Annotated in this window: 54 protein-coding genes and 2 pseudogenes (1 of these 56 running past the window's edge); 25 read left to right on the top strand and 31 right to left on the bottom strand. The window is 63.2% G+C overall.

From position 1 onward, the window contains the following. The 5 genes from BLX42_RS10205 to BLX42_RS10185 all read left to right on the top strand — a co-directional run. A protein-coding gene (locus tag BLX42_RS10205) for a heavy metal translocating P-type ATPase (RefSeq protein ID WP_161871719.1) crosses the window boundary here: on the top strand, positions 1-61 show its 3' end. 2,198 nt of this gene lie to the left of the window's left edge; 61 of the gene's 2,259 nt are visible here — the last part of the coding sequence; the start codon falls outside the window, past its left edge; its stop codon occupies positions 59-61. Positions 62-161: 100 nt separating this feature from the next. Beyond that, positions 162-1,031 carry a LysR substrate-binding domain-containing protein gene (locus BLX42_RS10200; protein ID WP_046787012.1) on the top strand — a complete coding sequence of 290 codons (870 nt, stop codon included), beginning with the start codon at positions 162-164 and terminating at the stop codon, positions 1,029-1,031. A gap of 117 nt (positions 1,032-1,148) precedes the next feature. Continuing rightward, positions 1,149-2,207 (top strand): putative 2-aminoethylphosphonate ABC transporter ATP-binding protein, encoded by a 1,059-nt coding sequence (locus tag BLX42_RS10195; protein WP_046787013.1) that lies wholly within the window; start codon positions 1,149-1,151, stop codon positions 2,205-2,207. Between the two features lies 1 nt (position 2,208). Beyond that, on the top strand, positions 2,209-3,933 hold the full coding sequence (locus BLX42_RS10190) for a putative 2-aminoethylphosphonate ABC transporter permease subunit (RefSeq protein WP_046787014.1): 1,725 nt from the start codon (positions 2,209-2,211) through the stop codon (positions 3,931-3,933). Between the two features lie 30 nt (positions 3,934-3,963). Beyond that, complete coding sequence (locus BLX42_RS10185) at positions 3,964-4,989, top strand: putative 2-aminoethylphosphonate ABC transporter substrate-binding protein (protein ID WP_046787015.1); 1,026 nt, start codon at positions 3,964-3,966, stop codon at positions 4,987-4,989. An 83-nt stretch (positions 4,990-5,072) separates the two neighbouring features. Here the strand turns inward: BLX42_RS10185 and BLX42_RS10180 are convergent, their stop codons facing one another. Together BLX42_RS10180 and BLX42_RS10175 are read right to left on the bottom strand one after the other, a co-directional pair. After that, on the bottom strand, positions 5,073-6,437 hold the full coding sequence (locus BLX42_RS10180) for a GTPase/DUF3482 domain-containing protein (RefSeq protein WP_161871718.1): 1,365 nt from the start codon (positions 6,435-6,437) through the stop codon (positions 5,073-5,075). Continuing rightward, positions 6,430-7,821: a DUF2868 domain-containing protein gene (locus tag BLX42_RS10175; protein WP_161871717.1), complete on the bottom strand. Its 1,392-nt coding sequence runs from the start codon at positions 7,819-7,821 to the stop codon at positions 6,430-6,432. Before BLX42_RS10175 ends, BLX42_RS10180 begins: the two co-directional genes overlap by 8 nt. A 56-nt stretch (positions 7,822-7,877) precedes the next feature. On the opposite strand from BLX42_RS10175, the gene BLX42_RS10170 reads away from it, so the two are divergent. Continuing rightward, positions 7,878-8,393, top strand: coding sequence for a dihydrofolate reductase (locus tag BLX42_RS10170; RefSeq protein ID WP_115273350.1), 516 nt, complete (start codon positions 7,878-7,880; stop codon positions 8,391-8,393). Between the two features lie 34 nt (positions 8,394-8,427). Here the strand turns inward: BLX42_RS10170 and BLX42_RS10165 are convergent, their stop codons facing one another. Next, the gene (locus BLX42_RS10165) at positions 8,428-9,819 is read right to left on the bottom strand and encodes an L-cystine transporter (RefSeq protein WP_046787019.1); all 1,392 of its coding nucleotides are present in this window, start codon (positions 9,817-9,819) and stop codon (positions 8,428-8,430) included. Positions 9,820-10,153: 334 nt separating this feature from the next. Between BLX42_RS10165 and BLX42_RS10160 the strand changes: the two are divergent. Continuing rightward, positions 10,154-10,424: pseudogene (locus BLX42_RS10160) on the top strand (haloacid dehalogenase-like hydrolase); the annotation flags it as partial. A gap of 164 nt (positions 10,425-10,588) precedes the next feature. Here BLX42_RS10160 and ilvD read toward each other — a convergent pair. Next, entirely contained in the window at positions 10,589-12,430 is a 1,842-nt protein-coding gene (ilvD, locus tag BLX42_RS10155) for a dihydroxy-acid dehydratase (RefSeq protein WP_161871716.1), read from the bottom strand. 479 nt (positions 12,431-12,909) lie between these two features. Between ilvD and mgtE the strand changes: the two genes are divergently transcribed. Beyond that, on the top strand, positions 12,910-13,965 hold the full coding sequence (mgtE, locus tag BLX42_RS10150; protein ID WP_161871715.1) for a magnesium transporter: 1,056 nt from the start codon (positions 12,910-12,912) through the stop codon (positions 13,963-13,965). A gap of 39 nt (positions 13,966-14,004) precedes the next feature. Here mgtE and BLX42_RS10145 read toward each other — a convergent pair whose 3' ends face one another. Next, the gene (locus BLX42_RS10145; protein ID WP_046787023.1) at positions 14,005-15,201 is read right to left on the bottom strand and encodes a class I SAM-dependent rRNA methyltransferase; all 1,197 of its coding nucleotides are present in this window, start codon (positions 15,199-15,201) and stop codon (positions 14,005-14,007) included. A gap of 209 nt (positions 15,202-15,410) precedes the next feature. Here BLX42_RS10145 and BLX42_RS10140 point away from each other — a divergent pair, with 209 nt between their 5' ends. Both BLX42_RS10140 and mutM read left to right on the top strand, forming a co-directional pair. After that, complete coding sequence (locus BLX42_RS10140) at positions 15,411-16,229, top strand: HDOD domain-containing protein (protein ID WP_174141113.1); 819 nt, start codon at positions 15,411-15,413, stop codon at positions 16,227-16,229. 3 nt (positions 16,230-16,232) lie between these two features. Beyond that, entirely contained in the window at positions 16,233-17,045 is an 813-nt protein-coding gene (mutM, locus tag BLX42_RS10135) for a bifunctional DNA-formamidopyrimidine glycosylase/DNA-(apurinic or apyrimidinic site) lyase (RefSeq protein WP_115273352.1), read from the top strand. A 58-nt stretch (positions 17,046-17,103) separates the two neighbouring features. Here the strand turns inward: mutM and BLX42_RS10130 are convergent, their stop codons facing one another. The 5 genes from BLX42_RS10130 to BLX42_RS10110 all read right to left on the bottom strand — a co-directional run bounded on the left by BLX42_RS10130 (position 17,104) and on the right by BLX42_RS10110 (position 21,600). Then, on the bottom strand, positions 17,104-17,355 hold the full coding sequence (locus BLX42_RS10130; protein ID WP_009683359.1) for a YfhL family 4Fe-4S dicluster ferredoxin: 252 nt from the start codon (positions 17,353-17,355) through the stop codon (positions 17,104-17,106). Positions 17,356-17,462: 107 nt separating this feature from the next. Continuing rightward, positions 17,463-17,942, bottom strand: a complete 480-nt coding sequence (gene coaD, locus BLX42_RS10125; protein WP_039601221.1) for a pantetheine-phosphate adenylyltransferase — start codon at positions 17,940-17,942, stop codon at positions 17,463-17,465. Positions 17,943-18,053: 111 nt separating this feature from the next. Beyond that, a complete protein-coding gene (locus tag BLX42_RS10120; RefSeq protein ID WP_161871714.1) occupies positions 18,054-19,652 on the bottom strand; it encodes a GMC family oxidoreductase in 1,599 nt (532 codons plus the stop codon). A 21-nt stretch (positions 19,653-19,673) separates the two neighbouring features. Continuing rightward, complete coding sequence (locus tag BLX42_RS10115; protein WP_161871713.1) at positions 19,674-20,159, bottom strand: twin-arginine translocation pathway signal protein; 486 nt, start codon at positions 20,157-20,159, stop codon at positions 19,674-19,676. Between the two features lie 10 nt (positions 20,160-20,169). Continuing rightward, positions 20,170-21,600, bottom strand: a complete 1,431-nt coding sequence (locus BLX42_RS10110) for a coniferyl aldehyde dehydrogenase (RefSeq protein WP_161871712.1) — start codon at positions 21,598-21,600, stop codon at positions 20,170-20,172. Between the two features lie 152 nt (positions 21,601-21,752). On the opposite strand from BLX42_RS10110, the gene BLX42_RS10105 reads away from it, so the two are divergent. Both BLX42_RS10105 and BLX42_RS10100 read left to right on the top strand, forming a co-directional pair. After that, complete coding sequence (locus BLX42_RS10105; protein ID WP_046787081.1) at positions 21,753-22,418, top strand: TetR/AcrR family transcriptional regulator; 666 nt, start codon at positions 21,753-21,755, stop codon at positions 22,416-22,418. A 35-nt stretch (positions 22,419-22,453) separates the two neighbouring features. Beyond that, entirely contained in the window at positions 22,454-23,308 is an 855-nt protein-coding gene (locus tag BLX42_RS10100) for a sulfurtransferase (protein ID WP_046787028.1), read from the top strand. Between the two features lie 9 nt (positions 23,309-23,317). Here BLX42_RS10100 and BLX42_RS10095 read toward each other — a convergent pair whose 3' ends face one another. The 6 genes and pseudogenes from BLX42_RS10095 to BLX42_RS10070 form a co-directional block, all read right to left on the bottom strand. Further along, positions 23,318-24,310 (bottom strand): hydrolase, encoded by a 993-nt coding sequence (locus BLX42_RS10095; protein ID WP_161871711.1) that lies wholly within the window; start codon positions 24,308-24,310, stop codon positions 23,318-23,320. 71 nt (positions 24,311-24,381) lie between these two features. Next, entirely contained in the window at positions 24,382-25,776 is a 1,395-nt protein-coding gene (locus tag BLX42_RS10090; RefSeq protein WP_161871710.1) for a pitrilysin family protein, read from the bottom strand. Beyond that, positions 25,773-27,116: a pitrilysin family protein gene (locus BLX42_RS10085; protein WP_161871709.1), complete on the bottom strand. Its 1,344-nt coding sequence runs from the start codon at positions 27,114-27,116 to the stop codon at positions 25,773-25,775. The genes BLX42_RS10090 and BLX42_RS10085 overlap by 4 nt, the downstream gene beginning before the upstream one ends. 85 nt (positions 27,117-27,201) lie before the next feature. Next, a complete protein-coding gene (gene rsmD / locus BLX42_RS10080; RefSeq protein WP_012312296.1) occupies positions 27,202-27,804 on the bottom strand; it encodes a 16S rRNA (guanine(966)-N(2))-methyltransferase RsmD in 603 nt (200 codons plus the stop codon). After that, positions 27,804-29,156: pseudogene (locus BLX42_RS10075) on the bottom strand (M16 family metallopeptidase); the annotation flags it as partial. The gene rsmD and the pseudogene BLX42_RS10075, both read right to left, overlap by 1 nt. 124 nt (positions 29,157-29,280) lie before the next feature. Next, a complete protein-coding gene (locus tag BLX42_RS10070; protein ID WP_161871707.1) occupies positions 29,281-30,636 on the bottom strand; it encodes a pitrilysin family protein in 1,356 nt (451 codons plus the stop codon). 232 nt (positions 30,637-30,868) lie between these two features. On the opposite strand from BLX42_RS10070, the gene ftsY reads away from it, so the two are divergent. The 4 genes from ftsY to rpoH all read left to right on the top strand — a co-directional run bounded on the left by ftsY (position 30,869) and on the right by rpoH (position 35,114). Further along, the gene (gene ftsY, locus BLX42_RS10065) at positions 30,869-32,458 is read left to right on the top strand and encodes a signal recognition particle-docking protein FtsY (RefSeq protein WP_161871706.1); all 1,590 of its coding nucleotides are present in this window, start codon (positions 30,869-30,871) and stop codon (positions 32,456-32,458) included. Next, positions 32,455-33,126, top strand: coding sequence for a cell division ATP-binding protein FtsE (ftsE, locus tag BLX42_RS10060; protein ID WP_039601211.1), 672 nt, complete (start codon positions 32,455-32,457; stop codon positions 33,124-33,126). The genes ftsY and ftsE overlap by 4 nt, the downstream gene beginning before the upstream one ends. After that, entirely contained in the window at positions 33,123-34,148 is a 1,026-nt protein-coding gene (gene ftsX / locus BLX42_RS10055) for a permease-like cell division protein FtsX (RefSeq protein ID WP_046787033.1), read from the top strand. Before ftsE ends, ftsX begins: the two co-directional genes overlap by 4 nt. A gap of 111 nt (positions 34,149-34,259) precedes the next feature. Beyond that, a complete protein-coding gene (gene rpoH, locus BLX42_RS10050) occupies positions 34,260-35,114 on the top strand; it encodes an RNA polymerase sigma factor RpoH (protein WP_012312302.1) in 855 nt (284 codons plus the stop codon). 111 nt (positions 35,115-35,225) lie between these two features. Here the strand turns inward: rpoH and mtgA are convergent, their stop codons facing one another. Further along, a complete protein-coding gene (gene mtgA, locus BLX42_RS10045) occupies positions 35,226-35,936 on the bottom strand; it encodes a monofunctional biosynthetic peptidoglycan transglycosylase (protein ID WP_161871751.1) in 711 nt (236 codons plus the stop codon). 64 nt (positions 35,937-36,000) lie between these two features. Between mtgA and BLX42_RS10040 the strand changes: the two genes are divergently transcribed. The 4 genes from BLX42_RS10040 (at position 36,001) to trmB (ending at position 38,257) form a co-directional block, all read left to right on the top strand. After that, the gene (locus BLX42_RS10040; protein WP_161871705.1) at positions 36,001-36,372 is read left to right on the top strand and encodes a DUF423 domain-containing protein; all 372 of its coding nucleotides are present in this window, start codon (positions 36,001-36,003) and stop codon (positions 36,370-36,372) included. Between the two features lie 103 nt (positions 36,373-36,475). Next, positions 36,476-36,676, top strand: coding sequence for a sulfur carrier protein ThiS (thiS, locus tag BLX42_RS10035; RefSeq protein WP_012312305.1), 201 nt, complete (start codon positions 36,476-36,478; stop codon positions 36,674-36,676). Positions 36,677-36,730: 54 nt separating this feature from the next. Next, positions 36,731-37,525: a thiazole synthase gene (locus BLX42_RS10030; protein ID WP_008092966.1), complete on the top strand. Its 795-nt coding sequence runs from the start codon at positions 36,731-36,733 to the stop codon at positions 37,523-37,525. Between the two features lie 9 nt (positions 37,526-37,534). Then, positions 37,535-38,257, top strand: coding sequence for a tRNA (guanosine(46)-N7)-methyltransferase TrmB (gene trmB / locus BLX42_RS10025; RefSeq protein WP_046787035.1), 723 nt, complete (start codon positions 37,535-37,537; stop codon positions 38,255-38,257). Positions 38,258-38,429: 172 nt separating this feature from the next. Here the strand turns inward: trmB and BLX42_RS10020 are convergent, their stop codons facing one another. The 9 genes from BLX42_RS10020 to BLX42_RS09980 form a co-directional block, all read right to left on the bottom strand. After that, the gene (locus BLX42_RS10020; RefSeq protein ID WP_003257821.1) at positions 38,430-38,756 is read right to left on the bottom strand and encodes a DUF3392 domain-containing protein; all 327 of its coding nucleotides are present in this window, start codon (positions 38,754-38,756) and stop codon (positions 38,430-38,432) included. 9 nt (positions 38,757-38,765) lie between these two features. Beyond that, positions 38,766-39,953, bottom strand: a complete 1,188-nt coding sequence (gene hemW / locus BLX42_RS10015; RefSeq protein WP_046787036.1) for a radical SAM family heme chaperone HemW — start codon at positions 39,951-39,953, stop codon at positions 38,766-38,768. Next, positions 39,950-40,546, bottom strand: a complete 597-nt coding sequence (gene rdgB / locus BLX42_RS10010) for an RdgB/HAM1 family non-canonical purine NTP pyrophosphatase (RefSeq protein ID WP_115273366.1) — start codon at positions 40,544-40,546, stop codon at positions 39,950-39,952. The genes hemW and rdgB overlap by 4 nt, the downstream gene beginning before the upstream one ends. Further along, positions 40,543-40,977 (bottom strand): DUF4426 domain-containing protein, encoded by a 435-nt coding sequence (locus tag BLX42_RS10005; RefSeq protein ID WP_046787038.1) that lies wholly within the window; start codon positions 40,975-40,977, stop codon positions 40,543-40,545. Before BLX42_RS10005 ends, rdgB begins: the two co-directional genes overlap by 4 nt. 22 nt (positions 40,978-40,999) lie before the next feature. Beyond that, positions 41,000-41,620, bottom strand: coding sequence for a methionine biosynthesis protein MetW (gene metW, locus BLX42_RS10000; protein ID WP_012312310.1), 621 nt, complete (start codon positions 41,618-41,620; stop codon positions 41,000-41,002). Positions 41,621-41,627: 7 nt separating this feature from the next. After that, positions 41,628-42,767, bottom strand: a complete 1,140-nt coding sequence (locus tag BLX42_RS09995; RefSeq protein WP_046787039.1) for a homoserine O-acetyltransferase — start codon at positions 42,765-42,767, stop codon at positions 41,628-41,630. Between the two features lie 88 nt (positions 42,768-42,855). After that, positions 42,856-43,446, bottom strand: coding sequence for a YggT family protein (locus BLX42_RS09990; protein ID WP_046787040.1), 591 nt, complete (start codon positions 43,444-43,446; stop codon positions 42,856-42,858). A gap of 10 nt (positions 43,447-43,456) precedes the next feature. Further along, positions 43,457-44,275 (bottom strand): pyrroline-5-carboxylate reductase, encoded by an 819-nt coding sequence (gene proC, locus BLX42_RS09985; protein WP_046787041.1) that lies wholly within the window; start codon positions 44,273-44,275, stop codon positions 43,457-43,459. Positions 44,276-44,313: 38 nt separating this feature from the next. After that, a complete protein-coding gene (locus tag BLX42_RS09980; RefSeq protein ID WP_161871704.1) occupies positions 44,314-45,000 on the bottom strand; it encodes a YggS family pyridoxal phosphate-dependent enzyme in 687 nt (228 codons plus the stop codon). 65 nt (positions 45,001-45,065) lie between these two features. Here BLX42_RS09980 and BLX42_RS09975 point away from each other — a divergent pair, with 65 nt between their 5' ends. Then, positions 45,066-46,064 carry a type IV pilus twitching motility protein PilT gene (locus BLX42_RS09975; protein ID WP_161871703.1) on the top strand — a complete coding sequence of 333 codons (999 nt, stop codon included), beginning with the start codon at positions 45,066-45,068 and terminating at the stop codon, positions 46,062-46,064. 36 nt (positions 46,065-46,100) lie between these two features. On the opposite strand, the gene BLX42_RS09970 is transcribed toward BLX42_RS09975, so the two are convergent. After that, positions 46,101-46,718 carry a C40 family peptidase gene (locus BLX42_RS09970; RefSeq protein WP_046787044.1) on the bottom strand — a complete coding sequence of 206 codons (618 nt, stop codon included), beginning with the start codon at positions 46,716-46,718 and terminating at the stop codon, positions 46,101-46,103. A 176-nt stretch (positions 46,719-46,894) separates the two neighbouring features. Here BLX42_RS09970 and BLX42_RS09965 point away from each other — a divergent pair, with 176 nt between their 5' ends. Beyond that, entirely contained in the window at positions 46,895-47,314 is a 420-nt protein-coding gene (locus tag BLX42_RS09965) for a TM2 domain-containing protein (protein WP_039602507.1), read from the top strand. A gap of 44 nt (positions 47,315-47,358) precedes the next feature. Here BLX42_RS09965 and BLX42_RS09960 read toward each other — a convergent pair whose 3' ends face one another. The 3 genes from BLX42_RS09960 to BLX42_RS09950 all read right to left on the bottom strand — a co-directional run bounded on the left by BLX42_RS09960 (position 47,359) and on the right by BLX42_RS09950 (position 52,230). Continuing rightward, entirely contained in the window at positions 47,359-48,057 is a 699-nt protein-coding gene (locus tag BLX42_RS09960; protein WP_046787045.1) for an SPOR domain-containing protein, read from the bottom strand. A 1-nt stretch (position 48,058) separates the two neighbouring features. Next, the gene (gene argS, locus BLX42_RS09955) at positions 48,059-49,795 is read right to left on the bottom strand and encodes an arginine--tRNA ligase (protein ID WP_046787046.1); all 1,737 of its coding nucleotides are present in this window, start codon (positions 49,793-49,795) and stop codon (positions 48,059-48,061) included. Positions 49,796-50,010: 215 nt separating this feature from the next. Then, positions 50,011-52,230 carry a primosomal protein N' gene (locus BLX42_RS09950; RefSeq protein WP_161871702.1) on the bottom strand — a complete coding sequence of 740 codons (2,220 nt, stop codon included), beginning with the start codon at positions 52,228-52,230 and terminating at the stop codon, positions 50,011-50,013. A 167-nt stretch (positions 52,231-52,397) separates the two neighbouring features. Here BLX42_RS09950 and rpmE point away from each other — a divergent pair, with 167 nt between their 5' ends. From rpmE to BLX42_RS09935, 3 genes are all read left to right on the top strand, one after another. Further along, entirely contained in the window at positions 52,398-52,613 is a 216-nt protein-coding gene (gene rpmE / locus BLX42_RS09945) for a 50S ribosomal protein L31 (RefSeq protein WP_012312321.1), read from the top strand. A 2-nt stretch (positions 52,614-52,615) separates the two neighbouring features. Further along, the gene (locus BLX42_RS09940; protein ID WP_046787048.1) at positions 52,616-53,437 is read left to right on the top strand and encodes a thermonuclease family protein; all 822 of its coding nucleotides are present in this window, start codon (positions 52,616-52,618) and stop codon (positions 53,435-53,437) included. A gap of 179 nt (positions 53,438-53,616) precedes the next feature. Then, positions 53,617-54,885 carry a malic enzyme-like NAD(P)-binding protein gene (locus tag BLX42_RS09935; protein WP_039603148.1) on the top strand — a complete coding sequence of 423 codons (1,269 nt, stop codon included), beginning with the start codon at positions 53,617-53,619 and terminating at the stop codon, positions 54,883-54,885. A gap of 70 nt (positions 54,886-54,955) precedes the next feature. Here BLX42_RS09935 and BLX42_RS09930 read toward each other — a convergent pair. Then, the coding region (locus BLX42_RS09930; protein ID WP_161871701.1) for a hypothetical protein at positions 54,956-55,160 on the bottom strand (205 nt) is incomplete at its 5' end.

The raw sequence follows: 55,160 nt of genomic DNA, 5'->3' as shown, positions 1-55,160 counted from the left end.
CGCCGACATGGGCGTAAGCCTGCTGGTGGTGTTCAACGGCCTGCGCCTTTTGCGCAAGTAGCAGCTGCAAGCTACAAGCTGATCGAGGTGGAATCGAGACTTATGAAACTACACAGCGCTGCCTCTGCTTACGGCTGCTTTTGCGGCTGCGGAGCCCAGCAATGCTGAGTGCCGAGCTCAAAGCCTTCTACATGGTGGCCCGCCTGGGCAGCATCACCCTGGCGGCGAAGAAGCTTGGCCTCAGCCAGCCGACGGTGACCACCCAAATCCGCAACCTCGAAAGCCAGTACGCGGTGGAGCTGTTCTACCGCGGCGGCCGGCGCCTGGTGCTGAGCGAGGAGGGCGTGCGCCTGCTGCCAATGGTCAAGGCGCTGCTGCAACAGGAAGCCGACATCGAGTTCGAGCTGCGCAATAGCGGCCATGCCCAAGGCAACCTGCGCATCGCTGCCACCGCGCCGTATTACATCCTCGATCTGGTGAAGATCTTCCGTGAGCGCTTGCCACAGGTGGGCGTGGCCGTGGAGATCGGTAATTCGCAGCAGGTGCTGGAGATGCTGGAGGACTACCGCGTCGATCTCGCCGCCTCGTCACAGTTGGTGGAGGATGCTCGCCTGGTGAGGCGCGTGCTGGGCACTGACCCGCTGGTGGTGGCGGTGCACCGCAATCACCCGCTGGCGCAGCGTCAGGTGGTGTCTATCGAGGTGGTGGCAGGGCAATGCCTGCTGATGCGCGAGAAAGGTTCGACCACGCGCAAACTCACCGAAGAAATGATGCACGGCGCTGGGGTGAAGGCCGAAGCGGTGCTGGAAATCGGCAGCCGCGAGTCGATCCGTGAGGCGGTGCTGCGCAATATCGGCATCAGCGTGATTGCCCGGCACGAGGTGCCGCACAACTCGGAGCTGCGGGTGCTGACACTGGAAGACGCGCCGGTGATGCATGAGTACCTGTACTGCCTGAAGGAAAGACGCCAGGCCCGGTTGCCGGCAGCCTTCCTCGGGGTGGCGCAGGAAGTGGTGGGGTCGCAGTTCTGAACCTGCAACGTCACTACAAAATCTGCCTATACCACTATCGCCCGCTTTTGCCTCGCCGCCACAGAACCTTCGCACAGCCTTTCTAGCATGGCCACATCTGCTCGATGAGGCTTTGCCATGAACCACGCCACCCCGGGCGCACAAATGAAAGTGCGCGGTATCCACAAGCGTTTCGGCGCCTTCACGGCGTTGAACGATGTCTCCCTGGACATCGCCGCCGGCGAGCTGGTTTGCCTGCTCGGCCCTTCCGGCTGCGGCAAGACCACCCTGCTGCGCTGCATCGCAGGGCTGGAACGCCAAGACCGTGGCGAGTTGTACATCGGTGAGCGTGACATCAGCGAATTGCCCCCACAGGCCCGTGACTACGGCATCCTCTTTCAATCCTACGCGCTGTTCCCCAACCTCACCGTCGAAGCCAACATTGCCTACGGCCTGAACCGCAGTGGCCGTGAAGAAAGCCGCCAGCGCGTAGCCGAGATGCTGGACCTGGTAGGCCTGGCCGGCAGTGAAAAGAAATACCCCGGGCAATTGTCCGGGGGGCAACAGCAGCGGGTTGCGTTGGCCCGTGCCCTGGCCCCGTCGCCTTCGCTGCTGTTGCTCGACGAGCCTATGTCGGCGCTGGATGCGCGTGTGCGTGAGCACCTGTGCACCGAACTTCGACAGCTGCAGCGTCAACTGGGTATCACCACGCTGATGGTCACCCACAACCAGGACGAAGCCATGCTGATGGCCGACCGCATTGCGGTGATGAACAACGGCCAGGTCGAGCAGTACGCCACCCCTCAGGAAATCTACGATCAGCCGTCCACGCCGTTCGTTGCCGAGTTCGTTGGCCAGGGCAACTGGCTGCCGTTTCAGCGTACTGGCGACAGCCATGCCCAGGTGGGCGCCATGAGCATGCGCCTGGCAGCGGGTGCGCCGCGGGCCAGCAGCGGCCGGTTGTTCTGCCGCCCGGAGGCCATCACTGTCAACCCGGTGGTGCATGAAGAAAACCTGTTCCCGGCCAAGGTCCGCGAAATCACATTCCTCGGCAACCGCTGCCGCATGAGCTTTGAATTCAAGGCCCTGCCGGGCCATCCGCTGCTCGCCGAACTGGCGCCAGAAGCCATGCCACACTTGGGCTCGCAGGACATCTGGGTGGCCCTGCCGCCGCAGAGCCTGCAGGTGTTTGCCTGAGATGGCCGCGCCCATGCCTTTGCCGCTGGCCCAGCCCAAGCACACAGCGCGCAATGATGTTGCATTCGGTGATCGGCTGTTCGTCGTCGGTGGCAAGTGCCTGCTGCTGGCCTTGCTGTTGCTGGCGGTGCTGATGCCGTTGCTGGCGATCTTCTGGCGCGGCTTCAGCGGCGATGCCGGCCAGGGTGGCGGTCTGCTGGCGGCCCGTGAACTGTTTGCCAGCGACAACTTCCACTGGCTGCTTGGCAACAGCTTGTCGGTTGCCTTCACGGTTGCCGCGATCGTGGTCCCCCTGGCATACCTGTTCGCTTATGCCTTGCAGCGCACGCTGATCCCGGCCAAGGGGCTGTGGCGGGGTATCTCGCTGCTGCCACTGCTGGCACCGTCGATGTTGCCGGCGATTGCCCTGGTCTACCTGTTCGGTAACCAAGGCCTGCTGCGCGGGTTGCTCAGTGACAACATCTATGGCTTCTGGGGCATTGTCCTGGGGGAGGCCATCTACACCTTCCCGCATGCGCTGATGATCCTGCTGTCGGCCTTGTCGCTGGCCGATGCACGGTTGTTCGATGCCGCCTCCAGCATGGGGGCCGGGGCGTCGCGGGCGTTTCGCAGCATTACCTGGCCGGCAACGCGCCAGGCGGTGTTCGCGGCGTTCTGCCTGGTGTTCACCCTGACCATCACCGATTTCGGTGTACCGGTGGTTGTCGGTGGCGACTACCAGGTGCTGGCGCTCGAGGCCTACAAGGCGGTCGTCGGCCAGCAGCAGTTCGGCCGGGGTGCATTGATCGGCATGGTGCTGCTGGTGCCGGCATTGCTGAGCTTTGCGGTCGATGCCTGGCTGCGTCGCCGTCAGGGCGAGGCCATGAGTGGTCGTGCCCAGGTATTCGAACCCAAGCCGTCGCCCGGGCGTGATGCCTGTTATCTGGTGATCGTCATGCTGGTATGCACGGTGCTGGTGGGCGTGATCGGCATGGCGGTGTACTCGTCACTGGTGACCTTCTGGCCCTACAACCTGACCTTGTCGTTCAAGCACTACATGTTCGAAGACACCGCCGGCGGTGGCTGGCTGGCCTATCGCAACAGTGTGACCATGGCCATCGGCACCGCGCTGATCGGCAGCATGGTGATCTTTGCCGGTGCCTACCTGATGGAGAAAACCCAGGGCCAGCGTTTGCTCAACCAGGCCCTGCGCCTGCTCAGCTTCATCCCCATGGCGGTACCGGGGTTGGTGCTGGGCCTGGGCTATGTCTTCTTCTTCAACCTCAATGGCAACCCACTGCACGTGTTCTACGGCGGCATGGGGCTGTTGGTGGTGTGCACCATCGCCCACTACCTGACCACTGCGCAGATGACCGCAACCACGGCGTTGCGCCAGCTCGATGGCGAGTTCGAGGCCGCCGCGCTGTCGCTCAAGGCGCCGTTGTACAAGCACTTCGTGCGGGTGACCGTGCCGATCTGCCTGCCCGCACTGCTGGACATCATCCGTTATCTGTTCGTCTCGGCCATGACCACGGTATCGGCGGCAATCTTCCTTTACAGCCCCGACACCATCCTCGCCGCCGTCGCCGTGCTGAACATGGACGATGCCGGCAATGTCGGCGGCGCTGCCGCCATGTCGACCTTGATCCTGCTGACCAGTGCGGCTGCATCGCTGCTGCTGGCCGGCGCTTCCCGCGGCCTGCTGCGCCGCTCACAGGCCTGGCGCCAGCGCGCTCCCGGCCATTGACCGACTGCCCACACTGACAGGAAACGCATCATGTTCAAGCCCCTCGCACTTGCCGCTGCCGTGACCGCTGTATTCAGCCTGCAGGCTTCGGCCGCCACTACGCAGCTGACCGTCTACACCGCCCTGGAAGCCGAGCAGCTCAAGACCTACAAGCAGGCCTTCGAAAAGGCCAACCCGGACATCGAAATCAAGTGGGTGCGTGACTCCACCGGCATCATCACTGCCAAGCTGCTGGCCGAGAAAGAGCGCCCGCAGGCCGATGCGGTTTGGGGGCTGGCGGCTTCCAGCCTGGCCATCCTCGACCAGAACGGCATGCTCGAAGCCTATGCACCGAAAGACCTGGGCAAGATCTCCGCCAACTACCGTGACGCCGCCAACCCTCCGGCGTGGGTCGGCATGGACGTTTGGGCCGCGACGATCTGCTTCAATACCATCGAGGCCCAGAAGCAGGGCCTGAGCAAACCGGTGAGCTGGCAGGACCTGACCAAGCCGGAGTACAAGGGCAAGATCGTGATGCCGAACCCGGCGTCGTCGGGTACCGGTTTCCTGGATGTGAGCGCGTGGCTGCAGACCTTTGGCGAGCCTCAGGGCTGGGCCTATATGGACGCGCTGCACCAGAACATCGGCCAGTACGTCCATTCCGGCTCCAAGCCTTGCAAACTGGCCGCGGCAGGGGAGTTCCCGATCGGTATCTCCTTCGAGTACCCGGCGGTGCAGCTCAAGCGCCAGGGCGCGCCACTGGATATCGTCCTGCCCAAGGAAGGCCTGGGCTGGGAGATCGAGGCGACTGCAGTGATCAAAGGTTCACCAAAGGCTGATGCCGCCAAGCGGCTGGCGGATTTCTCGGCAAGCCCTGCGGCCATGGAACTGTACAAAGAGAACTTCGCTGTACTCGCTGCCCCGGGCATTGCCAAACCGCAAACCGAGCTCCCCGCGGACTACGAGCAGCGCCTGATCAAGAACGACTTTGCCTGGGCTTCGAAGAACCGCGACCAGATCCTGGCCGAGTGGCGCAAGCGTTATGACGGCAAGTCGGAGAAGGTGGCGCAGCAGTAAGCTCTGCGGGGCCTGTGCCCTCAGGTTGGCAACGCCAAACCTGAGGGCGCGGGTTTACCCGCGATCAGGCTGGATCGGATAGCTCAAATCTGCAATACCAGTGCTTCCAGCTGTTCCTGCCGCTCAGTCTGGTTCACTCGCGCCCCCGGATTGAGCGTCGACCACTGCGGATGCGCCCGCGCTTTGCTCAGCGCCTCGGGAAGCTTGCCTTCACGCCAGGTTTTCTCGTCCGGCTCATTCAGGCGAATACTGTTCTGTGCTGCATGCCCGCGGCTATCCAGGGCTGCCATCAACTGTTGCTGACGCAACGCCAATAGCCGCAACACCGTGTCATCCACCGTCAGCTCGCGCTGGCCTTTCAGTTTGCCCATCAACCGTGCGCCATAGTTGCGTGCAGTCTGCAGGGCTCCGCCGGCAATGGCTCCGGCCAAGGCGGCAGCACCGAGCGTAAGGCCACCGACCAGCAAGTCGACCCCCGCGCCGGCCGCAGCCCCTGCCGCCACGCCGCTGCCCAGGCGTACGCCTAATAGCTTCAAGGTTTCAGGGTTGAACAGGTCATCGCCCCAGCGCCCGTTCAACAGCGGCAGGTCACCGGCATTGGCATCTTCGCGACGGAAACCGTAGAGCTTCAGAAGCGCTTCGACGCAGCGCTGTTCTCGCTGGCGCACCTCCTGGCGCAAGGCCTCGATGGCCTTGGCTTCAGCCGCTGGTTCAGCTTCGACGCAGCGCCGACATGCTGCGCAGTCGAGCAGCAGCTCAGCGATCAGCCGTTTACCGCTGTGCTGGCGGGCCAGCCGCTGTGCCTGCTGGTCGTCGATCAGCCGCTGCAGGGCGGGGCGGGCGTCTTCCAGCAGCAATGCCAAGCTCTCGTAAAGGCGGCGCTCGCCGTCTTCAGGGGGCGCAACGCTGTCGAACCTTACCAGCGCATGCAGCCCGAGGCGGGCCAGGGCCTCACGCCATTCAGGTTCGCGATGCTGGCTGCTGGCGACGAAGTTGAGCACCGGCAGCAATGGCTTGCCGCAACTGGCCAGCACCTCCAGTTCGTCGCGGTATTTGGCCAGCACCGGCTCGCGCGCGTCGATCACATACAGGCCGGCATTGCTTGCCAGCAACTGGCGCAGCACCTTGGCTTCCTGCTCGAAGCGCTGGCGTGCTTCGCTGCCCTGCAGAAAGCGCTCCAGCCGTGCCGGGCCGTCCAGGCGCTCGCCCGGCCGTTCGAGGCGTTCCAGGTAGTCGAGCAAGGCAATGGCATCTTCCAGCCCAGGGGTATCGTAGAGCTCAAGCAGCGGCTCACCGTCCACCGAAAGGCGCGCGCCCTCGACGTGGCGGGTGGTGCTCGGGCGATGAGACACCTCACCGAAGCCGACATCGCGGGTCAGGGTGCGCAGCAGCGAGGTCTTGCCGACATTGGTGTGGCCGACCACGGCCAGTTTCAGGGGCTCAGTCATGGCCATGCTCCAGCCAGCTCATGGGGGCGGTGTCGGCGTGGGGCAGGCCCAGGCGGTCGAGGGCTTCATGCCAGTCCCCCAGGCGCTCGGCGTCCAGGACCTGGCCTGGGGCAGCCTGCAACAACCAGATGCGCGTGGCACCGGCATTGCGTGCCAACTCTGCCAGAAGTGCCAGGCTGCCGCGGTCAGGTGAGCGGCGGGGGTCGCAGGCGATGGCCAGGCGTGCCGGAGGGAAGCGGCTCAGCTGCTCGAGCAGCCGGTTGCGCGATTCACGGCTGTCGAGTACGCCGGCGTCGGTAACCCCTTTGGCCAGCGCAGGCGGCCATGGGCGCTGGTCGTCCAGTTCGAGGCCGACCAGCAAGGCTCCACTGCTGCCGGTTTCCAGTTGACCTGCCTGGAACTGTGGCAACGCTTCGGGGGCGGTGTCCTGCACACCAATCCGTTCGCTGCGGGGCATCAGTGCATCGCGCAGTTGGGCGTAGCCGGGCAGGCTGAGGTCCAGGGCCAGGCGTCGGCGACCCTGGTGCCAGCGCCACAGGCACAAACCAGCCAACAGCAGGCGCGGCAGCAGGCCATAAACCAACACTACGCCCAGCAGCCAGCTGGCCCAGGCCTGGCGGGCGATATCAACGGCCAACTGGGTGTCGCCGCTGGCGCGGATCATGCCCTCGTCCGGCACGGCAAAGCCGAGCAATGAGGGCAGGGCACCAAGCGTTTGGGTAAGGGTGATGAAGGGCTCGGGGGCGAGCAGGGTGGTTTCCCAGACGAAACCGTAGCGCCGGGTGGCAAGCAACACCAGCAGTAGTGTCAGCGCACTGAGCATGGCCGCCAGCCACAAGCTGTGCACGAGCAGGCCAAGCAACCAGCGGTTGAGGCGCTGGCGCTGCAGTAGCACCAGCAGTGCTGGCGCCAGGTGTACGGCCTTGGCGTCGCGCGCGAAGCGTTCGCTCAGCCAGAGCCACAGCCGTCCGAGGCTGGCGCCATGTTCGCCACTCAAGGCCAGCCCGGCGGCCCAGCCCAGAAGCATCAGCAGGTTGAGCCCGAGCAGGCTGCCCAGCGCCCAGAACACGTTGACCGGGCGCAGGCCATCGCCGAGGGCGGCAAAGGCAAGGCCCGCGCCGCTGAGTATGGCCAACAGCAGCAACGCCAGCAGGGCCAGGCGTGCGCCTTGTTTCCAGTGCTGCAGGGCAGTGGTCATGCCATCCCGTTCGGCCAGGAACAGTGCGCGCGCTTCGATGCGGGCTGCCAGGTCGCCGCCCTGCTGGCGGGCGTGGCGGTTGGCTTCCTGATCCTCCAGGGGGCCGGCGTGTTCCTCGCGCAGGCGCACCGCTTCGGTGAGCCAGCGCTTGTCCAGTGGAGTATGTCCAGTCACAGGGTATTCCATTGCACACGGTTCAGGGCGCAAGCATAACCCACCATGGGTTTGCTATCCTCGCCGGCATGACTACTTCACTCCCCCTCAGCCTGATTGCGGCCCTCGCCGAGAACCGCGTCATCGGCATCGACAACACCATGCCCTGGCACTTGCCGGGGGATTTCAAATATTTCAAGGCCACCACCCTGGGCAAGCCGATCATCATGGGCCGCAAGACCTGGGACTCGCTGGGCAGGCCGCTGCCGGGGCGCCTGAACATCGTGGTCAGCCGTCAGGCCGGCTTGGTGCTGGCCGGCGCCGAAGTGTTCGCTTCGCTCGAAGATGCGCTGGAGCGCGCTGAGCAGTGGGCACGTGAGCAGGGTGTTGACGAACTGATGCTGATTGGCGGGGCGCAGTTGTACGCTCAGGCCCTGGAAAAGGGCTTGGTGAACCGTATGTATCTGACCCGGGTGGAGCTTTCGCCGCAAGGGGATGCGTGGTTCCCGGAGTTCGACAAGGCGCAGTGGCAGCTGGCATCGAGTGAGCCGCAGGCAGAAGCGGACAAGCCTGCGTATCACTTCGAGGTGTGGGACAAGTCTTGAAGTGGTTGGGGCTGCGCAAGCAGCCCCGTCTATATCAGGATTGGCTCAGCTCGGCATGCTCTTCGCCGGCCAGCACATCCTTGTCGGTTTCTTTCAACAACTGGCTGGTCACCACGCCCGCCGTCATCGAGCCGTTCACGTTCAAGGCCGTTCGGCCCATGTCGATCAGCGGCTCAACCGAAATCAGCAGTGCCACCAGCTCGACCGGCAGCCCCATCGCTGGCAGCACGATCAGCGCTGCGAAGGTCGCACCGCCGCCCACGCCGGCAACGCCAGCGGAACTCAAGGTCACGATGGCCACCAAGGTCGCGATCCACAGCGGGTCGAAGGTGTCGATACCCACTGCCGGGGCCACCATCACCGCCAACATGGCCGGGTAGAGCCCGGCGCAGCCATTCTGGCCAATGGTTGCACCGAACGAGGCGCTGAAGCTGGCGATCGACTGTGGTACGCCCAGGCGACGGGTCTGCGCCTCGATGTTCAACGGGATGCTCGCCGCGCTGGAGCGGCTGGTGAAGGCGAAGGTCAGCACCGGCCATACCTTGCGCAAGAAGCGCAGCGGGCTGACGCCGGTTGCGGCCAGGATGATGCCGTGCACCACGAACATCAGGCCCAGGCCGATGTACGACACGACGACGAAACTGCCGAGCTTGAGGATGTCGTCCAGGTTAGAGCTGGCCACCACTTTGGTCATCAGCGCCAGCACGCCGTACGGGGTCAGCTTCATCACCAGGCGCACCAGGCGCATTACCCAGGCCTGCAGGGTATCGATGGCCGAGAGGGCGCGTGCGCCCTTCTCGGAGTCATCCTTGATCAGCTGCAGCGCGGCCAGCCCGACGAACACTGCGAAGATCACCACGCTGATGATCGAGGTCGGCTTGGCCCGTGCCAGGTCGCCTACCGGATTGCTTGGGATGAACGAAAGCAGCAGTTGCGGGATGTTGAGGTCGGCGACCTTGCCGGCATAGTCACTGTGGATGGCCTGCAGGCGTGCGCTTTCCTGTACGCCTGCCACCAGCCCCTCGGCGCTCAGGCCGAACAGATTGGTCAGGGCGATACCGATCAGCGCAGCGATGGCAGTGGTCAGCAGCAGTGTGCCGATGGTCAGGACGCTGATGCGGCCAAGCGCGGAGGCGTTGTGCAGGCGGGCCACGGCGCTGAGGATCGAGGCGAAGATCAGCGGCATGACGATCATCTGCAGCAAGCCGACATAGCCGTTGCCGACCAGGTCCAGCCAGCCGATGGTGGCCTTTAGTACCGGGTGGCCGGCACCGTAGAGGGTGTGCAGCACCAGGCCGAAGCCCACACCCAATGCCAGGCCGAGCAGGACTTTCTTGGCCAGGCTCCAGTCGGTATGGCGAGTTTGCGCCAGGCCCAGCAGCAAGGCCAGGAACACCAGCAGGTTGAGAGACAGCGGCAGGTTCATTGAAGCTCCAGGAAAAAGCAGAAGAGGCATCGCCTCTATGAGCGATTACGAACGGAAATGCTAACAGCCTGAAAACAAACGAATTTATACCCAAAGGTAATTTGCTTAGTCGTTTATGGAATAACAGGTGGTCGCAAATAGCAATGAACACGACGTTTACAATTGTATGAGCGTCGCAGTGGAGGGGCGCTCGGGTGGTTTGATGGTCTAGTTTTTCCCGATCATTTCAGGGGATTCGTACATGAGGTTTGCTCCGAAAGCCTTGGCCATCGGTTTGTCCCTGCTGTTCAGTATCGAAAGCGGAGCCACTGAGCTCAAGCATTAGCCAGCCGAGGCGGCCAAGCAGGCGGCGATCCTCACGTATATCGATGAGTGGAAGAAGAGGGTGCTGGTGGGCGGTTACCCCGGCCAGTGATGGCTACATGCAGTTTCATGGCGTGGACATTGGCAAGGGCGGTATCCACCTGTGGATAAACCGCAAGGCCAAATACATGGACCAGTTGAACGGGATGATCGCCAGGAACGCGGCGGCCCAGGCGAAGGCGGGGTTGCCGGTGACAGCGGACAAGAACTGGGTGATCGTCACGCCGGAGCAGATTCAGTAGGCCATTGGATGCCTGTGCAGGCCCACATGGACCGCGCAGACCCTGAGGTCTGCGCTGTACATGTGGGAGCCGGCTTGCCGGCGATGGGCCGCAAAGCGGCCCCAAAGCACTTGCCTGCCTGGCACTAGGGCTCAGGGCGCCGGTTTCTTCAAATCATCAAGGCCTCACAGCCCTTCAAGCATTGCCTTGTTGCGCACAGCACCCTTGTCGGCACTGGTCGCCAGCAGGGCGTAGGCTTTCAGCGCGGTGGTCACCTTGCGTGGGCGCACTTCGACCGGTTTCCAACCTTTCTTGTCCTGTTCCACGCGGCGTGCAGCCAGCTCTTCATCACTGACCTGCAGGTTGATCGAACGGTTGGGGATGTCGATCAATACCTTGTCGCCGTCACGTACCAGGCCGATGGCGCCACCAGCGGCGGCTTCTGGCGAGGCATGGCCGATCGACAGGCCCGAAGTACCACCCGAGAAGCGGCCATCGGTGAGTAACGCGCAAGCTTTGCCCAGGCCTTTGGATTTCAGGTACGAAGTCGGGTAGAGCATTTCTTGCATGCCCGGGCCGCCTTTCGGGCCTTCGTAGCGGATGATGACGATGTCACCGGCCTTCACTTCGTCGGCGAGGATGCCGCGCACCGCGCTGTCCTGGCTTTCGAAGATCTTTGCGTTGCCTTCGAACACGTGGATCGACTCATCGACACCTGCGGTTTTCACCACGCAGCCGTCCAGGGCGATGTTGCCGTACAGCACGGCCAGGCCGCCTTCCTGTGAGTAGGCATGTTCGAAGCTGCGGATGCAGCCGTTTTCACGGTCGTCGTCCAGGGTTTCCCAACGGGTCGACTGGCTGAAGGCCGTCTGGGTCGGAATACCCGCCGGGCCGGCTTTGAAGAAGGTGTGCACCGCCTCATCGTCGGTCTGGGTGATATCCCACTTGGCGATGGCCTCTTCCATGCTGCGGCTGTGTACCGTAGGCAGGTCGGTGTGCAGCAGGCCGCCGCGGGCCAGCGAGCCGAGGATGCTGAAGATGCCGCCGGCGCGGTGGACGTCTTCCATGTGGTACTTCTGGATGTTCGGCGCCACTTTGCACAGCTGCGGCACTTTGCGCGACAGGCGGTCGATGTCACGCAGGTCGAATGCCACCTCGCCTTCCTGCGCTGCGGCCAGCAGGTGCAGGATAGTGTTGGTCGAACCGCCCATGGCGATGTCGAGCATCATGGCGTTTTCGAACGCCTTGAAGTTGGCGATGCTGCGCGGCAGTACCGACTCGTCATTCTCGCCGTAGTAGCGCTTGCACAACTCGACGATCGTACGGCCGGCGGTGAGGAACAGCTGCTCACGGTCGGCGTGGGTGGCCAGGGTCGAACCGTTGCCAGGCAAGGCCAGGCCGAGTGCTTCGGTCAGGCAGTTCATGGAGTTGGCGGTGAACATGCCGGAGCAGGAACCGCAGGTCGGGCAGGCGCTGCGCTCGTACTCGGCAACCTTTTCGTCGGAGGCCGAGGAGTCTGCAGCAATGACCATGGCGTCGACCAGGTCCAGGCCGTGGCTGGCCAGTTTGGTCTTGCCCGCTTCCATCGGGCCGCCGGACACGAAGATCACCGGGATGTTCAGGCGCAGGGCGGCCATCAGCATGCCGGGGGTGATCTTGTCGCAGTTGGAAATGCACACGATGGCGTCGGCGCAGTGGGCGTTGACCATGTATTCCACGGCGTCGGCGATGATCTCGCGGCTGGGCAGGGAGTACAGCATGCCGTCATGGCCCATGGCGATGCCGTCATCGACCGCAATGGTGTTGAACTCTTTGGCCACGCCACCGGCGCGTTCGATCTCGCGGGCGACCAGTTGGCCCAGGTCCTTCAGGTGCACATGGCCCGGGACGAACTGGGTGAACGAGTTGGCGATGGCGATGATCGGTTTCTTGAAATCTTCGTCCTTCATCCCGGTGGCGCGCCACAGGGCACGGGCGCCGGCCATGTTGCGGCCTTGGGTGGAAGTCTTGGAACGATAATCAGGCATGAAGCACTCCTGGCGGCTTAATCAGGTCACAAAAAGGGGAGTGAGCTTCTCTTTTCCTATGCGCCTTAGGCCGGTTGCCACTGGCACGGATGGGGCCGAAGACACCACGGGATCGCCGCGTGCTCGACCAGAGCTCATAAACCCGCCGGGGATGACTGGCGATGAATAGCCCGATTCTACACCGCTGGCGCGGCGAGGGAATGGCGATGTGTCTGGGCGGTGGCTTGGGGAGCATGACCGGCACTTTGTAGGACCGATCTGAAAAGCCCGGTGCGCAGCTGACAGGTGCGCATTGGCTGCTTATTATCCGCCGCGCCGCATGTGCGGTATCACGAGACAACACCTCAATGGACCTTCCCAGTTTCAGTTCATACAGAACCTGCAAATTGGCACTGAGCGCGCCGTCGCCAGGGCTTCCGAAGGCTTGAGCTCGTGTGGCTGAGGTTTACGGGTGCCTGCGTCGGCGCCTGGAGAATCTCATGCAACACACTTCCGATTTCGTCGTTTCCCCGTTCGACCTGCGTCAGGCTGCACAGGCGCGTCGTGATGGCCTGCTTCATCCTGAAGGCTACCCCGAAGGCACTGCCGGTTACCTGATGACCAGCGAGTATTCGTGTCTGGATGCCGGCCTCACTGCCAGCCAGGCGATCGACATGCTGCGCCGCGAGGCCGCAGATGCCGAAACCATCTATCAGTCCTATGTGCTCGACGAGAGACGCAACCTGCTGGGTTCGCTTTCCCTGCGCGAGCTTATCCTTGCGGCGCGTGAACAGCCGATCGAGCAGCTCATGGTGCGCAAGGTCATCTGCGTCTGTACCTCGACCCGCCAGGAGGAAGTGGCGCGGTTGATCCGCGAGCACGACCTGCTGGCGGTGCCGGTGCTGGATGAGGCCGGCCGTTTGGTCGGCCTGGTGACCTGCGATGACGCACTCGATGTGGTCGTCGAAGAGGCTACCGAGGACTTCCACAAGGGCGCCTCCATCACCAACCACGTGGGCAATCTCAGGGACGCCACTGTCAGCCTGCTGTACCGCAAGCGGGTGCTGTGGCTGGTGCTGCTGGTGTTCGGCAATCTGTTTTCGGGGGCGGGGATCGCGGCATTCGAGGAAACCATTGCCGCGCATATCGTCCTGGTGTTCTTCCTGCCGCTGTTGGTGGACAGCGGTGGCAACGCGGGCGCGCAGTCGGCGACATTGATGGTGCGTGGCTTGGCAACGGGTGAGGTGGTGATGCGCGACTGGTTGCGCATGCTGGCACGTGAATGCGCTGTGGCGCTGGCGCTGGGCGGCACCATGGCAGTGGCGGTGGCATCGCTGGGGGCGCTGCGCGGAGGGGCGGATGTCGCCTTGATCGTTGCCAGCAGCATGCTGGTGATCGTCCTGCTGGGCAGCCTGATTGGCATGAGCCTGCCCTTCATGTTCACCAGGCTCAAGCTCGACCCGGCCACTGCCAGCGGGCCGCTGGTGACTTCTATCGCCGATGCGGCAGGGGTGCTGGTGTATTTCGGTATTGCTTCTTACGTGCTGGGCATCTGAGGCACCCAAGGGGCCGCAGCGCGGCCCCTTGGACGTGAATCAGCTGTTGGGCAGCAACCGGCAGGTAATGCTCTTGATATAGCGGGTTTCAGCGATGGCCGGGTGAACCGGGTGGTCCGGGCCCTGGCCGCCGCGTTCGAGCATTTGCAGGTTGCGGTCCAGGTGGCGGGCGCTGGTCAGCAGGATGTTGTTCAGGTCGTCTTCGGGCAGGTGCATCGAGCACGAAGCACTGACCAGGATGCCGTCCTTGGTCAGCATGCGCATGGCCTGTTCGTTGAGGCGGCGGTAGGCGGCTTCGCCGTTTTTCAGGTCTTTCTTGCGCTTGATGAACGCGGGTGGGTCGGCAATGATCACATCGAAGCGCTCTTCAGCGGCCTTCAGTTCGCGCAGTGCCTCGAACACGTCGCCTTCGATGCAGGTCAGTTTTTCGCTGATGCCATTGAGCGCGGCGTTACGCTCCACGCCATCCAGTGCAAAGCCCGAGGCATCCACGCAGAACACTTCGCTGGCGCCGAATGCGCCGGCCTGCACGCCCCAACCACCGATGTAGCTGAACAGGTCGAGCACACGCTTGCCTTTGACGTAGGGCGCCAGGCGCGCGCGGTTCATGCGGTGGTCATAGAACCAGCCGGTCTTCTGGCCTTCGCGTACCGGCGCTTCGAACTTCACGCCGTTTTCTTCCAGCGGGACCCAGTCCGGCACTTCGCCGTAGACGGTTTCGACGTAACGCTGCAAGCCTTCGGCGTCACGGGCGGCGGAATCGTTCTTGAACAGGATGCCGCTGGGCTTGAGGACCTGGACCAGGGCGGCGATCACGTCGTCCTTGTGCAGTTCCATGGTGGCCGAGGCCAGTTGCACCACGAGAATGTCGAAGAAGCGGTCGACCACCAGGCCCGGCAGCAGGTCGGAATCACCATAGACCAGGCGGTAGCACGGCTGGTCGAACAGGCGCTGGCGCAGGGACAGGGCGACGTTGAGGCGGTGTACCAGCAGCGACTTGTCCAGCGGCAGCTTGGCATCGCGTGACAGCAGGCGGGCGCAGATCAGGTTGTTCGGGCTCAGCGCCACGATACCCAGCGGCTTGCCGTTGGCGGCCTCGAGGATCGCCTGTTGGCCGGCCTGAAAGCCCTGCAGCGGCGTCGCGGTGACATCGACTTCGTTGCTGTAGACCCACAGGTGGCCGGCGCGCAGGCGGCGGTCGGCATTGGCTTTGAGGCGAAGGCTGGGCAGGGACATGACGTCGCTCCGGGAAAAAAGAGCGGGAGTATAACCGGTTGGCCCTTGATTCGGTGCAGGGTACGACAAACTGCCCTGCCTGTTCGCGGGCACAAGCGCTACAAGTCGAGCGACCTACAGGGTTAGAATCCCCCGTCCTCAACGAGTATGTACGTATGTCCCAAGAACTCAGCGCCGAACAGATCCAGCAAGCCTTGCAAGGCATTACCATCCCGCCGCAACCGCAGATCATGGTCGACCTGCAGTTCGAGCAGTACATGCCCGACCCGGACCTGGAAACCATCGCCAAGCTGATTTCCCAGGACCCGGGCCTGTCCGGTGCCTTGCTCAAACTGGTCAACTCGCCGCACTTCGGGCTGTCCAACAAGATCGGTTCGATCCAGCGTGCGGTGAACCTGCTGGGTAGCCGTTCGATCATCAACCTGATCAACGCCCAGTCGATCAAGGGCGAAATGAGCGACGAGACCATCGTTACCCTCAACCGCTTCTGGGACACTGCCCAGGACGTGGCCATGACCTGCCTGACACTGGCCAAGCGCACCGGCATCCAGGCGGCGGACGAGGCCTACACCCTCGGGCTGTTCCATGATTGCGGCGTCCCGCTGATGCTCAAGCGTTTCCCCAACTATATGGATGTACTTGAAGAGGCCTACGCCAAGGCTGATGCGCAAACACGCGTGGTCGACACCGAGAACCGTGCATTCAACACCAATCATTCGGTGGTCGGCTATTTCACCGCCAAGTCCTGGCGCCTGCCGGAGCACATCAGCGCGGCCATCGCCAACCATCACAATGCCCTGGCCGTGTTCCGCGAGGAGTCGCCGCGCAACACCCAGAGCCAGCTGAAGAACCTGCTGGCGGTGCTGAAGATGGCCGAACACATCTGCGCGTCCTGCCGGGTCTTGGGCAACCAGCATGTCGACCATGAGTGGAATGCGGTCGGCCCGCTGGTACTGGACTACATCGGTTTGTCGGAGTACGACTTCGAGAACCTCAAACAGACCATTCGCGAGCTGGGCGGGCACTGATTCATGCCGGAATTACCCGAAGTCGAGACTACGCGGCGCGGTATCGCACCGCACCTGGAAGGCCAGCGGGTCAGCCGCGTGGTGGTGCGAGACCGGCGCTTGCGCTGGCCAATCCCCGAGGACCTGGACGTGCGTTTGTCCGGGCAGCGTATTCTCAGCGTCGAGCGGCGTGCCAAGTACCTGCTGATCAATGCCGAGGTCGGCACCTTGATCAGCCATCTGGGCATGTCGGGCAACCTGCGTCTGGTGCAGATGGGGCTACCGGCGGCCAAGCATGAGCACGTCGATATCGAGCTGGAGTCGGGGCTGATGCTGCGCTACACCGACCCACGTCGGTTCGGTGCCATGCTCTGGAGCCTTGATCCGCTCAATCACGAGTTGCTGCTGCGTCTGGGCCCAGAGCCGTTGACCGACCTGTTCGACGGCGAGCGCCTGTTTCAGCTGTCGCGCGGGCGGACGATGGCCGTCAAGCCTTTCATCATGGATAACGCGGTGGTGGTGGGCGTGGGCAATATCTACGCGACCGAAGCGCTGTTTGCCGCCGGTATCGACCCGCGCCGTGAGGCGGGCGGAATCTCCCGTGCCCGTTACCTGAAACTGGCCATCGAGATAAAGCGCGTGCTGGCGGCAGCCATCGAGCAAGGGGGTACGACCTTGCGCGATTTCATTGGCGGCGACGGGCAGCCTGGGTATTTCCAGCAGGAACTGTTCGTGTACGGCCGGGGCGGAATGCCTTGCAAGCTGTGTGGCACTGCCTTGCGCGAGGCCAAGCTTGGGCAACGGGCCAGCGTTTACTGCCCGCGTTGCCAGCGTTGAATGGCATGGCCCAATCGCCGGCTAGCCGGCGATTGGGCCATCAGGAGCAGCGCAGCGTTCAAGCCTTGCCGGTAATCCGGCGGTACTTGGCCATCAGCTGCTCTTCGGTTTCCGGGTGCGCCTCATCCAGCGGGATGCAGTCGACCGGGCAGACCTGCTGGCACTGCGGCTCGTCGTAGTGACCCACGCACTGGGTGCACAGGTTCGGATCGATCACGTAGATCTCTTCGCCTTGGGAGATGGCCTCGTTCGGGCACTCGGGTTCGCAGACGTCGCAGTTGATGCAATCGTCGGTGATTATCAGGGACATGGGGACTCCGGCCGGGGCTCACCGCCCGGGCATGTTCAACGCAATGGGCACAATTGTGCCGCATTCGCGCCCGCAGTGCACGCGGGCGCGATAATCAGCGCTCAGGCTTACTTCTTGAAACGCTCAGTCAGGGCCTCGGCCACCACCGGGTGCACGAACTTGGTGATGTCGCCGCCCAGCGCTGCGATTTCCCGGACCAGGGTCGAGGAAATGAACGAATAGCGCTCCGAAGGCGTGAGGAACAGGCTTTCGACCTCTGGCGCCAGTTGCCGATTCATGTTCGCCAGCTGGAATTCGTATTCGAAGTCGGACACTGCCCTCAGCCCACGCAAGAAGACGTTGGCGCCCTGTTCCTTGGCAAAATGCGCAAGCAGGGTGGAGAAGCCGATGACTTCGACATTGGGCAGGTGCCTGGTGACCTCACGGGCCAGCGCTACCCGTTGTTCCAGCGGGAACAGCGGGTTTTTCTTCGGGCTGGCTGCCACTGCGATGATCACGTGGTCGAACAGCCGCGAGGCGCGCTCGACCAGGTCGCCATGGCCCTTGGTAATAGGGTCGAAAGTACCCGGGTACAACACTCGGTTCATCGCGTCATCCTGGCTGGAGTGCGTTGGGGAGTCGGATGGTAGCGCAGCGATTGCGCCCGGCCAAGTCATGCGGCCGGCTGATGGCACTATAGACAGCAGGGGCATTTGTTGTCATGCACTCTGTGCCAGGCGGGCTATCAGGGCGTCGGTGAGCTTCGCGCTGATGGCGTAGACCGACAGTTGTGGGTTGGCACCGATGCTGGTCGGGAACAGCGAGCCGTCGTGAATCGACAGGTTTTCCAGCTGATGGTGACGGCCCAGGCTGTCGCACACCGCGTGACGTGGATCTTCGCCCATTGCGCAGCCGCCCATTACGTGGGCGCTGCCCAGCCGCGTATGGAACGGCTCCAGGCGCAAACCGTCGATCATGCGTTGGGCCTGCGCCAGGCTGGCAGCAGCGCGGGCATCGCTGTGCGCGGGTGTAACCTGCGTGGCGCCTGCTGCGAACTGGATCTGCGCCATGCTGTGAAAGGCGCGGCGCAGGCCGTCTTGCAAGTAGTCGGTGACCGGATAATCGAGCACCGGTGAGCCATCGCCACGCAGTTCCACCGCGCCGCCCGGGCTTTCGGGGTGGAAACCGTCGCGCAACAGCGCAAGCATGACGTGGGTATGCGGCAGCTCGGCCATGCGCCGGGCATTTTCGACACCATCGCCACCGAGCAAGGTGCTGGCCAGCGCCGGGTGCAGGGGCGGCACTTCAAGTTTGTAGCCGACCGCGCCATCGACGCCGTCCTGCCATTGGAAGTGGTCACTGTAGATGGATTGCGGGGCACCGTAGTAAGGGTCGATGCGTGCGTCGAAGCGTGCCGCGCTGAAGTTGACCAGGTGCAGGAAGGTCCGCTTGCCCAGGCGCTCGTGGGGGTCAGGAGCCTTGGAACGCAGCAGCAGGGCGGGGCTGTTGATGCCGCCGCCTGCGAGGATGTAGTGGCGTGCGCGCACAGTGATGCTGCGCCCGTTGGTGTGTATCCCTTGAGCATCCAGCCCTTGGCAGCGCAGATGCTCGATGCGCTCGCCGTCATGCTCGAAGCGTTCGGCCCGGGCCAGGTACAACAGCTCGCCGCCCTTGTCGAGCATGGCTGGGATGCGCGTCACCAGCATCGATTGTTTGGCGTTGACCGGGCAACCCATGCCGCAATAGCCAAGGTTCCAGCACCCCCGGACATTGCGCGCAATCACGGCCCATCGGTAGCCGAGCCGTTCACACCCACGGCGCAGTACGTCGTTGTTGGCGTTTGGCGGCACCGCCCAAGGAGTAATGCCGAGGTCTTGCTCGATGCGTTCGAACCAGGGGCGTAGTGCGTCGTTGTCCAGCCCTTTTACGTTGTGGGCCGCGGCCCAGTGGGCCAAGGTCGGCGCGGGCGTGCGAAAGCTGGAGGTCCAGTTGACCAGCGTGGTGCCGCCTACCGCACGGCCCTGCAGAATGGTGATGGCGCCGTCCTTGCTCATCCTGCCCAGGCCTTCCTGGTAGAGACTGGCGTAGGCCTCATTCTCAAGCAGGTGGAAGTCACTGCTGGTCTTGAGCGGGCCTTCCTCGATCAGCAGTACCTTGAAGCCTGCGGCGCTGAGCATCTGCGCGCTGGTGGCGCCGCCGGCACCGCTGCCTATCACGGCAATGTCGGCTTGCAGGCTGAGGTCCTGCTCCAGGCGTGAGCCGTCGTGGGTGATCCAGCCGCGGTCGAGGCCTTGGCGAAACGGGTCGATGACAGGCATTGAAAATGCTCTTGTTGTTGGTCAGAGTTTCGGCGGCCCGGGGTAACCGCAGGCGGCCCAACTTTCCGGGCGCTCGTACCAGGCCATCGTCAGCAGTTGCACGATCGACGAGTGCCCCATGCGCAGCAGGTTCAGCGAACTGTCCTGCCAGCGTTGCAGAAACCCCGCAATCTGCTGTTCACCGGCCTGTTCCCAGGCGCCCCAGACCCCGGTCAGTGGACCACGGGTCAGCGGCAGGTTGAGCACATCGAACAATTGCCGGGTGAGCTTGAGCATTTGCGGGGACAGTGCCGCCAATTTGGCGTCGAGAGTGGGCAGCACCAGTGCTGCGCTTGCCGAAGTACCGGCGAGCACCACCGGGATCAGTGCCCGCAGCAATGACAGGTCGTCATCGCGCAATACGTGGTATCCGGTTGCAGGCGCCTGAGGGCTGCAACCGACCAGGCTGGCACTGGCCAGAAACACGCTGGCTCCCAGGCTGAAACGCATGAATTCGCGCCGCTGCATGGCCCGGCCCTCAGCGGATGAACAGTTTGTAGACCAGGCGCTGCAAGGCCTTGCCATACGGCGGGTAGATCAGGCGTGCGGCGTTCAGGCGCTGCTTGGCCAGCACTGCCTTGGCCTTGCTGAAGGTCAGGAAGCCGTCGTGGCCGTGGTAGTGCCCCATGCCCGAGGGGCCGATGCCGCCGAACGGCAGGTCGTCCTGAGCGACATGCAGCAGTGTGTCGTTGAGGCATACACCACCGGAGTGGCTGTGCTGCACTACATATTCCTGCTCGGCACGGTCGTAGCCGAAGTAGTACAGCGCCAGTGGGCGTGGCCGTTCATTGATGTAGGCCAGTGCGCCGTCGAGGCTGTCATAGGGTACTACCGGCAGCAGCGGGCCAAAGATTTCGTCCTGCATCACCTGCATGCTGTCGTTCACCTCCAGTAGCAGCTGCGGCGGCAGGCGCCTGCCTTGGCGGGGCTCGTCCGGGTACAGGTCGATGATCTGCGCGCCTTTGCTGCGGGCGTCATCCAGCAGGTGTTGCAGGCGCTGCAATTGCCTCGGATTGATGATGGCGCTGTAGTCGGGGTTGTCGGCGATGCGCGGGTACAACCGGTGGACCGCCCTGCGGCAGGCATCGCTGAAGGCGTTCAGGCGCTCGCGTGGTACCAGGACGTAGTCTGGGGCGACGCAAGTCTGGCCGGCATTGAGGGTCTTGCCGAACGCGATACGCTCGGCAGCGCTGTCCAGCGGCACGCTGGACGAAACGATGGCTGGCGACTTGCCGCCAAGCTCCAGTGTGACCGGGGTCAGGTTTTGTGCCGCGGCCAGCATGACCTGGCGCCCGACGCTGGTGGCGCCGGTGAACAGCAGGTGATCGAAGGGCAACCGGGCAAACGCCTGGCCGACTTCCACCTCGCCCAGCACCACGCTGACCAGCTCGTGCGGGAATACCCGCTCAAGCAATGTTTTCAGCGCCAGGGCGCTGGCAGGTGTGGCCTCACTGAGCTTGAGCATCACCCGGTTGCCGGCGGCCAAAGCGCAGGTCAGCGGGCCGATGGCGAGAAACAGCGGGTAGTTCCACGGCACGATGATGCCAACTACGCCAAGCGGCTGATACAGCACGCGGGCGCTGGCCGGCTGGAAGGCCAGGCCTACGGTTCGCCTTGCGGGTCGCATCCAGCGCTTGAGCTGGCGCTCGGCATGGCGAATACCTTGTACCGAGGGCAACAGTTCGGCCAGCAGGGTTTCGTCGGCGCTGCGGCCGGAAAAATCCGTATCGATCGCCTCTATCAGCCGTTGTTGATCCGCCAGCACAGCCTCGCGCAGGCTTTTCAGCCATTGCCGGCGTTGGGCCAGGGGCGGCATGGGGTTGCCCGCAAATGCTTTGCGCTGGGTGGCGAACGTGGCCGCCAGGTCGATGTCGGACTGCAAGGGAGGCACGGCGATAGGTGAAGTCACGGCGGCTCTCATCGGGGCTAGAGAATCTCTAGAGCCTATACTCTAATCGGGACGATGGTACGAATATTTTTCCCGCCACCGCACGGTGCATCCGGGCCCTGTTACCCCGTAATATGGACCCTTACCGTAAGCCTGCAGACTGGGAGCTGAGCATGGCCCCGCGCATGAAGACCCGAGAGCGCATCGTGCAGAACAGCCTTGAGCTGTTCAACCAGCAAGGCGAGCGTAGCGTGAGTACCAACCACATTGCTGCGCACATGGAAATTTCGCCCGGCAACCTCTACTACCACTTCCCCAACAAGCAGGCGATCATCGCCCTGCTGTTCAGCCAGTACGAAGAGCTGGTGGACAGCTTCCTGCGCCCGCCGCAGGGGCGCGCCGCCACCGTCGAAGACAAGCGTTTCTATCTCAAGGCGTTGCTCGCAGCGATGTGGAGCTATCGGTTCCTGCACCGTGACCTCGAGCACCTGCTCGACAGCGACCCTGAGCTGGCTGCCCGTTACCGGCGCTTTTCCGAACGTTGCCTGCGCCAGGGCCAGGCGATCTACCGGGGCTTCGTCGAGGCCGGCATTCTGGTCATGGCACCTGCGCAGATCGAATCGCTGACCATCAACGCCTGGATCGTGCTTACTTCTTGGGTCCGCTTTCTCAGCACCACGCGCGAGCACTCCGCTCACCTGGGTGAAGAAGCCTTCAAGCGTGGCGTCTATCAGGTACTGGTACTGGAACTCGGCTTCGTCACCGCCAACGCCCGCAGTGCCGTGGATGCCCTGTGCCAGGAATTCCATGTTCCGTTCAACCAGGCTCTGGAACGTTAACCCAGAGCCTTCGTGCCATCGATCAGGAGATTGTCATGCCCCTTGCGCAATTGATCACCCCGCAGCAACTGGCCGAGCGCCTGGGCTCGCCCAAGTTGGTGATCCTCGATTGTCGGTTTGCCTTGGAAGACGTGGATTACGGTCAACGCAGCTATGCCGAGGGGCATATCGCCGGGGCGCACTTCGCCGACCTGGAGCGCGATCTGAGTGGGCCGGTGAGCAAGGGCAAGACCGGCCGCCATCCCTTGCCTGACCCACAGCGGCTGGTCGAGCGTTTGCGTGAGTGGGGGCTGGACAATGACAGCGAAGTGGTGCTGTACGACGACGGGCCTGGCGCCTTTGCCGCCCGTGCCTGGTGGCTGCTGGCCTGGTTGGGTAAACGCACAGGTGTGGCCATTCTCGATGGAGGCCTCAAAGCCTGGCACACCGCGGGCCAGCCATTGAGCCTGGACGCGCCGGCACGCTATGAGGGTACGTTCAACGGCGAGCCGGATACGAAGCTGCTGATTGACGCCGAGCACTTGGCCACTGAGCTTGCAAGCCCCAAGCTGACGCTGATCGATGCGCGTGCCTTGCCGCGTTTTCGTGGGGATGTGGAGCCGATCGACCCGGTGGCCGGGCATATTCCCGGCGCTCAGTGCGCAGCCTTCACCGACAACCTGGGCGAAGATGGGCGTTTCCTGGCGCCAGAGCAGCTCAGGCAGCGCTTTGCCGAGAAGCTGGCGGGGCGTTCACCGGAACACCTGGTGGCGTATTGCGGTTCGGGAGTGACGGCTTGCCATAACCTGTTTGCCCTGGCATTGGCGGGGTATCCGCTGGGCAGGCTGTATGCCGGGTCGTGGAGTGAGTGGATCAATGATCCGGCGCATCAGGTTGCCACGGGCGACTGATACGCCGGGTTATCGCCTATCCACCAGCCACTGCGGAATCCGCCGCTCAAGGTAATACCCCGGTTTTCGCAGGCTGCCTTCGACAAACCCCACATGCCCGCCCCGCTCATGCAGCTCGAACTGAGTTTGCGGCGTCAGCTCGCTGGGGGCGGGCAGGCTGTGGCGGTATACGAACGGATCATCGTTTGCCTGGATGATCAGCGTCGGCGTGCGGTTTTCCCCGAGATAGTAGCGGCTGGATGAGCGACGATAGTAGTCGTGTACATCGTCAAAACCGTTGAGTGGCGCGGTCACCTTGCCGTCAAAATCCCAGAAGGTACGCAGCTTGCGCAACGACCCGAGCCGGTCGAGCGCGGCCAGGCCTTCATGATGGCCCTGTGCGCGGAAATGCCGTTGTTTGACCTGCACATAGGCCATCATTTCACGCATGAAATGCGCCTGATACACCTTGGAAAAGCCTTGGCCGATGCGGTCGGCGCACTGATCCAGGCGAAACGGTACGGAAACCGCCACGGCCGCCTGCAGTTGGCTGGCGCTGCCACTTTCACCCAGGTACTTCAGCAGCACATTGCCGCCCAGTGAATAGCCGACGGCATACAAGGGGGCCAGCGGGCGTTGAGCGCGCAGGTGGGCGACGACCTCGGCCAGGTCCCCGCTGGCCCCGGAATGGTAACTGCGTGCCAGCAGGTTCGGCTCCCCCGAGCAGCCACGCCAGTTCACCGCAACGCTGGCCCAGCCGAGGGCATCGAGCGCCTGCTGCAGGCCTTTGACATAAGGCGAATGGGACGAACCGGTCAGGCCGTGCAACACCAGCACCAGCGGTGTATCTGGCTGGTGGGGCCCGTGCCAGTCGAGGTCCATGAAGTCGCCATCGGCCAGCCACAGGCGCTCGCGCTTGCGTTCAAGTGCAGGCAGTTTGCGCCACAGCGGGCCCCAAAGGGTTTGCAGGTGAGGGTTGGACAACCCGGTGGCCGGGCGGAATGTGGCGGTAAGACTGGGCATGCTGGGCGACTCGTGTTGTGCCTGCCTAGATTGCCATGAAACACCGCCGTTGTACTTGCGCTATTGGTCGGTCAGGGCAGCTCGGGCAAAGGTTGTTGCGCATGGGGCGGGCCGAGAGTGATGAACACTTCCTGCGCAGGGCTCAGCCATATGCGCGCGGCTTCGCGAATGTCCTTGGGCGTCAGGGCTGCCAGGCTTTGGATGTAGGTTGCAAAATGATCTGCAGGTTGGCCAAGGTGGCTTGACGTTGCCAGGCTCTTGGCCAGCTCTGCGTTGCTCGCCATGGTGCGATGCAACCTGCCTGCGATCTGGTTGCGCGCCATGTCGCACTCCGCCTGGCTTGGGCCATGCTCGCGCAGGCAAGCCAGCATCCCGGAAACCAGCTCACGCGAGGCATCTCGGTATTGGGGGGCAATGTCCCATTCAATTTGCAGCAGGCTCACCGCATCAAAGGGTCTGAGCGACGAGCGGATGGTGTAGGTCAAGGCACGTCGGCTTCGTAGCTCTTGTGTCAGACGCGACTCGAAGCCGCTGCCGAGGATTTCGTCAAGCATGGTCAAAGCTGCATACCCTGGCTTGTCGGGTGATGTGGGCAGCAGCAGAGTCAGCGTGGCCCGGGTCGTACTTGCGGTGTGTTCCTGATGCCGGGTGAGCGCCTCTGGCAACGGCGCCGGTGGCGGGAGCTGCCCTGCCCAGTGTTGTGGTAGCGCCTGAAGCAGTTCAGTGATGAGTGTCTGCGCCTCGTCGCGCGAGAGGTCGCCCACCAGGCCGATATCGAGGTTGTTGGCAGAGTAGGCGCGTCGGTGGAAATCGCGCAGCTGCTGCTCGTCGATCTGCTTGAGGCTCTCAGGGGTGCCAGCCCAATGTGTGGCGTAGGGGTGGCCATCGAATACATGGCTCATTGTCGCGTGAGACATCCCTGAGGCCGGGCTCGATGCAACTGCGCCAAGGAAGTTGAGCAGTCGTTCGCGGATGCCTGCGACGGCTTCCTCCCGGAAAGCGGGGCGTGCCAGCATTTGCGTGAGCAGTTGCAGGGCGCTTGTACGCAGTGCCGGCAGGCTCAGGCAGCGCAGCGTGATCACGGCCTCATCCTGGTTCATCTGCCTTGCCATGATCGCACCCAGCCCCTCGATGGCCTGTGCGAATTGGGCAGCATCCAGATGCTCGGTACCCTGATCGAGGCTGTAAAGGACAAGGGCGGCCAGGCCCGGGCTAGTGCCGTCGAGCGCACTGCCAGCGCGAAAGCGTAGCGCCAGGTCGAATATCGGGCGGTCATGGGATGGCATGAAGCTGACCTTGGCGCCTTCGTCGGTCTGCCATTGCTGTATCTGGGCCGGCAAGGGCTGGTGCTGCTCCAGGTCCAGGCCTTGCGTGGACTCCAGCCGGGCCATTGCCGCCACGGCGGTATCGGTCATGGGGCCCTTGCAAATCAGTGGCATGCTGCTGGTGGAAAGAGGATTGTTCATGCCGGTGCTCCTGTTTGCAGATGAGTGATGGTCAGCCTTTCGCGGCTCAGGTAGTCGAACGCTACCTGTCGTAATGTCGCGCTATCGAGGTGGCGGACACGTTCGGCTTCTTGATCGATCAGCGAGGGAGACAGACCAGCGGCCGCCGCTGCGCCGATGCGCCCAGCTTGCAGGGTGACGCTGTCGCGGCTGAACAGGCGGCGGGTAAGCATGCGCAGTTTCGCGCGCTCCAGTTCCTGGGGGGAAAGCAGCGTATGGCGCAGGGTATCGATCAAGGTATAGATCGCTTCTACGGCGTGCTCGTGGGTGGCTCTTTGACTGTTGATATAGGTTGAAAGGGTCAACAGCGTGTCGCCACGCACCATTGGCTCATATGACAGGCCGATGCCCTTGAGCAGCCGTCGGTCTCGCACCAGCTCGCTGTAGAGCCTTGCGCTGAACCCTTTGCCAAGCACTTCACAGAGCACGCTCAAGGCAGGCACTGTGGTTGCCTCGGTGGCCGTGGCGTGGCTTGGTGCATTGAAGGACATGAACAAACCATCACGCAGGCCTGGCAATTTCAGCTTCTGGCTTCGCTCCTGCAGGTGCGCGTCATGCCGGGGGACCGGTGCTGCGCCAAGCGGGGCCCTGGCGATGCTGGCGAAATACCGGCTCACGTGCTGGCGAAGCGTGGGAAGGTCGACGGCGCCCACCACCACGAGGGTGGCGTTATTGGGCCGATACCACGTTTGATACCAGGTGCGCACGGTATCCAGGCGCATGTTGTTCAGGTCTGCCGGGTTGCCAAACGCCGCCGTGGCATACGGGCTGCTGCCGTGAGCAAGCGCTATGTGCCGTTCAGCTGCCTGCTGTGCAGGAGCGTTTTCGACTTTGAGTCGGCGCTCGTCTTCGATCGCTTTGACTGCCCGTTCCATGTCTGCCTGGCCAAAGGTTGCGCCCGCCATGGCATCTGCCATTATTTCGAGTGCAATCGGCAATCGTGCCGCGGGTAACAGGACATCGTATGCCGTTGCGTCATCGGTGGTAGTGGCATTGGCCTCTCCGCCGAGCCGCGCGATCACCTGGGTGTATCGGCCCGCTTCGAGTTTGCGGCTGCCTTCGAATATCAGGTGTTCCAGCAGGTGCGAGAGGTTGGTATGGCCGGCCGGTTCATGGCTGGTGCCAACGTGGTACCAGAGCTGGATTGCGGCGAGCGGGGTGCTGTGGTCTTCACGCAGATAGACAGCCAGGCCATTATCCAATGTGAAATGCTGCAACGATGGGTGGGTGGCATCCGCGATGGAGTCGATGCCGGCTGACACCGTTTGGTCGTCGAGGGTAAACGGGGGAGTCGATGGCATTGCTCAAGTGCTCCTGGTTGGGGTGACCAGGAGCAGCTTCGGCGAGATTGTGCGCTTGCCTGCGCTATATAGTTAGGGCCTGCGTTCAGGCGCGCTGCCACAGCGCGTAGTGCACCTGGCCGGTCTTTTTTTCGCGGTGCAGGCGCCAGTTGCCTGGCATTTGCAGGGTAGAGGGGGCGGCTTCGCTCTCGGTGTAGATCCACGCCTGCTCGCGCAGCCACTGGTTCTGCTCCAGCAGGTTGCAGGTGTTGGCCAGCAGGTCCTGGTGGAACGGCGGATCGAGAAACACGACGTCGAACTGTTGCTTGGCCGGGGCTTGCAAGTAGCGCTGGGCGTCGGTCTGGAGGATTTGCCCGCGCGGGCAGCGCAGGATCTCCAGGTTGTTCTTCAGGTTGTTGATAGCCGCCGCGTTGCTGTCCAGTGCTACGGCATCTGCAGCACCGCGTGACAACGCTTCGAGCACCAGGGCGCCACTGCCGGTAAAGGCATCCAGCACCCGGGCGCCTTCGATGTAGGGCGCCAGCCAGTTGAACAGGGTTTCGCGCACACGGTCGGTGGTCGGCCGCAGGCCTTCGCCTTCAGGCACCGCCAGGCGGCGGCTGCGCCACTCGCCAGCGATGATGCGCAGGTGGCCCTGTCCCTTGCTTTGGCCCTGCTGAGGTCGGGCGGGAGGGGTGGATCTAGGCATTAGTGCTCCGGTACGCCGAGAGGCTGCTCGGCGGGTTTGTCAGTAGGGGCTGGCAGCGGCTTTTGCGGCACGCTCGGGCCGACGGTGACGATCACCAGTTTGTCGGCTGCCAAATGCTTGTTCATGGCTGCCTTGACCTGCTCGACGGTCAGCGCTTGGGACTGCTGCATGAAGTCTTCCAGCCAGGTCAATGGCAGGTTGTAGAAGCCGATGGCGCCCAATTGGCCGACGATGCTCGCATTGCTGGCGTTCGACAGCGGGAAGCTGCCGGCCAGTTCGCGCTTGGCGTCGTCCAGTTCCTGCTGGGTCGGGCCGCTCTTGAGGTAGTCGGCAAGGATACCCTGCACCAGCTTGAGTGTGCCCTCGCTGAGTTCGGCACGGGTTTGCAGGTTGATAATGAACGGGCCGCGTACCTGCATCGGGCTGAATACCGAGTATACGCCGTAGGTCAGGCCGCGTTTTTCCCGCACTTCGCTCATCAGGCGGGTACCGAAGGCGCCGCCACCGAGAATCTGGTTGCCCAGCGACAGGGCTGGCCAGTCCGGGTCCTGGCGGTCGATGCCCAGCTCGGCCAGCATCAGGTGGGTCTGCTTGGACGGGAAGTCGATGTGGGTGGTACCTGCCTTGGGCTCGACGGGTTGCGCAGGCTTGGCCAGTGCCGGGCCTTTGGGCAGGGCGGCGGAGACCTGGGCGGCAATCGCCTCGGCCTCTTCGCGGCTGAGGTCGCCGACCAGTGCGATTACCGCGTTGCCCGCTGCATAGGCTTTGGCGTGGAATGCGCGCAGCTGTTCCAGGGTGATGCCCGGGATGCTTTCAGCGCTGCCGTCGCTTGGATGGGCGTAAGGGTGTTCGCCGTAAAGTTTGCCGAACAACGCCTTGCCGGCGATCTTGCCGGGGTTCTGCTTCTCGTATTCGAAACCGGCCAGCAGCTGGTTCTTGATTCGTTTGAGTGCGTCCTCCGGGAAGGTCGGCTTGCCGGTTACTTCAGCGAACAGCTTCAGGGCCGGCTCGCGCTTGTCCTTCACACTCAGGCTGCGCAGCGAGGCCACCGCCATGTCGCGGTAGGAACCGTTGCCGAAGTCTGCGCCGAGCCCTTCGAAGCCTTCGGCGATGGCGGTCACATCCTTGCCGGCAACGCCTTCGTTGAGCATGGCATTGGTCAGGGTGGCCAGGCCCGGCGTGTTGCCGTCCTGGCTGCTGCCGGCGGCGAAGGTCACGCGCAAATCGAACATCGGCAGCTCGCGGGCCTCGACGAACAGTACGCGTGCACCTTCGGCAGTGGTCCAGTTCTGGATGTTCAGCTGGCGCCGGCTGGGGGCCTTGCCGTCCAGCTCGGCCAGCGACTGCAGGGTATTGGCGGGGCGGGCCGCGGTGCTGTCGGTTTCGGCGTGGGCAGGGCGAGCCAGGACGCAGGTCATCGCCACCACCAGTGCGATGATGCCCGTGCCGATCAGGGTGTAGCGTGGTGCGCTGCGATCACTCATGAGCGGACTCCTCAGGCAGTACATGGGCAACGCTCAGGCGTTCGCGGGTGAAATAGGTGCGTGCGGCGGCCTGGATGTCTTCGGGGGTCACGCGCTTGAGTTCGTCCAGTTCGCTGTCGATCAGTTTCCAGGACAGGCCGACCGTCTCTAGCTGGCCAATGGTGGTGGCCTGGCTGCTGATGGAGTCGCGGTCGTAGACCAGCCCGGCGATCATCTGGGCGCGTACACGTTCCAGTTCCTCGGCGCTCGGCGGGGTGGTCTTGAGCTCATCGAGCAACTGCCAGACGCCTTTCTCGACATCGGCGAGCGTCTTCTGCTTCTGTACGTTAGGGGTAGCCGAGATCATGAACAGGCTGTCGCCGCGGGTGAAGGCGTTGTAGCTGGACGAGGCGCCGGCCACCAGTTCCTGGCCACGCTCCAGGCGCGCCGGCAGGCGGGCGCTGTAGCCGCCGTCGAGCAAGGCCGAGATCAGCCGCAGGGCGTGCGCGGTGCGCGGGTCCTTGGCGGTGGCAAGGCCCGGTACGTTGAAGCCGTAGATCAGGCTTGGCAGTTGGGTGCGCACGTGCAGGGTCAGCTGGCGCCGGCCTGGCTCGGCCAGCTCCAGCGGCAGCTTGGCCGGCGGCACGGCGCGCTTGGGGATACTGGCGAAGTACTTCTGCGCCAGGCCTTTGACCTCGGCGGCGGTAACATCGCCGACCACCACCAGGGTGGCGTTGTTCGGCGCGTACCAGGACTCGTACCAGTGGCGCAGCTCCTCGACTTTCATGCGTTCGAGGTCGGCCATCCAGCCGATGGTCGGGGTGTGGTAGCCGCTGGCCGGGTAGGCCATGGCGCGGAACAGCTCGAAAGCCTTGGCGCTTGGCTGATCGTCGGTGCGCAGGCGGCGCTCTTCCTTGATCACCTCGATTTCGCGGCTGAACTCATCGGCCGGCAGGCGCAGGCTGGCCAGCCGGTCGGCCTCCAGCTCCAGAGCCACCGGCAGGCGGTCGCGGGCCAGAACCTGGTAGTAGGCGGTGTAGTCGTCGCTGGTAAAGGCGTTCTCTTCCGCGCCCAGGTCGCGCAGGATGCGCGAAGCTTCGCCGGGGCCGACCTTGGCGCTGCCCTTGAACATCATGTGTTCCAGAGCGTGGGACAGCCCGGTCTGGCCGGGTGTCTCATAGCTGGAGCCGACCTTGTACCAGATCTGCGAAACCACCACTGGCGCGCGGTGGTCCTCGCGTACGACCACTTTCAGGCCGTTGTCGAGGATGAATTCGTGGGTGGGTTGCACATCGGCGGCAAAGGCTGCGAGCGGCAGGCAGAGCGTGCTGAGCAACAGGCCAGCGGCGCGGCGGGCTAGAGCATTCATAAGGTGTTTAACCTGTTCGGCGGCCCGCAGGGTTTAGCGTCGGCGGGCCAGGAGGTGCTAGGATACTGATCCGGTTGCCTGGCGACCATGCCTGTCGCCGTTCTGGCCTGCAGGTCCATTAAGACAAAACATTGCGCATGAACCAGCCGGCTTCAAAACAGTCTGTTCTGCGTTTAGAGAATTCCAGATGAGCCGCTGCTGGCCCATCGCTACCCTGAGATAGCCGTCTTCCATGTTTGGTTCCAACGACGACAAAAAAGCGCCGGCCGAGGCTGGCGAGAAAAAAGGCCTGTTCAGCTGGTTTCGCAAGAAGCCGCAGCAACCTGTCGCCGAACAGCCACAAGCCCCTGATGCTCACGCAGTAGAGCCGGTATCGCCGCCGCCTGCCGCCGAGCAGCCTGAAGCGGCTGCGGCCGAGCCGGTGGTTGCCGAAGCGCCCCCGCCTGCCGTTGAGCCGGTACGTCCCGCTGAGCCGGTACTGGCCCCCCAGCCTGCGCCTGTCGTTGAGCCTGCTCCGGCCCCGGAGGTCGCACCGGCCCCTGAGCCTGCGCCGGCTCCTGAGGTTGCACCGGTCCCTGAGCCCGCTCCGGCTCCTGAGGTTGCACCGGTCCCTGAGCCTGCTCCAGCCCCTGAGCCAGTGCCGGTTCCCGAGCCTCTCCCGGCCCCTGTGAGGGCGGAGTTGCCTGCGAGTGCTGAGCCCGCTGCTGCGCAGCTCGAAAGCCCTGCTCCAGTCGCAGCAGCCCCCGAAGCCCCGGTCAGCAACCTGGTCTTGCCCGTTGCCGAAGAGCCGGTCGCCCTGGTTCCAGACCTTGAGCCAAAAGCCCCGCCAGCGATTCCCGAGCGCCCGGCTCCCGAACAGGCCGTCACCCCAGCCGTTGCCGAACCTGCCAAGCCCGGCTTCTTCGCTCGCCTCAAGCAGGGCCTGTCGAAGACCAGCGCCAGCATCGGCGAAGGCATGGCCAGCCTGTTCCTGGGCAAGAAAGTCATTGATGATGACCTGCTAGACGAGATCGAAACACGCTTGCTGACCGCCGACGTTGGCGTGGAGGCGACCTCGACCATCGTTCAGAACCTGACCCAGAAGGTTGCGCGCAAACAGCTGGCCGATGCCGATGCCCTGTACAAGTCGCTGCAGGAAGAACTGGCCGCGCTGCTGCGCCCGGTCGAGCAGCCGCTGAAGATCCAGGCGCAGAACAAGCCCTATGTGATCCTCGTGGTAGGCGTCAACGGCGCCGGCAAGACCACCACTATCGGCAAGCTGGCCAAGAAGCTGCAACTCGAGGGCAAGAAGGTCATGCTGGCCGCGGGTGATACCTTCCGTGCTGCCGCCGTCGAGCAGTTGCAGGTCTGGGGCGAGCGCAACCAGATCCCGGTGATCGCCCAGCACACCGGTGCCGACTCCGCGTCGGTGATCTTCGATGCCGTGCAGGCCGCCAAGGCCCGTGGCGTCGATGTGCTGATCGCCGATACCGCCGGCCGGCTGCACACCAAAGACAACCTGATGGAAGAGCTGAAAAAGGTTCGCCGGGTCATCGGCAAGCTTGACGCCGAGGCGCCGCATGAGGTGCTGCTGGTGCTCGATGCCGGTACTGGCCAGAACGCCATCAGCCAGGCCAAGTACTTCAACCAGAGCGTCGAGCTGACCGGCCTGGCCCTGACCAAGCTGGACGGCACTGCCAAGGGGGGCGTGATCTTCGCGCTTGCCAAGCAGTTCAACATTCCGATCCGCTTCATCGGCGTGGGTGAAGGTATCGACGACCTGCGCACCTTCGAAGCCGAGCCGTTCGTCAAGGCTCTGTTTGCCGAGCGAGAGCACCCATGATCCGATTCGAACAGGTTGCCAAGCGCTACCCCAACGGCCATGTTGGCTTGCATGAGCTGAGTTTCCGGGCGCGCCGGGGCGAATTCCTGTTCGTCACCGGCCATTCCGGGGCCGGCAAGAGCACCTTGCTGCGCCTGCTGCTGGCCATGGAACGCCCCACCAGCGGCAAGTTGATGCTGGCAGGGCAGGACCTGGGCCAGATCAGCAACGCGCAGATCCCGTTCCTGCGTCGGCAGATCGGGGTGGTGTTCCAGAACCACCAGTTGCTGTTCGACCGCACCGTTTTCAACAACATTGCCCTGCCGCTGCAGATTCTCGGCCTGTCCAAGGCAGAGATCGCCAAACGCGTGGATTCGGCGCTGGAGCGTGTGTCGCTGGTCGACAAGGGTGAGCTGTTCCCGGCCGACCTGTCCACCGGCCAGCAGCAGCGGGTCGGTATCGCTCGTGCGATCGTCCACCAGCCCGCCTTGCTGCTGGCCGACGAACCCACCGGTAACCTCGACCCGCGCCTTGCCGCAGAGATCATGGGGGTGTTCGAGGACATCAATCGGCTGGGTACCACGGTGTTGATCGCCAGCCATGACCTGGCACTGATTGCGCGCATGCGCCACCGCATGCTGACCTTGCAGCGCGGCCGTCTGATCGGCGATGGGGAGGCCGGGCAATGAGCACTACACGTACACCCAAGGTTTCCGAGCGGGTCGCCCCAAAGGCCGCCGACGCGGATACCCGGAAAAAGCGCGGCGAGCATGATGATGACGGCCCGGACTTCCGCACGCTGTTGCACGCCTGGCTGGACAGCCACCGTGCCAGCCTGGCCGACAGCCTGCGTCGCCTGGGCAAGCAGCCGATCGGCAGCTTCTTCACCTGCCTGGTGATGGCCGTGGCGCTGAGCATGCCCATGGGCCTTTCGCTGCTGTTGAAGAACGTCGAGAAGCTGGGGGGCTCCTGGCAGCGCGCCGCGCAGATTTCCCTGTACCTGAAGCTCGACGCGGGCAGCAAGGAGGGGGAGGCCCTGGGCCAAGAGATCAAAGGCATGCCTGGGGTGGCCGATGCCTTGTACATCAGCCCAGCGCAGGCGCTGGAAGAGTTCCAGCAGCAGTCCGGGTTGGGCGAAGCCCTGCGTGAACTGCCCGACAACCCGCTGCCTGGTGTCGTGGTGGTGACCCCGACCGAAGTCGACAAGCCGGCTCTGGAGGCGCTGCGGCAACGTCTGGCCGAGCTGCCGCGAGTGGAAAATGCACAACTCGACCTGGTGTGGGTGGAGCGCCTGGCGGCGATCCTCAAGCTGGGCGACCGGTTCGTCTTCGGCCTGGCGGTGATGCTTATTTCTGCCTTGCTGTTAGTAATCGGTAACACAATTCGTCTACATATTGAAAACCGCCGTACCGAGATCGAAGTCATCAAGCTGGTAGGCGGCACCGACAGCTACGTCCGTCGGCCTTTCCTGTACATGGGCGCGTTGTACGGCCTGGGTGCGGGTCTGCTTGCCTGGGGTATCCTCGCGTTCGGCCTCAACTGGCTGAACGAGGCCGTGGTAGGGCTGTCCGGGCTCTACGGCAGCGACTTCTCCCTGGGCGGTGTGCCAGCATCCGATGGTCTGTCGCTCTTGATCGGGGCGGTACTGTTGGGGTATATCGGTGCATGGATTGCGGTGGCTCGGCATTTGAACGAGTTGGCCCCGCGATAGTTTTTCTGAGCCAGCATTGACAATTTTTCATTTTTGGAACTTGCACCTTGGTTCCAGGTCTATGTTGGCAGTGCTCACAAGGCACGAGTCTGGTAAGTCGGAGGTTCTTGAATGACCACATCGTTGCAACCTGCCTATGCCCTGGTTCCCGGTGCAAACCTGGAAGCCTACGTGCACACGGTCAACAGCATCCCGCTGCTGACTGTCGAGCAGGAGCGTGATCTGGCCGAGCGTCTCTATTATGAGCAGGATCTTGAGGCCGCTCGGCAAATGGTGATGGCCCACCTGCGCTTCGTCGTACATATCGCCCGCAGCTATGCTGGCTACGGGTTGGCCCAGGCCGACCTCATTCAGGAAGGCAACGTCGGCCTGATGAAGGCGGTCAAGCGCTTCAACCCGGAAATGGGTGTGCGCCTGGTGTCGTTCGCCGTGCACTGGATCAAGGCTGAAATCCACGAATTCATCCTGCGCAACTGGCGCATCGTCAAGGTGGCTACCACCAAGGCCCAGCGCAAGCTGTTCTTCAACCTGCGCAGCCAGAAGAAGCGTCTGGCCTGGTTGAACAACGATGAAGTGCACCGCGTTGCTGAAAGCCTCGGCGTCGAGCCGCGTGAAGTGCGTGAGATGGAAAGCCGTCTGAGTGGCCAGGACATGGCCTTCGACCCGGCAGCAGAGGCGGACGACGACAGCGCCTTCCAGTCGCCTGCACACTACCTGGAAGACCATCGCTACGACCCGGCTGTGCAGCTTGAGGACGCTGACTGGAGCGACAACTCCACCAGCAACCTGCATGAAGCCTTGCAGGGCCTGGACGAGCGTAGCCGCGACATTCTCTACCAGCGCTGGCTGGCTGAAGAGAAAGCCACATTGCATGAGCTGGCAGACAAGTACAGCGTTTCGGCTGAGCGTATTCGTCAGCTGGAAAAGAATGCGATGAACAAGGTGAAGGCGTTGATTGCTGCGTGATTGGCGCCTGATGCACTGAAAAGCCGCTGGCCCATGACAGGGTGAGCGGCTTTTTTGTTTGCGTATGCTTTACCGGCCTCGGAAAGGGGCAGTCAAAGTCAGCGTATCAATTCAGGGCCTACGCGAGGCATCCAGCTGCATCAGGTAGCTCGGCCCACCCAGCTGGCTCATTTGCCGGCGAATCCAGCCTGCCCGGCTCGCCACGTAGGCGCTCGGCCGGCTGGCGCTCCACTTGATGGGGCTGGGCAGCACCGCAGCCAATTGAGCAGCCTGCTGGCGGTTCAGGCGGCTGGCATCGATACCGAAGTGGTAGCGCGCCGCAGCCTGGGCACCAAATACCCCTTTGCCCCATTCGGCACTGTTCAGGTAGACCTCGAGGATCCGCTCTTTCGACCAGAACAGTTCCAGCAGCGCCGTGAACCAGGCCTCCAGCCCCTTGCGCAGCCAACTGCGACCCGACCACAGGAACAGGTTCTTGGCCACCTGCTGGGTCAAGGTGCTGGCGCCACGGATGCTGCCGCCGCGTTCGTTATAGGCCAGCGCCGCCTGGATGGCGGGGATGTCGAACCCCCAGTGGTTGGCGAACTTCTGGTCTTCACCGGCGATGACCGCGACCTTGAGGTTATCCGAGATATTTTCCCACGGCTGCCAGTCGCGCTGCAGGTCGATCGGCTCGCCACTGACCCACGACTGCACCTTGCGCTCGACCATCAATGCCGTGCCGGGAGGCGGCACCCAGCGGAACACCAGCACCAGCACGATGCTGCCGGCAGCGAACCAGAACAGGGCGCGGGCGAGGCGACGGAGTAGGGATGACAGCATGGCGATGGCTTGGCCGGACCGGTGGAACGGGCCATTATACAGACCCGATCCCAGGAGTCGTCCCATGCTTCGCACCTTCCTCATGCTCGCCGCCTTTTTCGGCTTTACCGGTGTCGGCCTGGGCGCATTCGCCGCCCATGGGCTGAAAAGCCGCCTGAGCGCAGATTACCTGGCCATCTTTCAAACCGGAGTGACCTATCAACTGGTACATGCCTTGGCAATCTTCGGGGTCGCGCTGCTCGCGGCGCACTTGCCGGGGCGCCTGGTCGGCTGGGCCGGTGGTCTGTTCGCCCTGGGCATCGTGCTGTTCTCCGGTAGCCTGTACCTGCTGACCCTCAGTGGGCTGGGCAAGCTTGGCATCATCACCCCTATCGGCGGCTTGTGCTTCCTGGCCGGCTGGGTCTGCCTGGGCATGGCAGCATGGCGTTTAGGCTGACCAAGCGGTCCACAATCACGACTAATGGCGTGCACCGCCCTTGGGTTAACGCGTTGATCGGCGCTAGAATGCTGGCCCCCAACGCACAATGGTGGCCGTGCGCATGCGCATTCAATTGAACGGTGAACCCTATGAATTGCCCGCTGGCGAAAGCGTCGCGGCGCTGCTGACCCGCCTGGAGCTGACCGGGCGCCGGGTGGCAGTGGAATTGAACCTGGATATCGTGCCGCGCAGTCAGCACGACAGCACGCAGCTCAACGACGGCGACCAGGTCGAAGTGGTCCACGCTATTGGCGGCGGCTGATTCCGGCCTGGCGATTCACCTGCAAGCCCAGCAACCTTTTCCAGAGGATCTTTGATGAGCAACGTTCGTAGCGACAAGCCCTTTACCCTGGCCGGGCGCACTTTCCAGTCGCGCCTGCTGGTCGGCACCGGCAAATACCGTGACATGGAAGAAACCCGCCTGGCCATCGAGGCCTCGGGCGCCGAAATCGTCACTGTCGCCGTGCGCCGCACCAACCTCGGCCAGAACCCGGGCGAACCGAACCTGCTCGATGTGCTGCCACCGGACCGTTACACCATTCTGCCGAACACCGCCGGCTGCTATGACGCCGTCGAAGCGGTGCGCACCTGCCGCCTGGCCCGTGAACTGCTCGATGGTCATAACCTGGTCAAGCTGGAGGTCCTGGCAGACCAGAAGACCCTGTTCCCCAACGTGATCGAAACCCTCAAGGCCGCCGAAGTACTGGTCAAGGACGGCTTCGACGTGATGGTCTACACCAGCGATGACCCGATCATTGCCCGTCAACTGGCCGAAGCAGGCTGCATCGCGGTCATGCCGCTGGCCGGCCTTATCGGCACTGGCCTGGGCATCTGCAACCCGTACAACCTGCAGATCATCCTGGAAGAATCCAAGGTGCCGGTGCTGGTCGATGCAGGCGTGGGTACCGCCTCCGATGCCACCATCGCCATGGAAATGGGCTGTGAAGCGGTGCTGATGAACTCGGCCATCGCCCACGCCCAGCAGCCCGTGCTGATGGCCGAGGCCATGAAACACGCAATCGTCGCCGGGCGCATGGCCTACCTCGCCGGGCGCATGCCGAAGAAACTCTATGCCAGCGCGTCTTCGCCGCTGGATGGTCTGATCAAGTAAGAGCTACTGATGACTGAATCGCAAGATACGCCGATCACCACCGACGGCGAAGCGCGTCCACACCGCCGCATCAAGAGTTTCGTGATGCGCGCCGGGCGCATGACCGAAGGCCAGCAACGCGGCCTGGACCAGGGCGGCCCGCTGTATATCCTGCCGCTGGCCGAAAGCCCGGTGGACTATGACCAGGTGTTCGGCCGTTCGGCGCCACGCACCTTGGAGATCGGTTTCGGCATGGGCCATTCCCTCTTGGAGATGGCCGCTGCCGCACCTGAGCAAGACTTCATCGGTGTTGAAGTGCACCGCCCGGGTGTCGGCGCGCTGCTTAACGGCGTGCTGACCGAGGGCCTGAAGAACCTGCGGGTGTACGATTGCGACGCCATCGAAGTGCTCAACCGCTGTGTGGCCGATAACAGCCTCGACCGCTTGATGCTGTTCTTCCCTGACCCATGGCACAAGGCGCGCCACCACAAGCGTCGTATCGTGCAGTTGGAGTTCGCCGAGCTGGTGCGTCGCAAGCTCAAACCGGGTGGCATATTCCATATGGCCACTGACTGGGAGCCGTATGCCCAATACATGCTGGAAGTGATGAGCGCGGCGCCGGGGTACCGAAACCTGGCCGCAGACGGGGCTTATGTGCCGCGTCCCGAAGAACGTCCGATCACCAAGTTCGAGCGCCGTGGTGAGCGCTTGGGGCATGGGGTTTGGGATTTGAAATTCGAGAAGGTGGCTTGATTGGCTGTTTGAGCCTTTCGATGTTGCGCTGAGCCGCCTATGCAAGCCCTCCGGGGCTTGTTTGTAAACAAGGCCGAGGGGGTACGCCTGACCGCCTCGGTAGCTCCCTGCAAAGGGCAGTCGAGTGGTAGAGCTGCCCTGGTTTTGCGGGGCAGCTTCCAGTCAGTCAGCTTTACCCCCGCCGATCAGCGACCACGCCAATCAACACCAGCACCACCAACAGCACCGGCGCCAACGCGTAGTTGTTGAACTGGCTCAGCCCCTTCACCACCCACGGCGTGGCATAGATCAGCGCCGCGCCGCTGCCGATCATCACCAGCAGCGCCATGAACGGAACCCGCAGGGCACCTGCCAGGCCGCCCAGCCGTTGTTCCACCCAGCCCTTGATATCGGTGCCAAACAGCACCAGCAGGCAGCCCACCAAGGCCAGCGAAATCTCAGACAGGTTGCTACGGCTCCAGCGGGAAACCGTTGCCAGCAGGTCAAGTACCAGATCCATGGGTCATCCTTAGGTCAAGAAATACTGCAGCAGGTCATTGAGGAACAACTGGCCGCGTGGCGTGGCCACCAACCGATCCGGTTCGACCTGCAAAAGGCCTTTTTGTTCGGCGGCGCGGCGGGCCTCGGCCAGTTGCGCCAGTGGCAAGCCGGTACGCTGGCTGAACAGCTCGGCTTCTACGCCATCGGTCAGGCGCAGCGCGTTCATCAGGAACTCGAACGGCAGCTCGTCCACCGGCAGCAGCTTTTCGCCGGCCTTGAACGGCTTGGCCAGGTTCAGGTAGTCCTTGGGCAAGCGGGTTTTCCAGGTGCGCAGGATACGGCCGTCGGCAAAGGTCAGCTTGCCGTGGGCGCCGGCGCCGATGCCGATGAAATCGCCAAAGCGCCAGTAATTGAGGTTGTGCTTGGCAGCACGCCCCGCCTGGGCATAGGCCGAAACCTCATACTGCTTGTAGCCGTGCGCCGCCATCAGTGCCTGGCCGGCCTCCTGAATGTCCCAAAGGATGTCGTCCTCGGGCAGTTCAGGTGGTTGGTTCCAGAACACCGTGTTCGGCTCCACGGTCAGCTGGTACCAGGACAGGTGCGTTGGCCCCAGGTCGATGGCCTGGCGCAGGTCGCCCAACGCATCGTCCAGTGACTGATCCGGAAGGCCGTGCATCAGGTCCATGTTGAAGTTGTCGAAGCCGGCCGCCCGGGCCATGCCCGCTGCGCGAATGGCTTCGTCGCCATTGTGGATGCGCCCAAGCGCCTGCAGTTTGGCCGGCTGGAAGCTTTGCACGCCAATCGACAGGCGATTGATGCCCGTCTGCCGGTACGCCTTGAACTTCTCCTGCTCGAACGTCCCTGGGTTGGCTTCCAGCGTGATTTCAATGTCCGGCGCGAAGGGGATGCGTTGCTCCACGCCGCGCAGCAACCTGCCAAGGGCATTGGCGCTGAACAGGCTAGGGGTGCCGCCGCCGAAGAAGATCGACGAAATTGGCCTTCCCTGAACCGCAGGCAGCTCTTGGTCTAGGTCGGTCAGCAGGGCATCGACATAGGCCTCTTCCGGAAGCTCAGGCCCAGCTGCATGGGAGTTGAAGTCGCAGTAAGGGCATTTGCGCACGCACCACGGTATGTGGATGTACAGTGCCAAAGGTGGCAACGTGGCGAAACCCGCTACGCCAGGCTGGCGCGGCTGGGTGGACAACAATTCGATCATGCCAGGCCCAGACGTTGGCGCAGCAGGGCCATGGCGCGGGCGCGGTGGCTGAGCTGGTTCTTGTCGGCAGGCGCGAGGTCGGCGCTCGAGCAGTTGCGCTCAGGCACCCAGAACAGCGGGTCATAGCCAAAGCCTTGATCGCCGCTGGCTTCGAACATGATGCGCCCATGCCACAGGCCTTCGCAGAGGATGGGCAGTGGATCGTCGGCGTGGCGTACCAGTGCCAGCACACAGACGAACTGGGCGCCGCGCTGATCTTGCGGTACATCCTTGAGTGCTTCGAGCAGCTTGGCGTTGTTTGCCGCATCGCCCTTGCCGTCGGCATAGCGCGCCGAGTAGATGCCCGGCGCGCCACCGAGAAAGTCGACCGCCAGGCCAGAGTCGTCGGCCAGCGCGGGCAGCCCGGAGATGCGTGCAGCGTTGCGCGCCTTGAGGATGGCGTTCTCGACGAACGACAGGCCGGTTTCTTCGGGTTCTACCTGGCTGAACTCACCAATCGAGCGCAGTTGCACGGTCTGGCCGAGCATGGCCTGAAGTTCCTTGAGTTTGCCGGCATTGTGGCTGGCCAATACGAGTTGCTGGAGATTCATCATTCGCCTGGGAACACTTCCTGGTTGAAGCTGAGTTTATGGCTGACCCCGCCGGTTTCGACATTCAGGTCGAAGGTCAGCGTCTCGGCCTGTTGGATCTTGAACTGGGCGATGTAGTAGATCGCGCCTCGATCGGTAATCTGCTTGAACGACAGCGGGTTGCTGCGCCCGGTGAGGTCTTTTACCGTGCCGCTGACCACCGCCATGGCGGGTTTGCTGGCCTTGAGCACGGCGATGTTGAGCACCCCCTGATTCTTGCTGCGGACAAGCCCAGTGGCGGCGGCAATGTCCGGCTGCAGCATGCTGGAGGTGAAGGCGCTGTAGTGCACCGTCACGTCGCCGAACACTTCCTTGCGCTCGGGTTTGGCGGCATCGGCAGCCAGTACCGGCAGCGCCAGGCACAAGCTGATCAGAAACAGGGCTAGGCGACGCATGGTGCGATTCCTCTGCTGGGCGTCAGACCGCGAGCTGGTGCTCCTGCAGGCCGGGGCTACTGACGCGGTAAATGCCGATTTCCCCTAACAGATTAGGCCAAAGCCGGCCGCCCCACCCATTGCGGTGCAAGTGGTCGACGGCCAGGCGGTCCAGGACCTTGGCGCGGCGCTCATGGCACAGCTGTTCGAAGTCGGCAAAGGTGCAGAAGTGGATGTTCGGGGTGTTGTACCAGGTGTACGGCATGAAGTCCGAAACCGGCATGCGGCCTTTGGTCGCCAGGTACCAGCGGCAACGCCAGTGGCCGAAGTTGGGGAAGGTGATGATGCACTGGCGGCCCACACGCAGCATCTCGTCGAGGATGCGGTCGGGGTACTCCACGGCCTGCAGGGCCTGGGTCATGATCACTACGTCAAAGCTGTTGCTGGCGAAGTTGCCCAGGCCCTTGTCCAGGTCCTGCTCGATGACGTTGACGCCTTTGGCCACACAGGCGGCGATGTTGTCGGGGTCGATCTCCAGGCCGTAGCCAGTGACCTGCTTGCGATCACGCAGCGAAGCCAGCAGCTCGCCACTGCCGCAGCCCAGGTCGAGTACCCGGCTGCCGGCGGGAATCCAGTCGTGGATGATTTCCAGGTCGGCTCTCATGCTGTCCTCAGATGGCGATGCGGTTCATGTAGTTCGCGAAACCCTGCATGTAGCGAGGCGTGGGGATCAGGAAGGCATCGTGCCCGTAAGGAGAGTCGATCTCCAGATAACAGACGTTCTTGCGTGCCGCCATCAGGGCATCGACGATCTCGCGCGAGCGGGCCGGCGAGAAACGCCAGTCGGTGGTGAACGACATGATGCAGTAGTCGGCTGTGACGTGGGCCAGGGTCGCGGCCAGGTCGCCGCCATTGGCCGCCGCCGGGTCGAAGTAATCCAGCGCCTTGGTCATCAGCAGGTAGGTGTTGGCGTCGAAGCGGCCAGAGAACTCTTCGCCCTGATAGCGCAGGTAGCTCTCGACCTGGAATTCGACGCTGTGGAAGTCGTAATTGAGCTTGTCGCTCTTGAGCTCCCGGCCAAACTTTTCCCCCATCGAGTCGTCGGACAGGTAGGTGATATGCCCGACCATACGCGCCAGCATCAGGCCACGCTTGGGGATCACGCCCTGGTCCTGGAACGAGCCGCCGTGGAATTCGGGGTCGGTGAGGATGGCCTGGCGCGCCACTTCGTTGAAGGCAATGTTCTGGGCCGACAACTTTGGTGCCGAGGCGATATCGACGCAGTGGCGCACGCGGTCGGGGTAGGTCATGGTCCATTGCAGGGCCTGCATGCCGCCGAGGCTGCCGCCGACAATGGCCGCCCACTGCCGGATGCCCAAGCGATCGGCAAGGCGTGCCTGGCTGTGTACCCAGTCTTCAACGGTCAGTACCGGGAAATCGGCGCCATACGGCTTGCCGGTGGCGGGGTTGACGCTGCTGGGGCCGGTGCTGCCGTTGCAGCCACCGAGGTTGTTCAGGCTGACCACGAAGAAACGGTTGGTGTCGATCGGCTTGCCAGGGCCGATGCAGCTGTCCCACCAGCCGGGCTTGCGGTCGGTGGTGGCGTGGTAGCCGGCCGCGTGGTGATGGCCAGAGAGGGCATGGCAGATCAGCACAGCATTGCTTGCGCTGGCGTTCAGGGTGCCATAGGTCTCGTAGACCAGCTCGTAGCTGGCCAAAGAACGGCCACAGGCCAGGGCCAGCGGTTCATCGAACCGGGCTGTTTGCGGTGTAACCAGACCGACGGAATCTTCGGGAAGGACAGTGGACATCGACCCTGCTCACGCTTGACGGAGGCGTAAGTCTAAAGAGCGCTACCCCCAGCGGCAAGCAAAGGCTTGCCGCCGGGAACAACAGGGCTCAGATCATCCGCCACAGTTCCTGTGGCATGCCGGCATAGGCTGCCAGCGGCGGCATGACAAACGATTGCAGCACCTGGATCGCGATGAAGGCGAAGATCGGCGAAATGTCCATGCCGCCCAGGCTGGGCACGATACGGCGGAACGGCGCCAGCACGGGTTCGCTGATCTGGTAGGCCAGCTCGGCCGCAGGATTGTGGCTGTTCGGCGCGACCCAGGACACGATCACCATGACGATCATCGCGACCCAGAAAATCTTCAGGAACAGCGAGGTGATGCCGATGATCGCCCACATCAGCAGGTGCAGCACATCACCGAAGGTGCCGTAGGTCACCATCAGCACAAAGCCCATCAGCAGAGCCTGGATCACCACCGCCAGCAGCAGAGACGAGGTATCGAGGCCGCCGACGCTTGGGATGATGCGACGGATCGGTTTGAGCAGCGGTTGCGTGGCGCGCACCGCGAACTGGCACAGCGGGTTGTAGAAGTTGGCTTTTACCAGCTGCAGCACGAAGCGCAGCAGGACGATCACCAGATACAGGCTGACCAGGGTTTGCACCACGAAAATCGCGGCGCCCGACAATGCATTCATCTAATACTCCTTATTTGCCCAATTGCTCGGCCAGCTCGGCAGAACGCTGCGCCGCGGCTGCCAGTGCCTGCTCGACGATGGCTTCGAAACCGTTGCTCTGGAACGACTTGATTGCGGCCTCTGTGGTGCCGGCTGGCGAAGTGACCCGGCGACGCAGCTCGGCGGCGTCAACGTCACTGGCCACCGCCATGTGCGCGGCACCCAGCGCGGTCTGCAGGGTCAGCTGGGTAGCGGTTTCGCGTGGCAGGCCAAGCTTCTCGCCGGCGGCAGTCATGGCTTCGATCAGCAGGAAGAAATAGGCCGGACCGCTGCCCGAGACAGCTGTAACGGCATCGAGCTGGTGTTCATGCTCAAGCCACAAGGCGGTGCCGACGGCCGATAGCAGCTGCTCGGCCTGCTGGTGCTGTGTGCTGGTCACTTCGGCGGTGGCATACAGCCCGCTTACGCCTTGGCGCAGCAGGGCCGGCGTGTTGGGCATGCAGCGCACTACCGGGCGGGTGCCGAGCCAGGCCTGCAGGCTGGCGCAGGTGATGCCGGCGGCAATCGAAACGATCAGCTGGCCATCCTGCAGGTTCGGCTGCAGGGCCTCGCAGACGGTTTTCATCACCTGCGGTTTGACTGCCAGGACGATCACGTCAGCCCCGACGATGGCCTGTGCGTTGTCTTCGAATACCTCGATACCGTGCTCGGCCTGGACCCGGGTGCGGGTTTCGGCGCCTGGATCGCTGGCGCGGATCTGCGTGGCGTCCAGGCCCTGGGCGCGCAGGCCGCCGATCAGGCTGGCAGCCATGTTGCCGGCGCCGATGAAGGCAATACGTGTCTTGCTCATGTCAGGTCCTTGAGGGAAAGAGTGAGTAAAGCATGGAATCAGGCGGGGCCGTAGCTGCGGGCGCCGAACAGGGCGGTGCCGATACGCACCCAGGTCGCACCCTGCGCGATCGCGGCTTCCAGGTCGTGGCTCATGCCCATGGACAGGGTGTCCAAGCCAAGATTCAGGCCCTCCTGCAGCTGGCGCAGGCTAGCGAAGGCGGCTTCTTGCTCGGCGCGGTCTTCGCTGGGTTCGGGGATCGCCATCAGCCCGCGCAGGCGCAGGTTGGGCAGTGCGGCCACGGCATTGGCCAGTGCCGGCAGGTCCTCGGGGGCGCACCCCGATTTGCTGTCCTCGCCGCTGACATTCACCTGCAGGCAGATGTTCAGAGGCGGCAGGCCTGGGGGGCGTTGTTCAGACAGGCGTTGGGCGATCTTCAGGCGGTCCACGGAGTGTACCCAGTCGAAATGCTCGGCAATTGCTTTGGTCTTGTTCGACTGAATGGGGCCGATGAAGTGCCAGATCAAGGGCAAGTCCCGCAGGTCCTCCTGCTTGGCCAGGGCTTCCTGCAGATAGTTTTCACCGACATCGCGTACACCTGCGGCATGCAGCTCGCGGATGGCACTGGCCGGTTTGGTCTTGCTGACGGCCAGCAACTGAAGGCTGGCCGGGTCGCGTCCAGCGGCCTTGGCTGCGCTATCGATACGGGCGGCAAGGGCGCAAAGGTTGTCTGCTATGGTGGACATGGATCGATGCCGTTGGCTCAGGAGTCAGCGGCATTCTACCTGCTTGATGGCTGTTGGGGAGTCTCATGGACGTGACTGACCTGTTGGCCCGGGCTGGCGATGCAGGGGCGAGTGACCTGCACCTGGCCGCGGGCGAGATACCGATGCTGCGCGTGGATGGTGAGCTGCGGCGCATGGCGCTTCCGAACTTGACGCCAGCGGCGTTGACCGATGCCCTGGCGCCGCTGCTCGATGAGTGCCGGCGCCAGCAGTGGGCGCAAGGTGATGAGCAGGACCTGGCACTGGAGCTGCCCTCGCTCGGGCGCTTTCGCCTGAACCTGTTCCGCCAGTTGAATGGCCCGGCGGCCACCTTTCGCTTGATTCCAAAACGGATTGCGACGCTCGACGAGCTTGACCTGGAAGATGTGTTTCGGTCTGTTGCACAGTGGGCTGACGGCCTGATTCTGCTCGGCGGGCCTACCGGCAGTGGAAAATCCAGCACCTTGGCGACGCTGATCGATCAGCTGAACCGGCAGCGGTCCTTGCACATCATCACCCTCGAGGACCCTGTCGAAGTTATCCACAACAGCCAGCGAAGCCTGATCAATCAGCGAGAAATCGGTCGGCATTGCCGCGACTTTTCCCAAGGGCTGCGCAGCGCGCTGCGTCAGGATCCGGATGTGATCGTCATAGGCGAATTGCGCGACCTGGAGACGATTCGCCTGGCGTTGCGCGCTGCGGAGACCGGGCACCTGGTGCTGGCAACGGTGCATACGCGCTCGGCTGCTGGCAGTGTCGACCGGCTGGTGGAGGTGTTTGCCGCCGAGGAGAAACCGCTGGTGCGAGCGATGTTGGCGGAGTCGCTGCGTATGGTTGTGGCGCAGGTGCTGGTCAAGTGTGTGCGGGGTGGGCGGGTGGCTGCCCGGGAGGTGCTGGTGGGAACGCCTGCGGTGCGCAACCTGATCCGCGAGGGGCGCATGGCGCAATTGAATTCGGTGATGCAGACGGGTGCTGCGCAGGGCATGCGGACGATGGAGGGGGCGTTGCAGCGATTGAAGACCGAAGGGTTGATCGGGGCCGTGTAGCAGTGGCCCCAGCAATCCATCGGTTGCCTGGCCAGGTCAGCGCTTGGCCAGGGCCAACTGCTGCGGCGCCTTCGGCAACACCCGCTTGGCCACGACATAGTGCTTCTGCCAGTAAGGCTTGCTCAGGTTGTCGATGCTCACCCGCTTGCCGCGGCGCGGTGCATGGATGAAGCGATCGTTGCCCAGGTAGATGGCTACGTGGTTGACGCGGCGGCTCTTGATGTTGAAGAAGATCAGGTCGCCAGGCTTGAGATCGCTTTTGGCCACCTTCACGCCGTGGCCCTTTGCCATGGCATTGGAGGTGCGCGGCAAGTCGACATCAGCCACGTCATTGAAGGCGTACTTGACCAGCCCGCTGCAGTCGAAGCCTTTTTTAGGGCTGCTGCCGCCCCAAACATAAGGGGTGCCGAGCACATTCACGGCGCGGCTGAGCACGTCGCTGCTCTGTTTCGGCGACATGGCAGCCACTGGCACCTGGCCGGCGTTGTTGGCGCGTGCACGCAAGGCGGTGTGCTTGCTGGGCACGTGTTTCACCGTGGCATTGGTGGTATAGCCGGTGAAACCGTTGGGAAGACGTTGCTCACGGTTGGTGGCGTGGGCGGCCAGGGGCAATAATAGGCAGAGGGTCAGCCATGTCTTGAACAAAGGCGGCATAGATGAAGCTCTTGTGAAGTTTTGGTGTTGGTTTTGGTATTGGCGCGCAACTTTATAACAGCTTTTTGATCAATTTCTGATCCGTTTGTCGATTGTCATGCTGCCGTACGTCGGCCTGCGACGCAAAAGTCACATTTTTTTTTAGAAAATTTTCGGCTAACCCATGGGGGCTATGAATGAACAGTTATGAACAAGGAGCGCCGTTTCACGACACCCATAGCAAGGTCATCGGCTATCTGTTGTGGATTTTCGGCTTCACGGGCTCGCATCGTTTCTACTACGGCAAGCCGATCACCGGAACAATCTGGTTCTTCACCCTGGGCCTGCTTGGCATAGGCTGGCTGATCGACCTGTTCCTGATCCCGTCGATGGACCGCGAGGCTGACTTGCGTTTTCAGTCTGGGCGCATCGACTACAACATTGCCTGGGTACTGCTGACCTTCCTCGGCATCTTTGGCGTGCATCGCCTGTACCAGGGCAAGTGGATCACCGCGATCATCTACTTCTTCACCGGTGGCCTGTTCCTGGTGGGTGTGCTGTATGACTTCTGGACGCTGAACAGCCAGGTTTCCCAAGCCAACGCTGAACGCCGTTGAGCACAAAAAAGGCCTTGTCACGCTGAGCGACAAGGCCTTATTCGTTACTGGCGGGTCTGCCGCTGCTGCAGTAGCAGGTTACTGAACCCCGCTCCGGCCAGTTGCTTCTGCGCACCGGTCAACTGCTCACGGTTGCTGTATGGGCCGACCAGCACGCGGTACCAGGTTTCATCCTTGACCGTGCCCGACTCCACCTTCACCGTCTGGCCCAACAGGATGATCTGCGCCCGCACCTTGTCGGCGTCGGCCTGTTTGCGGAACGAGCCGGCCTGAAGGAAGTACTGCGTGGTAGCCGCAGGTTTGATCACTGGCGGAGCCGGGGGGGGCGTCTGGCCCAACAGTGCAGCCTGGGCGCGCGCGGTATCGATTTTCGCCGCTTCGGCAGGTGTGACCGGGGTGACCGGCTGGGCTGGGACAGGCGGCGTCTTCTCAGGCACGGCTTCTGGCGGCACGATCACTTCCGACTCGGGCAGCAGGGTGTAGAAGTCATACTTGGGCTTTACCGGCTGCTGCGTAGCGGCCGCGGTTGATTTGCCCGCCTCGGCAACTTTCTCCGGCTTCTGCTGCTCGGGCTTGGCGCGCTTGATATCGCCACCGCCAGGCTCGAGCTTCATCAGGAAGACGATGAAGGCGCCGACCGTCAGGCCGACCGCCAGCCATATCCAGCCGGGGATCGGCTGTTTGGCCGGTGCCTGGGTGCGGCTTGCACCGCGCTTGGGAGCTGGTTTTTTCTTGGCAGCCAACTTACATGCGCTCCAGGGTTTCCAGGCCGAGCAGTTCCAGACCTTGCTTGAGGGTGCGACCCGTCAGGGCTGCCAGGCGCAGGCGGCTCTGCTGTTGCTCGGGGGTTTCGGCGGCGAGGATCGGGCAATTCTCGTAGAAGCTGGAGAACAGGCCGGCCAGGTCGTACAGGTAGGTGCACAACACATGCGGGGTGCCCTTGTCCGCGACGTTGTTGAGGATCTCGCCGAATTGCGCCAGGCGTGCAGCCAGGTCCTGCTCGTGTGCAGCCTGCAGGACGATGTGGCCTTCCACCTCGTCGAAGCCCTTGCCCAGCTTGCGGAACACGCCGGCCACGCGGGTGTAGGCGTACAGCAGGTAGGGCGCGGTGTTGCCTTCGAAGTTGAGCATCAGCTCAAAGTTGAAGCTGTAGTCGCTGGTGCGGTGCTTGGACAGGTCTGCGTATTTCACCGCGCCGATACCGACCACTTCACCGATGTGGCGCAATTCGTCCTCGGCCAGGCTCGGGTTTTTCTCCTTGACCAGTGCGTAGGCACGTTCCTTGGCCTCGGTGAGCAGGTCGATCAGCTTCACGGTGCCGCCGTCACGGGTCTTGAACGGGCGGCCATCGGCGCCGTTCATGGTGCCGAAGCCCATGTGTTCCATTTGCATCGGGTGGCCGACGAAACCGGCGCGGCGCGCCACTTCGAACACCTGGTTGAAGTGCAGTGCCTGGCGCTGGTCGACGAAGTACAGCGCGCGGTCGGCCTTGAGCACATTGCTGCGGTAGCGCACGGCAGCCAGGTCGGTGGTGGCGTACAGGTAGCCGCCGTCGGCCTTCTGCACGATCACGGGCAGCGGCTCGCCTTCGCTGTTCTTGAACTCTTCGAGGAACACGCACTGGGCGCCTTGGTCCTCGACCAGCAGGCCTTTGGCCTTGAGGTCGGCAACCACGTTGGCGAGGTCGGCGTTATAGGCGCTTTCGCCCATCACGTCGGCCATGGTCAGTTTGACGTTGAGCAGCTCGTAGGTTTTCTGGCAGTGCGACAGCGAAATGTCCTTGAAGCGCGTCCACAGCGCCATGCACTCAGGGTCGCCGGCCTGCAGCTTGACCACCAGGCCGCGGGCGCGGGTGGCGAATTCTTCGGACTCGTCGAAGCGCTTCTTGGCGGCGCGGTAGAAGTTCTCCAGGTCGGACAGCTCGTCGCTGGTGATCGGGTTTTCTTCCAGATAGGCCAGCAGCATGCCGAACTGAGTACCCCAGTCGCCCACGTGGTTCTGGCGGATGACCTGGTCACCCAGGAACTCCAGCACGCGGGCGACGCTGTCACCGATGATGGTGGAGCGCAGGTGGCCGACGTGCATCTCTTTGGCCAGGTTCGGTGCCGACATGTCGATCACCACCTTCTGCGCAGGGCCAGCCTTGCGCGCACCCAGGTGCGCATCGGCAAGGGCGGCGTCCAGGCGGTTGGCCAGGGCGTCGGTGTTCTGGAAGAAGTTCAGAAAGCCTGGGCCTGCGATCTCGACCTTGCTGATGTCGGCACTGGCCGGCAGGGCTGCAATCAGCTTTTCGGCGAGGTCGCGCGGCTTCATGCCAGCCGGCTTGGCCAGCATCATTGCGATGTTGCTGGCGAAGTCGCCGTGGGTCTTGTCCCGGGCGTTTTCCACCTGGATCGCCGGCGACAGCCCTTCAGGCAGCACACCGTCGGTGACGAGTTGGGTGAGGGCTTGCTGGATCAGCTGGCGAATGGTGTCTTTCATGGGGATCTCTTTTCGACCGCTAGCGCGGTGGAGCGCCTGGGTGCGCAGGTGGAAAAACTGGGCATTATCCGTTGCTGGGGCCGGGTTGCCAACCTTTGAGCTGCAAGCTTCAAGCTGCAAGAACAAACGCCATCGCCCGGCCTGCTCTTGCTCTTGCTCTTGCTCTTGCTCTTGCTCTTGCTCTTGCTTGTAGCTTGCAGCTTGCAGCTTACAGCTCAATATAGGTCGACCGGGTCGACATCCAGCGACCAGCGTACTTGCCGCCCGCCTGGAAGCTGCTCCAACACTAGCAACCAGGCACTGATCAGTCGATGCAGCGGTGCCCGGGTTTCGGCCTGGATCAGCAATTGCGCACGGAAGCGCCCGGCCTTGCGCTCCATCGGAGCAGGCACCGGGCCCAACAGTTCAATGCCGGGCAAGCGCTGCTCGGTCACCAGGCGCTGCGCGGCGTTGCAGGCTTCGTCGAGAAAACCTTCGGCCTGCCCTGGCTTGTGCGCTTCGGCGCGCAGCAGGGCAAGGTGGGAATACGGTGGCAGGCCAGCGGCGCGGCGCTCGTCCAGGGCCTGTTCGGCAAAGGCGAAGTAGCCTTGCTCGGTCAGTTGCACCAGCAACGGGTGGTCGGCCAGGTGCGTCTGGATGACCACTTTGCCGGGTTCCTCGGCACGCCCCGCGCGCCCGGCGACCTGCACGATGAGCTGGGCCATGCGCTCGGTGGCGCGGAAGTCGCCGGAGAACAACCCGCCATCAGCATCGAGAATCGCGACCAAGGTCACCCGCGGAAAGTGATGCCCCTTGGCCAGCATCTGCGTCCCGACCAGGATGCTCGGCTGGCCGCGCTGAATGGTGCTGAACAAATTGTGCATCGCGTCCTTGCGCGCCGTGCTGTCGCGGTCGACCCGCAGGATCGGGTAATCGGGGAACAGTACCTTCAGACGTTCCTCGGCGCGCTCGGTGCCTGCACCTACCGGGCGCAAGTCGACATGGTCGCACTTGGGGCACTGGTGCGGGAGGCGTTCGTCGTACCCGCAATGGTGGCAGCGCAGTACGCCGGCGCGCTGATGCACGGTCATGCGGGCATCGCAGCGCGGGCATTCGCTGAGCCAGCCGCAGTCGTGGCACAGCAGCGTCGGGGCGAAACCGCGGCGGTTGAGGAAAACCAGCACCTGCTGGCCTGCTTCCAGTGTCTGGCGGATGGCCTGTTGCAGCGGGCCGCTGATGCCGCTGTCCAGCGGCAGGCTTTTCACATCCAGGCGTAACATGCGTGGCGGGCGCGCGCCTCCTGCGCGCTGGTTCATGCGCAGCAGGCGGTAGCGGCCGGTCAGGGCATTGTGCAGGGTTTCCAGCGACGGGGTGGCCGAGCCGAGCAGGATCGGGATGTTCTCCTGGTGAGCGCGCACCATCGCCAGGTCGCGGGCGTGGTAGCGCAGGCCTTCCTGCTGCTTATAAGAGCCGTCATGTTCTTCGTCGATGATGATCAGGCCCGGGTTCTTCATGGGAGTGAACAGCGCCGAGCGCGTGCCGATGATGATATCCGCCTCGCCATCTCGCGCCGCCAGCCAGGCGTCGAGGCGTTCGCGGTCATTGACGGCCGAATGCACCAAGGCGATGCGTGCGTTGAAACGCTGTTCGAAGCGCGCCAGGGTTTGCGGGCCGAGGTTGATTTCCGGGATGAGCACCAGCGCTTGCTTGCCGGCTTCCAGGGTTTCGCGGATCAGTTGCAGGTAGACCTCGGTCTTGCCGCTGCCGGTAACGCCGGCCAGGAGGAACGCATTGAAGCTGCCAAAGCCATCGCGCACGGCCTCGAAGGCCACTCGCTGTTCTTCGTTGAGCGGCAGTTCCGGCTGGGCCAGCCAGTGTTCATGGCGTTGATCCGGCAGGTGGCGGCGTACTTCGAGCTGAACCAAGTCCTTGGCCAGTAACAGGTCAAGGCTGTCCTTGTTAAGGTTGAGCTTGCTCAGCAGGCTGTGCGCAACGCCGTGCGGGTGTTGCGCCAGCGTTCTGAGGGCGTCCCGCTGGCGCGGTGCGCGGGCGATGCGCGGGTCTTCCAGGCGGGCACCTGGGGCCACGTGCCAAAAGCGCTCCTGGCGCATCTCGGCCGGCTCGCCCTGGCGCAGCAAGGTGGGCAAGGCCCAGCTCAGGGTGTCGCCGAGGCTGTGCTGGTAGTACTGGGCCGTCCACAGGCACAGCTTGAACAGCGGCGCCGGCACCGGTGAAACCGGGTCGAGCAGGGCGCTGGCCGGTTTAAGCTTGTCGGCAGGGACCTCGCTGTGGTCGCAGACCTCCACCAGCACGCCGATCATCTCGCGGCGGCCGAACGGCACCCGGATGCGCATTCCCGGGGTGAGTGCCTGGCGCGCCATGCTCGCCGGCGCCCTGTAGTCGAACAGGCGACGCAGGGGGGAGGGCAGGGCAAGGCGCAGGATGACGTCGGACACGCGTAAGGTCTCGCAGGGCGTTTCGAAGACTGGCGAGCCTATCAGACGACAGTCGGTGCAAGCGACAACTTGCGTCGACGCGGCGCTCTGGTATTATTCCCCGCCTAATTACGTGCGGTATTCAACAATTGGTGTTGGGTGGCGGCACGCAGCTCGAGGAAGTGACCATGAAAGCTGATATTCATCCGAACTACGAAGCAGTTGCTGTGACCTGCAGCTGCGGCAACAAATTCGAAACCCGTTCGACCCTGGGCAGCACCCTGGCGATCGACGTTTGCAACCTGTGCCACCCGTTCTACACCGGTAAGCAGAAAGTGCTGGACACCGGTGGTCGCGTTCAGCGCTTCGCCGATCGCTTCGGTATGTTCGGTACCAAGAAGTAATCATGCGCATGGCGAATCCTTCGGGCTTCGCGTTGTTGCTGAAAAAGGCGCCCCTTGTGGGCGCCTTTTTTGTGGGCGCGCTCTGGCAAGTGCCGGCCCTGGCGTTTTGCCCATTGCCGGACAGGCCGCAGATCGTGGCGGTGCGTCAGGTGGTCGATGGCGATACCCTGCGCCTTACCGATGGTCGCAGCGTGCGCATGATTGGCATCAACGCCCCGGAGATAGGGCGCAAGGGGCGCACCAGCGAACCTTTTGCCGAGGCCGCCAAGCGGCGTTTGCAAGCCTTGGTCAAAGCCAGCGACGGCCGTGTCGGCTTGGTGCTCGGCGTCGAGCCCAAGGACAAGTACGGCCGCACGCTGGCACACGTTTACGCCCGCAGTGGCGACAATCTTGAAGCCCGATTGCTTGGCGAAGGGCTTGGCTATCGCGTCGCGGTTGCGCCCAATGTGCGTTTGGTGGCGTGCCAGCGAGTGGCCGAGCAATCGGCGCGCAAGGCAGGCGCTGGCCTTTGGCGCCCTTCACCGGTACTTCGCGCCAGCCAGGTTCGCCAGTCGGGCTTCGCGGTGATCGGCGGCAGCATCCGGAATATTGCACGCAATCGCGGTGGAGTCTGGCTGGAACTTGAAACTGACGTGGTGCTGCAGGTTCCCGCTCGTCTGCAACGCAACTTCCCCGTCGGCTTCTTCGATAACCTCAAAGGACGCCAGGTCGAGGCGCGGGGTTGGGTGCTGGATCGTTCCCGCAAGGGTGGGCTCAAGCCGGGGCAGCGACGCTGGGTGTTGCCAATCACCGATCCGAGCATGCTGGAACGCATTTCAAGCTGAAAAGATGTAGACATTTCGCTATTGGATTGTACACACTGTTGTTCGAATGCCCCCGTGTGTTATAGCGTAAAGTCGTAGGCTAAAGGCCTTGACACAAGTGACCGACCAGTCTTGTGGCTCCCCGGCTCTTTGCGTATCCTCGGCGGTCCGTCAGAACAGTAAATAGCGGAATGCCCACCATGTCAGACCTGAAAACCGCCGCTCTCGAATACCACGCTCAACCTCGTCCGGGGAAACTGAGCGTCGAGCTCTCCAAGCCCACCGCCACCGCCCGCGATCTCGCCCTGGCCTACAGCCCAGGTGTTGCAGAACCGGTGCGTGAAATCGGCCGTGATCCTGAGCTGGCCTACAAATACACTGGCAAGGGCAACCTTGTTGCAGTTATTTCCGATGGCACCGCCATCCTCGGTCTGGGTGACCTTGGCCCACTGGCTTCCAAGCCGGTCATGGAAGGCAAGGGCGTTCTGTTCAAGCGTTTCGCCGGTATCGACGTGTTCGATATCGAAGTCGAGTCGGAAAGCCCGCAAGCTTTCATCGACACCGTTCGCCGCATCTCGATCACCTTCGGTGGCATCAACCTCGAAGACATCAAGGCACCCGAGTGCTTCGAAATCGAGCGCACCCTGATCGAGCAGTGCGATATTCCGGTGTTCCACGATGACCAGCACGGCACCGCTATCGTTACCGCTGCCGGCATGATCAACGCCCTGGAAATCGCGGGCAAGAAGCTCGAAGACGCCAAGATCGTCTGCCTGGGTGCCGGCGCTGCCGCCATCTCTTGCATGAAGCTGCTGGTCAGCATGGGCGCCAAGGTCGAAAACATCTTCATGATCGACCGTAGCGGCGTGATCCACGCTGGCCGTGACGACCTGAACCAGTACAAGGCCCAGTTCGCTCACGCTACCGACAAGCGCACCCTGGCTGATGCCCTGGACGGTGCCGATGTGTTCGTTGGCCTGTCCGGCCCGAACCTGCTGAGCGCGGAAGGCCTGAAATCGATGGCTGCCAACCCGATCGTGTTCGCCTGCTCGAACCCGGACCCTGAGATCTCGCCAGAGCTGGCTCATGCCACCCGCAACGATGTGATCATGGCTACCGGTCGTTCCGACTACCCGAACCAGGTCAACAACGTGCTGGGCTTCCCGTTCATCTTCCGTGGTGCCCTGGACGTTCGCGCCAAGCGTATCAACGAAGAAATGAAGATCGCCGCCGCTATCGCCCTGAAGGACCTGGCCAAGCTGCCGGTGCCTAAGGAAGTTTGCGAAGCCTATGGCGTTGAAGGCCTGGAATTCGGCCGTGAGTACATCATTCCGAAGCCGCTGGACGCACGCCTGATCACCGTCGTTTCCGATGCCGTAGCCAAGGCTGCCATCGAATCCGGCGTGGCTACCCTGCCATATCCGAAGCACTACCCGCTCAACAGCGTTGACGAAGTATTCAACGGCTGAAGCAGGGTGCAAAAAAGAACCGGCTCATATGAGCCGGTTTTTTTTTGGGTTCAAGCTGCAAGCTGTCGGCTCAGAACAAATCCATGGGCGCCGCTTCATCGGCCGGCAGCGGGCTGCCCGGCGCTGCACCGTTGCCCAGTTCATCCACCGATGGTGGCGAATCTTCAGCCTTGAACAGTTCGAAATACGCGTTAGGCGTGCTCGGGGAGGCCGCACGGCCGCTGACCGGGTCGACACGCAGGCTGAGGATGCCTTCCGGTTCTGCAGGCGGGTGG

The organism is Pseudomonas sp. SG-MS2, assembly GCF_009933855.1.
Classification (GTDB): Bacteria; Pseudomonadota; Gammaproteobacteria; order Pseudomonadales; family Pseudomonadaceae; genus Aquipseudomonas; species Aquipseudomonas putida_E.
Note: the sequence above shows the minus strand (reverse complement) of the source record. Positions and strands in the feature narration are given on the sequence as shown.

Excerpts from the sequence above, each read along its gene's own strand:
- BLX42_RS10200 (WP_046787012.1), top strand. The coding sequence starts at position 162 with ATGCTGAGTGCCGAGCTCAAAGCCTTCTACATGGTGGCCCGCCTGGGC.
- BLX42_RS10195 (WP_046787013.1), top strand. The coding sequence starts at position 1,149 with ATGAACCACGCCACCCCGGGCGCACAAATGAAAGTGCGCGGTATCCAC.
- BLX42_RS10190 (WP_046787014.1), top strand. The coding sequence starts at position 2,209 with ATGGCCGCGCCCATGCCTTTGCCGCTGGCCCAGCCCAAGCACACAGCG.
- BLX42_RS10185 (WP_046787015.1), top strand. The coding sequence starts at position 3,964 with ATGTTCAAGCCCCTCGCACTTGCCGCTGCCGTGACCGCTGTATTCAGC.
- BLX42_RS10180 (WP_161871718.1), bottom strand. The coding sequence starts at position 6,437 with ATGACTGAGCCCCTGAAACTGGCCGTGGTCGGCCACACCAATGTCGGC.
- BLX42_RS10175 (WP_161871717.1), bottom strand. The coding sequence starts at position 7,821 with ATGGAATACCCTGTGACTGGACATACTCCACTGGACAAGCGCTGGCTC.
- BLX42_RS10170 (WP_115273350.1), top strand. The coding sequence starts at position 7,878 with ATGACTACTTCACTCCCCCTCAGCCTGATTGCGGCCCTCGCCGAGAAC.
- BLX42_RS10165 (WP_046787019.1), bottom strand. The coding sequence starts at position 9,819 with ATGAACCTGCCGCTGTCTCTCAACCTGCTGGTGTTCCTGGCCTTGCTG.
- ilvD (WP_161871716.1), bottom strand. The coding sequence starts at position 12,430 with ATGCCTGATTATCGTTCCAAGACTTCCACCCAAGGCCGCAACATGGCC.
- mgtE (WP_161871715.1), top strand. The coding sequence starts at position 12,910 with ATGCAACACACTTCCGATTTCGTCGTTTCCCCGTTCGACCTGCGTCAG.
- BLX42_RS10145 (WP_046787023.1), bottom strand. The coding sequence starts at position 15,201 with ATGTCCCTGCCCAGCCTTCGCCTCAAAGCCAATGCCGACCGCCGCCTG.
- mutM (WP_115273352.1), top strand. The coding sequence starts at position 16,233 with ATGCCGGAATTACCCGAAGTCGAGACTACGCGGCGCGGTATCGCACCG.
- BLX42_RS10130 (WP_009683359.1), bottom strand. The coding sequence starts at position 17,355 with ATGTCCCTGATAATCACCGACGATTGCATCAACTGCGACGTCTGCGAA.
- coaD (WP_039601221.1), bottom strand. The coding sequence starts at position 17,942 with ATGAACCGAGTGTTGTACCCGGGTACTTTCGACCCTATTACCAAGGGC.
- BLX42_RS10120 (WP_161871714.1), bottom strand. The coding sequence starts at position 19,652 with ATGCCTGTCATCGACCCGTTTCGCCAAGGCCTCGACCGCGGCTGGATC.
- BLX42_RS10115 (WP_161871713.1), bottom strand. The coding sequence starts at position 20,159 with ATGCAGCGGCGCGAATTCATGCGTTTCAGCCTGGGAGCCAGCGTGTTT.
- BLX42_RS10105 (WP_046787081.1), top strand. The coding sequence starts at position 21,753 with ATGGCCCCGCGCATGAAGACCCGAGAGCGCATCGTGCAGAACAGCCTT.
- BLX42_RS10100 (WP_046787028.1), top strand. The coding sequence starts at position 22,454 with ATGCCCCTTGCGCAATTGATCACCCCGCAGCAACTGGCCGAGCGCCTG.
- BLX42_RS10095 (WP_161871711.1), bottom strand. The coding sequence starts at position 24,310 with ATGCCCAGTCTTACCGCCACATTCCGCCCGGCCACCGGGTTGTCCAAC.
- BLX42_RS10090 (WP_161871710.1), bottom strand. The coding sequence starts at position 25,776 with ATGAACAATCCTCTTTCCACCAGCAGCATGCCACTGATTTGCAAGGGC.
- BLX42_RS10085 (WP_161871709.1), bottom strand. The coding sequence starts at position 27,116 with ATGCCATCGACTCCCCCGTTTACCCTCGACGACCAAACGGTGTCAGCC.
- rsmD (WP_012312296.1), bottom strand. The coding sequence starts at position 27,804 with ATGCCTAGATCCACCCCTCCCGCCCGACCTCAGCAGGGCCAAAGCAAG.
- BLX42_RS10070 (WP_161871707.1), bottom strand. The coding sequence starts at position 30,636 with ATGAATGCTCTAGCCCGCCGCGCCGCTGGCCTGTTGCTCAGCACGCTC.
- ftsY (WP_161871706.1), top strand. The coding sequence starts at position 30,869 with ATGTTTGGTTCCAACGACGACAAAAAAGCGCCGGCCGAGGCTGGCGAG.
- ftsE (WP_039601211.1), top strand. The coding sequence starts at position 32,455 with ATGATCCGATTCGAACAGGTTGCCAAGCGCTACCCCAACGGCCATGTT.
- ftsX (WP_046787033.1), top strand. The coding sequence starts at position 33,123 with ATGAGCACTACACGTACACCCAAGGTTTCCGAGCGGGTCGCCCCAAAG.
- rpoH (WP_012312302.1), top strand. The coding sequence starts at position 34,260 with ATGACCACATCGTTGCAACCTGCCTATGCCCTGGTTCCCGGTGCAAAC.
- mtgA (WP_161871751.1), bottom strand. The coding sequence starts at position 35,936 with ATGCTGTCATCCCTACTCCGTCGCCTCGCCCGCGCCCTGTTCTGGTTC.
- BLX42_RS10040 (WP_161871705.1), top strand. The coding sequence starts at position 36,001 with ATGCTTCGCACCTTCCTCATGCTCGCCGCCTTTTTCGGCTTTACCGGT.
- thiS (WP_012312305.1), top strand. The coding sequence starts at position 36,476 with ATGCGCATTCAATTGAACGGTGAACCCTATGAATTGCCCGCTGGCGAA.
- BLX42_RS10030 (WP_008092966.1), top strand. The coding sequence starts at position 36,731 with ATGAGCAACGTTCGTAGCGACAAGCCCTTTACCCTGGCCGGGCGCACT.
- trmB (WP_046787035.1), top strand. The coding sequence starts at position 37,535 with ATGACTGAATCGCAAGATACGCCGATCACCACCGACGGCGAAGCGCGT.
- BLX42_RS10020 (WP_003257821.1), bottom strand. The coding sequence starts at position 38,756 with ATGGATCTGGTACTTGACCTGCTGGCAACGGTTTCCCGCTGGAGCCGT.
- hemW (WP_046787036.1), bottom strand. The coding sequence starts at position 39,953 with ATGATCGAATTGTTGTCCACCCAGCCGCGCCAGCCTGGCGTAGCGGGT.
- rdgB (WP_115273366.1), bottom strand. The coding sequence starts at position 40,546 with ATGATGAATCTCCAGCAACTCGTATTGGCCAGCCACAATGCCGGCAAA.
- BLX42_RS10005 (WP_046787038.1), bottom strand. The coding sequence starts at position 40,977 with ATGCGTCGCCTAGCCCTGTTTCTGATCAGCTTGTGCCTGGCGCTGCCG.
- metW (WP_012312310.1), bottom strand. The coding sequence starts at position 41,620 with ATGAGAGCCGACCTGGAAATCATCCACGACTGGATTCCCGCCGGCAGC.
- BLX42_RS09995 (WP_046787039.1), bottom strand. The coding sequence starts at position 42,767 with ATGTCCACTGTCCTTCCCGAAGATTCCGTCGGTCTGGTTACACCGCAA.
- BLX42_RS09990 (WP_046787040.1), bottom strand. The coding sequence starts at position 43,446 with ATGAATGCATTGTCGGGCGCCGCGATTTTCGTGGTGCAAACCCTGGTC.
- proC (WP_046787041.1), bottom strand. The coding sequence starts at position 44,275 with ATGAGCAAGACACGTATTGCCTTCATCGGCGCCGGCAACATGGCTGCC.
- BLX42_RS09980 (WP_161871704.1), bottom strand. The coding sequence starts at position 45,000 with ATGTCCACCATAGCAGACAACCTTTGCGCCCTTGCCGCCCGTATCGAT.
- BLX42_RS09975 (WP_161871703.1), top strand. The coding sequence starts at position 45,066 with ATGGACGTGACTGACCTGTTGGCCCGGGCTGGCGATGCAGGGGCGAGT.
- BLX42_RS09970 (WP_046787044.1), bottom strand. The coding sequence starts at position 46,718 with ATGCCGCCTTTGTTCAAGACATGGCTGACCCTCTGCCTATTATTGCCC.
- BLX42_RS09965 (WP_039602507.1), top strand. The coding sequence starts at position 46,895 with ATGAACAGTTATGAACAAGGAGCGCCGTTTCACGACACCCATAGCAAG.
- argS (WP_046787046.1), bottom strand. The coding sequence starts at position 49,795 with ATGAAAGACACCATTCGCCAGCTGATCCAGCAAGCCCTCACCCAACTC.
- rpmE (WP_012312321.1), top strand. The coding sequence starts at position 52,398 with ATGAAAGCTGATATTCATCCGAACTACGAAGCAGTTGCTGTGACCTGC.
- BLX42_RS09940 (WP_046787048.1), top strand. The coding sequence starts at position 52,616 with ATGCGCATGGCGAATCCTTCGGGCTTCGCGTTGTTGCTGAAAAAGGCG.
- BLX42_RS09935 (WP_039603148.1), top strand. The coding sequence starts at position 53,617 with ATGTCAGACCTGAAAACCGCCGCTCTCGAATACCACGCTCAACCTCGT.